The organism is Lachnospiraceae bacterium GAM79, assembly GCA_020735665.1.
Taxonomy (GTDB): domain Bacteria; phylum Bacillota; class Clostridia; order Lachnospirales; family Lachnospiraceae; genus Coprococcus.
Map to the genome: position 1 here is coordinate 1,342,501 of CP085928.1, position 57,671 is coordinate 1,400,171.

At 41.8% G+C, this 57,671-nt stretch carries 40 protein-coding genes (1 of these 40 running past the window's edge); 3 read left to right on the forward strand and 37 right to left on the reverse strand.

Features of this window, described 5'->3' with window-relative positions:
* Window positions 1-10 precede the first annotated feature (10 nt).
* The 6 genes from radA to purM form a co-directional block, all read right to left on the reverse strand.
* Window positions 11-1,363: a DNA repair protein RadA gene (radA, locus tag LK416_06055; GenBank protein UEA75736.1), complete on the reverse strand. Its 1,353-nt coding sequence runs from the start codon at window positions 1,361-1,363 to the stop codon at window positions 11-13.
* 8 nt (window positions 1,364-1,371) lie between these two features.
* Complete coding sequence (locus tag LK416_06060; protein UEA75737.1) at window positions 1,372-1,788, reverse strand: endosialidase; 417 nt, start codon at window positions 1,786-1,788, stop codon at window positions 1,372-1,374.
* 128 nt (window positions 1,789-1,916) lie between these two features.
* Window positions 1,917-4,370, reverse strand: a complete 2,454-nt coding sequence (locus LK416_06065) for an ATP-dependent Clp protease ATP-binding subunit (protein ID UEA75738.1) — start codon at window positions 4,368-4,370, stop codon at window positions 1,917-1,919.
* A gap of 136 nt (window positions 4,371-4,506) precedes the next feature.
* A complete protein-coding gene (gene purD, locus LK416_06070; protein UEA75739.1) occupies window positions 4,507-5,778 on the reverse strand; it encodes a phosphoribosylamine--glycine ligase in 1,272 nt (423 codons plus the stop codon).
* A 14-nt stretch (window positions 5,779-5,792) separates the two neighbouring features.
* Window positions 5,793-6,419, reverse strand: coding sequence for a phosphoribosylglycinamide formyltransferase (gene purN, locus LK416_06075; GenBank protein ID UEA75740.1), 627 nt, complete (start codon window positions 6,417-6,419; stop codon window positions 5,793-5,795).
* Entirely contained in the window at window positions 6,413-7,438 is a 1,026-nt protein-coding gene (gene purM, locus LK416_06080; GenBank protein UEA75741.1) for a phosphoribosylformylglycinamidine cyclo-ligase, read from the reverse strand. Before purM ends, purN begins: the two co-directional genes overlap by 7 nt.
* A gap of 282 nt (window positions 7,439-7,720) precedes the next feature.
* Here purM and LK416_06085 point away from each other — a divergent pair, with 282 nt between their 5' ends.
* A complete protein-coding gene (locus LK416_06085; protein ID UEA75742.1) occupies window positions 7,721-10,021 on the forward strand; it encodes a GGDEF domain-containing protein in 2,301 nt (766 codons plus the stop codon).
* Window positions 10,022-10,155: 134 nt separating this feature from the next.
* Here LK416_06085 and LK416_06090 read toward each other — a convergent pair whose 3' ends face one another.
* The 15 genes from LK416_06090 to LK416_06160 all read right to left on the reverse strand — a co-directional run bounded on the left by LK416_06090 (window position 10,156) and on the right by LK416_06160 (window position 33,842).
* Window positions 10,156-12,282 carry an aminopeptidase gene (locus LK416_06090; protein ID UEA75743.1) on the reverse strand — a complete coding sequence of 709 codons (2,127 nt, stop codon included), beginning with the start codon at window positions 12,280-12,282 and terminating at the stop codon, window positions 10,156-10,158.
* Window positions 12,279-12,875 (reverse strand): HD domain-containing protein, encoded by a 597-nt coding sequence (locus tag LK416_06095; GenBank protein ID UEA75744.1) that lies wholly within the window; start codon window positions 12,873-12,875, stop codon window positions 12,279-12,281. Before LK416_06095 ends, LK416_06090 begins: the two co-directional genes overlap by 4 nt.
* A gap of 3 nt (window positions 12,876-12,878) precedes the next feature.
* Window positions 12,879-13,190 (reverse strand): hypothetical protein, encoded by a 312-nt coding sequence (locus LK416_06100; GenBank protein UEA75745.1) that lies wholly within the window; start codon window positions 13,188-13,190, stop codon window positions 12,879-12,881.
* Window positions 13,177-13,653, reverse strand: a complete 477-nt coding sequence (locus LK416_06105; protein UEA75746.1) for a VanZ family protein — start codon at window positions 13,651-13,653, stop codon at window positions 13,177-13,179. Before LK416_06105 ends, LK416_06100 begins: the two co-directional genes overlap by 14 nt.
* A 19-nt stretch (window positions 13,654-13,672) precedes the next feature.
* Window positions 13,673-14,899 carry a bifunctional phosphopantothenoylcysteine decarboxylase/phosphopantothenate--cysteine ligase CoaBC gene (gene coaBC, locus LK416_06110; protein UEA75747.1) on the reverse strand — a complete coding sequence of 409 codons (1,227 nt, stop codon included), beginning with the start codon at window positions 14,897-14,899 and terminating at the stop codon, window positions 13,673-13,675.
* 66 nt (window positions 14,900-14,965) lie between these two features.
* Window positions 14,966-15,817 (reverse strand): pantoate--beta-alanine ligase, encoded by an 852-nt coding sequence (gene panC / locus LK416_06115; protein ID UEA75748.1) that lies wholly within the window; start codon window positions 15,815-15,817, stop codon window positions 14,966-14,968.
* Between the two features lie 66 nt (window positions 15,818-15,883).
* Window positions 15,884-16,711 carry a 3-methyl-2-oxobutanoate hydroxymethyltransferase gene (gene panB, locus LK416_06120; protein UEA75749.1) on the reverse strand — a complete coding sequence of 276 codons (828 nt, stop codon included), beginning with the start codon at window positions 16,709-16,711 and terminating at the stop codon, window positions 15,884-15,886.
* Between the two features lie 117 nt (window positions 16,712-16,828).
* Window positions 16,829-17,713, reverse strand: coding sequence for a DUF2520 domain-containing protein (locus LK416_06125; GenBank protein UEA75750.1), 885 nt, complete (start codon window positions 17,711-17,713; stop codon window positions 16,829-16,831).
* A 216-nt stretch (window positions 17,714-17,929) separates the two neighbouring features.
* Window positions 17,930-18,418: a 5-(carboxyamino)imidazole ribonucleotide mutase gene (gene purE / locus LK416_06130; GenBank protein ID UEA75751.1), complete on the reverse strand. Its 489-nt coding sequence runs from the start codon at window positions 18,416-18,418 to the stop codon at window positions 17,930-17,932.
* A gap of 77 nt (window positions 18,419-18,495) precedes the next feature.
* A complete protein-coding gene (locus tag LK416_06135; protein UEA75752.1) occupies window positions 18,496-22,707 on the reverse strand; it encodes a response regulator in 4,212 nt (1,403 codons plus the stop codon).
* A gap of 7 nt (window positions 22,708-22,714) precedes the next feature.
* A complete protein-coding gene (locus LK416_06140) occupies window positions 22,715-24,094 on the reverse strand; it encodes an aminopeptidase (protein UEA75753.1) in 1,380 nt (459 codons plus the stop codon).
* Window positions 24,095-24,105: 11 nt separating this feature from the next.
* On the reverse strand, window positions 24,106-25,770 hold the full coding sequence (locus tag LK416_06145) for a hypothetical protein (protein UEA75754.1): 1,665 nt from the start codon (window positions 25,768-25,770) through the stop codon (window positions 24,106-24,108).
* 7 nt (window positions 25,771-25,777) lie between these two features.
* Window positions 25,778-26,500, reverse strand: coding sequence for an ABC transporter ATP-binding protein (locus tag LK416_06150; GenBank protein ID UEA75755.1), 723 nt, complete (start codon window positions 26,498-26,500; stop codon window positions 25,778-25,780).
* 206 nt (window positions 26,501-26,706) lie between these two features.
* Window positions 26,707-30,450: a helicase-exonuclease AddAB subunit AddA gene (gene addA / locus LK416_06155; GenBank protein UEA75756.1), complete on the reverse strand. Its 3,744-nt coding sequence runs from the start codon at window positions 30,448-30,450 to the stop codon at window positions 26,707-26,709.
* Between the two features lie 5 nt (window positions 30,451-30,455).
* Entirely contained in the window at window positions 30,456-33,842 is a 3,387-nt protein-coding gene (locus LK416_06160) for a PD-(D/E)XK nuclease family protein (GenBank protein ID UEA75757.1), read from the reverse strand.
* Window positions 33,843-34,006: 164 nt separating this feature from the next.
* On the opposite strand from LK416_06160, the gene LK416_06165 reads away from it, so the two are divergent.
* Window positions 34,007-34,462 carry a hypothetical protein gene (locus LK416_06165; GenBank protein ID UEA75758.1) on the forward strand — a complete coding sequence of 152 codons (456 nt, stop codon included), beginning with the start codon at window positions 34,007-34,009 and terminating at the stop codon, window positions 34,460-34,462.
* 502 nt (window positions 34,463-34,964) lie between these two features.
* Here LK416_06165 and LK416_06170 read toward each other — a convergent pair.
* The 8 genes from LK416_06170 to tyrS all read right to left on the reverse strand — a co-directional run bounded on the left by LK416_06170 (window position 34,965) and on the right by tyrS (window position 44,881).
* On the reverse strand, window positions 34,965-35,645 hold the full coding sequence (locus LK416_06170) for a UDP-N-acetylglucosamine pyrophosphorylase (protein UEA75759.1): 681 nt from the start codon (window positions 35,643-35,645) through the stop codon (window positions 34,965-34,967).
* Window positions 35,646-35,817: 172 nt separating this feature from the next.
* Window positions 35,818-37,788: a type IA DNA topoisomerase gene (locus LK416_06175; protein UEA75760.1), complete on the reverse strand. Its 1,971-nt coding sequence runs from the start codon at window positions 37,786-37,788 to the stop codon at window positions 35,818-35,820.
* Window positions 37,789-38,004: 216 nt separating this feature from the next.
* Window positions 38,005-40,113, reverse strand: coding sequence for a glutamine synthetase III (locus tag LK416_06180; GenBank protein UEA75761.1), 2,109 nt, complete (start codon window positions 40,111-40,113; stop codon window positions 38,005-38,007).
* Window positions 40,114-40,323: 210 nt separating this feature from the next.
* Complete coding sequence (locus tag LK416_06185) at window positions 40,324-40,485, reverse strand: hypothetical protein (protein ID UEA75762.1); 162 nt, start codon at window positions 40,483-40,485, stop codon at window positions 40,324-40,326.
* Complete coding sequence (locus LK416_06190; GenBank protein UEA75763.1) at window positions 40,463-40,675, reverse strand: hypothetical protein; 213 nt, start codon at window positions 40,673-40,675, stop codon at window positions 40,463-40,465. The genes LK416_06185 and LK416_06190 overlap by 23 nt, the downstream gene beginning before the upstream one ends.
* 53 nt (window positions 40,676-40,728) lie before the next feature.
* Window positions 40,729-41,268, reverse strand: a complete 540-nt coding sequence (locus LK416_06195; protein ID UEA75764.1) for a CinA family protein — start codon at window positions 41,266-41,268, stop codon at window positions 40,729-40,731.
* Window positions 41,269-41,367: 99 nt separating this feature from the next.
* Entirely contained in the window at window positions 41,368-43,572 is a 2,205-nt protein-coding gene (locus tag LK416_06200; protein UEA75765.1) for a glucose PTS transporter subunit IIA, read from the reverse strand.
* A gap of 88 nt (window positions 43,573-43,660) precedes the next feature.
* A complete protein-coding gene (tyrS, locus tag LK416_06205; GenBank protein UEA75766.1) occupies window positions 43,661-44,881 on the reverse strand; it encodes a tyrosine--tRNA ligase in 1,221 nt (406 codons plus the stop codon).
* 322 nt (window positions 44,882-45,203) lie between these two features.
* Here tyrS and LK416_06210 point away from each other — a divergent pair, with 322 nt between their 5' ends.
* Window positions 45,204-46,136 carry a DDE-type integrase/transposase/recombinase gene (locus tag LK416_06210; GenBank protein UEA75767.1) on the forward strand — a complete coding sequence of 311 codons (933 nt, stop codon included), beginning with the start codon at window positions 45,204-45,206 and terminating at the stop codon, window positions 46,134-46,136.
* A gap of 48 nt (window positions 46,137-46,184) precedes the next feature.
* On the opposite strand, the gene LK416_06215 is transcribed toward LK416_06210, so the two are convergent.
* The 8 genes from LK416_06215 to LK416_06250 form a co-directional block, all read right to left on the reverse strand.
* The gene (locus tag LK416_06215; GenBank protein ID UEA75768.1) at window positions 46,185-47,834 is read right to left on the reverse strand and encodes an O-antigen ligase family protein; all 1,650 of its coding nucleotides are present in this window, start codon (window positions 47,832-47,834) and stop codon (window positions 46,185-46,187) included.
* A 50-nt stretch (window positions 47,835-47,884) separates the two neighbouring features.
* A complete protein-coding gene (gene cls / locus LK416_06220) occupies window positions 47,885-49,414 on the reverse strand; it encodes a cardiolipin synthase (GenBank protein ID UEA75769.1) in 1,530 nt (509 codons plus the stop codon).
* Window positions 49,415-49,496: 82 nt separating this feature from the next.
* Entirely contained in the window at window positions 49,497-52,121 is a 2,625-nt protein-coding gene (locus LK416_06225) for a heavy metal translocating P-type ATPase (protein ID UEA75770.1), read from the reverse strand.
* A 250-nt stretch (window positions 52,122-52,371) separates the two neighbouring features.
* Window positions 52,372-52,674, reverse strand: coding sequence for a metal-sensing transcriptional repressor (locus LK416_06230; GenBank protein UEA75771.1), 303 nt, complete (start codon window positions 52,672-52,674; stop codon window positions 52,372-52,374).
* 266 nt (window positions 52,675-52,940) lie between these two features.
* Complete coding sequence (locus LK416_06235) at window positions 52,941-54,560, reverse strand: DUF6034 family protein (GenBank protein ID UEA75772.1); 1,620 nt, start codon at window positions 54,558-54,560, stop codon at window positions 52,941-52,943.
* Between the two features lie 155 nt (window positions 54,561-54,715).
* Window positions 54,716-55,594, reverse strand: a complete 879-nt coding sequence (locus tag LK416_06240) for an ABC transporter ATP-binding protein (protein ID UEA75875.1) — start codon at window positions 55,592-55,594, stop codon at window positions 54,716-54,718.
* Between the two features lie 289 nt (window positions 55,595-55,883).
* Entirely contained in the window at window positions 55,884-56,561 is a 678-nt protein-coding gene (locus LK416_06245) for an ABC transporter ATP-binding protein (protein UEA75773.1), read from the reverse strand.
* Between the two features lie 3 nt (window positions 56,562-56,564).
* Window positions 56,565-57,671 carry the 3' end of an ABC transporter permease gene (locus tag LK416_06250; GenBank protein UEA75774.1) on the reverse strand. It continues 1,713 nt past the right edge of the window, so only the last 1,107 of its 2,820 coding nucleotides appear in the window; its start codon lies off the right edge, out of view; it ends in the stop codon at window positions 56,565-56,567.

Below are 57,671 nucleotides of genomic sequence, written 5' to 3' on the forward strand. Positions count from 1 at the left end.
AAATACAATCTTATATATACTCTAACGCCTGACTGATATTCGATACTCCTACTACTTTTATGCCCTCTATACTCTTAAGATGCTCTGCATTTGTCTTTGGCATAATACATGTCCTGAAACCCATTTTCACAGCTTCTCTTACACGCTGCTCCGCTGCGGATACGCCACGAACTTCTCCTGAAAGTCCTACTTCACCGAATACGACCATACTCTCATCCAATGGACGATTACGAAAACTGGAAACAAGTGCAAATACAATTCCAAGATCTGCTGCCGGATCATCAAGCCGCATACCACCGGCTATATTGACATATGCATCACTTCCTGATAATACCATCCCCGCTCTCTTTTCAAGTACCGCAAGAAGAAGGTTCACACGATTATAGTCCAAACCAACTGTTGTACGTCTCGGCAGATTAAAGCTGGTCTGGCAGACCAGTGCCTGGATCTCCAACAGGATCGGTCTGGTTCCTTCTAAAGAACATACCACAACCGAACCGGATGTCTGAAGCGGTCTGCCTGCCAGCATAACCTTCGATGGATTATTCACCTCTGATAAGCCGGTTTCAAGCATTTCAAATACACCGATCTCATTTGTTGATCCAAATCGGTTCTTTACCGCACGAAGAATACGGAAGCCTGCATTACGATCGCCTTCAAAATACAACACCGTATCTACCATATGTTCCAGATTTCTCGGGCCTGCTACCGTTCCTTCCTTCGTAACATGTCCAACGATAAAGATCGCTATATCCATCTGTTTTGCCATCTGCATCAAACGTGCTGTTACTTCTTTTACCTGAGATACACTTCCCGGTGCCGAAGCAATATCTTCTACTACTATTGTCTGGATTGAGTCGATAACAATAACCTTCGGTCTGTCCTTCTTAACATATTCTTCTACATCTTCCAGATTATTTACGCACAAAAGCAGCATATCCTTCTGAAATGTACCAATTCGTTCCGCGCGCATCTTGATCTGTGACAAAGATTCCTCGCCTGAAACATAGAGGATCTTATGACCATCCGCCGATAGATTTCTGCACATCTGAAGCAGGATTGTCGACTTACCGATACCGGGATCTCCCCCTACCAAAACAAGAGAACCGTTTACGATTCCTCCTCCAAGTACTCTGTTCAATTCTTCCAGTCCTGTGGAAAATCTTGTCTCATCAGCCGTTTTTACTTCTAAAATACTTGTAGGCACCACAGCAGTCCGTCCTCCGGACTGTTTTCTGGCGCCTACCGTTACTTTTTCTTCACAGAACGTATTCCAGGATCTGCAACCCGGACACTGTCCCATCCATTTTGCTGACTCAAATCCACATTCCCGGCAAAAAAAGATCTGTTTTTCTTTTGCCATATAAACTCCTAGTCAAATGCTTTTCTGACGTCTACCTTTACTTCTCTGCCCGGTTCAAGATCTACACTGATGCTTAACTTGCCACCGAGATTTGTTTTATTCTTTCCTACATATATATCATCAATATGAATCTTGTAATCTGTTTCCGGTTCCAGCTCCAGTGTAATAGATGAGGTCTCTGTTCCTTCTACTATAAATGATACATCTTCTTCTGATGAACGGAAGCCATGTACCGTTGTACCCGGTACTGATTCATATACAAACATACCATTCTTCTCAAGTTTGGTGATCTCATTGAAAGTCTTGATCTTATAGATATCACCTTTATATTCAATACCATCTTTCTTTGTCTTTGTTGCTAATTCATAATTTCCGAAATCCAGTGAATCGGACTCTATGTTAATTAAATCGTTGATTACTGACATTTTTATCCTCCTGTACATTATACTCATGCCTTACCCGGCACTTTTATAATCTGATTATACAATAATGCTCCGGCTTTTGCCACACCAAATATAATCAGTTCACAATTATTTTATAGAATTGGAAGCAACTACTTTTCAGGTTCATTTTTTACTACAAACTTCACCTTATCGTTGCGCACAGTCACCTGAACGGTATCTCCCCGTTTGATCTCACCTTTTAAGACTGCTTCTGCAAGCTCATCTTCTATATTCGTCTGGATCGCACGTTTCAACGGTCTTGCTCCGTATTTCTTATCGTAGCCTTTCTCAAAGATCAGTTTCTTAACTGCATCTCCAAACTTCAACTGAATCTCCATCTGCGATGCAACACGTTGCTTTAATTCTTTTAATAGAAGATTCGAAATATTTCTTACATCATCCTCTGTCAGTGCACGGAATACGATAATGTCGTCAATACGGTTCAAGAACTCCGGCTTGAAGTTCTGTTTTACCTCATCCATAACATTCTTCTTCATATCTTCGTGCTCTGTATCTGCATTTGACGCGGTAACAAATCCAAGCTTCTTCGGATCAATAATCCTCTGTGCACCGGTATTAGATGTCATGATAATTATCGTGTTCTTAAAATCTACTTTTCTGCCCTGAGAATCTGTAATATGTCCATCATCCAGTACCTGCAATAATATATTAAACACATCACTATGTGCCTTTTCTATCTCATCAAACAATATAACAGAGTACGGATTGGAACGGACTTTCTCGCTCAACTGTCCTCCTTCCTCAAAACCAACATAGCCCGGAGGCGACCCGATCAGCTTCGACACACTGTGTTTCTCCATGTACTCCGACATATCGACACGGATCAGCGCGTCCTCGCTGCCAAATACTGCTTCTGCAAGAGCTTTCGACAATTCAGTCTTACCTACGCCGGTAGGTCCAAGGAATAAGAACGAACCAACCGGACGTTTGGGATCTTTTAAGCCTACACGGCTTCTCTTGATCGCCTTTGCTACCGCATCAACTGCTTCATTCTGACCGACAACTCTCTTATGCAGCTCCTCTTCCAGACGTTCCAGACGTTTGGATTCCTGTTCGGTCAGTTTATTTACCGGAATCTTCGTCCATACAGATACAACATCCGCAATATCCTCTGCATCTACTACAACATTTTTCGCATTTTTATTCTGCTTCATTTTATCAAGCTTTGCTTCCAGCTTTCTCTGTTTCTTTAACAGCTCTGCCGCTTCATCGATACCTCCAGCCTCTAAAAGGTTCTCAAGATCATCGGAAAGCGCTTGTATCTCAAGCTCCAATGGCAGGGTCTTCTTTGCTTTTTTTCCGAATCCCAGACGTTTTCTGGAACAGGCTTCATCCATCAGATCAATAGCTTTATCCGGCAGGAAACGGTCACTGATATATCGAACCGATAATGATACCGCTGTTTCCAGTGCCTGATCACTGATCTCTACATGATGATGTTCCTCGTATGCAGGTCGAAGTCCCTTTAAGATCTCTACTGTTTCTTCATTGGTCGGTTCTTCCACATAGACCGGCTGAAATCTTCGCTCCAACGCTGCATCCTTTTCTATATATTTTCTGTATTCTGCACGCGTCGTCGCTCCGATCATCTGGATCTCTCCGCGCGATAAGGATGGTTTTAAGATATTAGATGCATCGATTGCTCCCTCTGCTCCACCGGCTCCGATGATCGTATGAAGCTCATCCACAAACAGAATGACATTTCCGGCATTTTTTACCTCTGCGATCACCTTCTTGATCCGTTCCTCAAATTCTCCACGGTACTTGGAACCCGCTACCATACTGGATAAATCTAATGACAGCAGTCGTTTATCCCGCACCGTATCTGGCACATCTCCTGCAGCGATCAGGTAAGCAATCCCCTCTGCTACCGCAGTCTTACCTACACCCGGTTCTCCAACCATACATGGGTTGTTCTTCATACGCCTGCTTAAAATCTGAAGCACACGCTCTATCTCTTTCTCTCTGCCTATAACCGGATCCAGATTGCCCATACGGGCATCCATCGTCATATCTCTGGAGAACTGGTCCAACGTCGGTGTTGCCGATGCCTTGGATTTATTCTTTCCCTTTTTCAGACTTACAAATTCTTTCTTTGCCGTACTGCCATCCACTCCGCATGCAGACATGATATCTACATATATTTTCTGGATATTTGCCTTTAATGACAGTATGATCTTTACCGCCGTACAATCCAGATGCTTCAAAACGGCAATCAGAAGATGTTCACTTCCTATCTCTGTACTTTCCAGACGTTTTGCCTCATTTCCCGCAAGCTCCAGGATTGACTCTGCGGATTTTGTATATTTGCTTTTTTCTGCACCAAAGTTTCCTCCGGCTAATGGTATCTGGCTTAAGATATTAATGATCGACTGTATCGTTACTCCATTTTCCTGCAAAACAACAAACGGTGCCGTATCACTGACAAAGGTAAGTGCCATCAGCAGATGTTCGCTTCCTATATAATTCTGTCCCAGCTTCTTGGATATCCGTTTAGCTTCTTTTAATATTTCCTGTAATTTTTCACTGTTCGGAAGTTTCAAATTATGTCACCTCTTTTTTCATAGTATATGACATTTTCTGTCCTACTATCTTCTGTTATGATACAAAAGTCCCCGGCTCCCATATATTAGTATGTTCCCCAGAGACTTTTTTCTTTCGTATATCTTTCAATAATAATTAACACTCATCAATCGCTTTACCGATATCATGGCGCATATATTTATTCTCAAATGTGATCCACTCGGTTGCCTTGTATGCATTTGCACGGGCTTCATGAAGATCCTTTCCTGTAGCTGTTACTCCAAGTACACGACCGCCATTTGTTACAACTTTGCCGTCTTCAAACTTAGTTCCGGCATGGAATACATAATATCCGTCCTTGTCTTTGAATGTCTCAAGGCCTGAGATCGGATAGCCTTTCTTATAGGAAACCGGATAACCGTCAGATGCAAGTACTACACATACAGCAGCGTTGTCTTCAAATTCAAGCTCTACCTGATCCAGTGTTCCGTCAATACAAGCCTCAAATACATCAATGATATCATTCTTCATTCTAGGAAGAACAACCTGCGCCTCCGGATCTCCAAATCTTGCATTATATTCCAGTACCTTTACGCCCTGTGGTGTGATCATAAGTCCGCAGAATAATACGCCCTTGAATTCTCTTCCCTCTGCCTTCATGGCTGCCATTGTAGGCTTGTATATATTCTCCATGCAGTAATCTGCGATCTCATCTGTATAGAATGGGCTTGGTGAAAATGTTCCCATTCCACCGGTATTCAACCCCTGATCACCGTCCTGTGCACGCTTATGATCCTGTGCAGAGGTCATTGGTTTGATCGTTGTACCATCACAGAATGCAAGAACAGACACCTCACGTCCTGTCATGAATTCCTCGATAACCATAGTATTTCCCGCATTTCCAAAATGCTTATCCAGCATGATCTCTTTTACGCCGGCTTTTGCTTCTTCCAGATCCTTACAGATCAGAACACCTTTACCAAGTGCCAGTCCATCTGCTTTTAATACGATCGGAAAGCTTGCCGTTTCAAGATATGCAAGTGCTGATTCTGCATCTGTAAAATTCTCATATGCGGCTGTAGGTATATTGTATTTTTTCATAAGATCCTTGGAAAATGCCTTTGAACCTTCGATGATCGCTGCATTTGCACGAGGACCGAATGCACGGATACCTGCCGCTTCAAATGTATCGACTGCACCGGCAACCAACGGGTCATCCGGAGCTACAACTGCAAGATCAATTGCTTCCTTCTTTGCGAAATCAACCAGTTTATCAAATTCCATAACACCGATATCCACACATTCTGCCAGTTCTGCAATACCTGCATTTCCCGGTGCACAATAGATCTTTGTTACTTTACTGCTCTTTGCAATACTTGTAATAATAGCATGCTCTCTTCCGCCGCCACCTACAACTAAAATCTTCATTTGTTTTCCTCCTGTCAGTCTTCTACAACTGTTATGCCGTCTTCGATCCGAACCTTTCCATGTGCGATCTTATCAATAGCAGCAGGTAGAATATTCCACTCTGCCTGCTCCATGACTCTCTGCTGAAGCACCTTCGGAGTATCTCCGTTTTGTACTGCAACCGCTTTCTGCATAATGATCGGACCAGTATCGGTTCCTTTATCTACAAAATGTACCGTAGCACCTACTACTTTTACACCTCTTTTTAACGCTGCCTCATGAACCTTGAGTCCATAATAGCCTGTGCCACAAAAAGCAGGGATCAGGGAAGGATGGATATTGATAATCCGATTCTCAAATACATCGATCACGCTCTCCGGAATAACTACAAGGTATCCCGCAAGTACGATCAGATCCGGATTCACTTCCTGTAAAGTCTTCAACAGGTTCTCATTAAATACTTCTCTTGTTTCAAAATCCTTTGGTGATACTACGATATCTTTTATACCTGCCTGTTTTGCACGTTCCAGTGCATAGGCATTTTTATTATTACTGATAACTGCTGCGATCTCGGTGTCTGTGATCTTTCCTGCTGCGATCGCATCAATGATCGCCTGCAAGTTCGTACCGCCACCGGAAACCAGAACTGCTATTCTTAGCATAAATCTACTCCCTTTTCACCGGCTACTACTGTACCGAGAACAAATGCCTTGTCTCCGGCACTCTCTATAGCTGCTATTGTCTTATCTGCATCTGCAGGATCTATTGCAAGGCACATACCAACGCCCATGTTATATGTGTTGTACATCATATGCTCATCTATATCGCCCTTCTTTGCAAGGAGCTTGAATATAGCAGGCACTTCATATGAGTCCTTCTTCACCTGTGCACGAGCTCCGTCCGGAAGCATTCTTGGAATGTTCTCATAGAAACCGCCACCTGTAATATGGCTGCAACCCTTAATCATTACACCGGCATCCTTTACTGCCTTTAATGCTTTTACATAAATTCTTGTCGGAGCAAGAAGTGCTTCGCCAAGTGTTGTTCCGAGTTCATCATAATATGTATCCAGAGATTCCTTTGTCATCTCAAATACTTTACGAACCAATGAGAAACCATTGCTGTGTACACCGCTGGAAGCGATACCGATCAATGTATCTCCGGCTTTGATATTCTCTCCTGTGATAAGTTCATCCTTCTCTACGACACCTACAGCAAATCCCGCAAGGTCATACTCATTCTCCGGCATAAGTCCCGGATGCTCTGCTGTCTCACCGCCAACTAAAGCTGCACCGGACTGGTTACAGCCTTCTGCAACACCACTTACGATCGTAGCGATCTTTTCCGGATAATTCTTACCACATGCTATATAATCCAGGAAGAAAAGAGGTTCTCCACCAGAACATGCAATATCATTCACGCACATAGCCACAGCATCGATTCCGATCGTATCGTGCTTATCCATGATATATGCAAGCTGTACTTTTGTACCGCATCCATCTGTTCCAGACAGTAATACAGGCTCTTTCATCTCTTTGATCTTTGCAAGACTGAACGCACCAGCAAAACCTCCGATACCACCTAATACCTCTGGTCTCATGGTTGTCTTGATGTGCTTCTTCATAAGTTCTACTGACTTATATCCTGCCTCAATATCAACGCCGGCATTCTTGTAATCCATTGTAAAATCCTCCTGTTTTATCCATTATAAAGTGCATTTTCATGCCAATTGATTCTTATAAATTATACGGGATTAATTTCTGTTTGTAAAGAAGCCATTCTCACAAATATACCAGCCCAAAACAGGTCTCTGTTCGGCACAATTTTGTTCATCAGCAAAGCGTGTTTCTTTTTTTTAAAAATACTATATAAATATCAAATATAATTTGATAATGATTCCCATTTATGGTAATATAATATCATATGCAGAGTAACTGTATTTTCATTAACAAGAGGTAGTTGTATGACAAATAATAGATTAAACATCGGATTATTCATATGTCATCTCGACAATGAATATGCAAATGAAATATGTAAAGGAGCTGAATACGCAGCGAAAGAGCTAGACGTGAATCTCATCGTCTTTCCGGGCATGTTTTTAAATGCTTCATTTAACGATCCTGAAAACGAAATTTATGATTATCAGTACAACTCTGTTTTTTATTATGCTAAAAAAGAAAATCTGGATGCCCTGATCGTGTCCGTTGGCACGATTGCATCTTTTATATCACAAAAAAGTATCGAAGCATTTTTGGATACCTTTAAGGATATTCCGATTCTTACTCTGGAATCTAAGGTTTCAGGTTATCCTTGTTTACAGACCGACAGTACTGCCGGTCTTCGAGATGCCATTGAACATCTGATTATTCATCACAACCGAAAGCATATCTGTTTTGTTGCCGGAAGAAAGACAAATGAAGATGCTCTGGAACGTTTGAATGTATACCGAACTACAATGAAAGCTCACAACATACCGGTCACCGAAGATATGATCGTATACGGTGATTATTCTGAATACAGCCGTGAGATTGTCAGCAAACTGCTTGATGATAATCCGGATGCTGATGCAATCATTTTCTCTAACGATCAGATGGCTATCGGCGGCTATCAGGAATTGAAAAGCCGTAACATCCGAATCGGAGCTGATATCAGTGTAATCGGTTTTGACAACTCTCCCGGTTCCGTAACTATGGTTCCACCCCTTACAACCGTAAACGCGAACACCCCGGCATTGGGCTATCGTGCCGTTGGCAAGATAATTCAGGATATTAAGACAGGCGAATTCTGTTCTTCTGTCTTGGATTCCCACTTTGTAAAACGATTATCATGTGGGTGCATTCTGCATGAAAATACCGAACATATGCCGATTGACAATTTCTCTACTGTAACAGATATTCTGGAATACTGTGATGATTCTATTTTAGGCAACATTAAAAACAGCTTTTTTGGTACGATTGTTCTTGATCAGATCAACAGCATCTGGAAGGATATAATAGAAATTGCTATTTTACCAAAGGCAAAACCATATCCAAAGAATCTGATTGTAGACAAACTGATGACATTATTGTCATCTCCTGTCACAAGTTTCTTTTCAGTAACCAATATTGCATTTTCATTCCGTTGTTTTTCCGGTGTCATCATAGCATTAATCAACGATCCGGATAAACGGTCTGAATACTATCGGCTAAATTCTCATATTACAAGTGCTATCGCACAGTTTTTGTCAACTTCTTTGTACCAACAGGAACATGACAGCAAAACGGGATCATGGTCTTCAATCTATATTACAAGAGATACTCTTACATATGGAACCGATACAGCAAAAACCTTTTCATCTATGCTTGCTAAATTAAAAGACCTTGGATTTGCAGCATCTTATTTATATGCGTATGATGAGCCCGTCGCCATTCAACCGGACGGAAGCTGGAAAACGCCGGATACTTTGTATCTTCAAGCTTTTTACAATCCAAAACATACAGCTGTTTTATCAGGTGAAACACGTCGTATTGCATCTACCGATATCTTCGACAATGAATATACCGGTTTTGAAGATAGATTTACCGTTGTTATTGTTCCTATTTTTACAAATGAACAACATCATGGTCTGTTTGTATGCAATACAGATGTAAATCACTTTGGACACATTTATACAACTTCTCTTCATCTTGGTGCTTCTTTTAAATATTTATCACTTTTAAAAGAACAGATCCAGACAAAAGAACAATTAGTAATGTCCTTAAATGAGATCCATGAAAAAAATGAGCTGTTAAATCACCTGTCTACCTCCGATGAACTGACCGGAGTCAATAACAGACGTGGATTAATGGAAAAAGTAGAATACCTGATCAATAAACCTGCCAATCATGGACGTAAGGCAATGCTACTGTTTGCAGACATGGACAGCTTAAAGATCGTAAACGATAAATTCGGACACAACGATGGAGATTTTGCTTTAAAGAATATTGCAAATATCCTGATGACAAGTTTCCGGGCGAGTGACATTGTTGGTCGAATCGGCGGTGATGAGTTTGTATGTTTTGCTTTCATTGATGATCTTGATTTTCCTAAGACTGTACAGGCAAGGATTCAGGAGTTGTCCAATGAATTAAATGAAACCTGTGGCAAACCATATTATATCGAAATGAGTGTCGGTGTATCGGAATTTTCCTGCGATCCGGATATCAAGATTGAGGATCTGTTAAGCCAGGCAGACAGCGCACTGTATTCAAATAAACGATATAAGCGAATGTCTGTTTTAAAATAATAAAATACGATACGAATACTAACTTCTTTATAAAAGCACAGATAAACGCTATGAAATAAAATAAACCATATAAATGATAGTTTCTCTCCCATGTTCAGGATGATGAATCCACTCTCATTTATATGGTTTATTTTTTATTTTGCCTCTTTAAACGGCTCATTTAACATCTCTGTTCCCGGAAGAACAAATCTGCCATTTTCGATAATGGCAACTTTGGTTCCATCTGCATGAACCGAATAAATGCCTCCGATCTCATCATATGGTATCGTAATATCGGTATGGCAGTTAAAATATGCCTTGCTGATATCCGTCTTTCGAAGGATCGAGCACTCATTATCCTTTGCAACGATTTCCTTGCCGTCCGGATTATGAAGGATATTTTCTTCGCTCCAGCTATAGCAGGTATCACCGACTGCAAAATGCGGCCCCATCTTCTCTACGATCAGAATCGGCAGTTTATATACCATGTTATATTTATTTGCAAGTACATATGCGGTCGTATTTGTTCCGATTGCAAACTCTCCGATCGGCAGTGTCTCCCGTCCGCCCAGAAGATTGTCCTTTACAAATTTGATATTATCTTCTTCTCTGTCAAAGTTCTTGCAGGTATAGGTTCTGATCTTTCCATCTTCAAAGGTCAGCTTGAGATCGACATATTTCAGATCATTCAGATAGACCTCACTTACATTTAAAACTCCATGCGTTCCGGTAAGCTTCGGCGATGTAAAAACCTCGCCAAGAGGAATATTCACATCCGCCAGACAGTTCTCAAAATTTGTCTCTGTCTCCGGGCGCTCTAACACATGCAGCATTACCTTCATATCAGTCTGATTGCCATTCTGTCCGATCACATGTACCCATTCTGCCTGATCCAGCTCATCGATGATCGTCTGATGAATCGGACGATATGCATTACTCTCCAAATTGTTTATTCGAATGATCTGTTCAAATATCTCCTCATAATTATCTCCGATCTCAGGCATTGGATATGCGATGATTGTAAAGCTATACTCATCTCCCGGTATATATTCATTCACGATCTGTGACAGTTCATTGGTATATTCCACACCAAGCTCCTGCTGCTTCTTGCTAAGCGTAAGCTGTCCTGGCTTGCTTACCGGTTCAAACGGTGTCTCACCAAAGATCTCGATACACGCCGGTCCTGCATATACGGACGCCTCATATCTGTATTTCTCATAAGCGCCTCGCATTATCTCTAACTTTCGTTCCATCAGCTTACGATCAAGGAATAACGCCTGATCCATCTGATGATCGTAATCCATCTGCTTATTTACCGGAGTACCTACATAACCAATCCGGTTCATTCTGATCCGATTGATCCGGTTGGTATCATAACGGAAGCATAACGGTTCCAGCCCCATATCACGGAACTGGAGGATTGCAGCTTTTACGATACGCTCCATACCGATCGAATAGCGGATGTTTACATGCTTCTTTTTTGATATATCAATTCCGGCTGCTACAAAGCCCTGTCGAAACCCTTCTGTATAAGTCCGGGCGATCGACGCCACTTTTTCTGATGACATCCTGCGAAGAAACGCTTCCGTTTCCAATTCATTCTTTCCGATGTATTCGCCATATTCATATAAATAGCTGTTATCTCCGTCTTCACATTTCATGACAATATCTGTCGCAAAGGAAAGAATCGGATCCATCTTCTCACGCACACGATAATCCATGAAGAACTCCGCATAATCATGTTCAAAATAATAAATGGCATCTTTTACTGCTTTAACAGATGGAAAATCCTCAAAGATCCCATATACCTCCACAAACAATTCAAACCATACAGTAAGGTCTACAACTCTTCCTTCAAATGCTGCCGCGATCAGTCCATGGAATTCATAACAAAGAAATGTCAGATAGTCAGCAAATAAATATTCCCGCTTGTCTATGTCTTCAATCTCGTTCTCTGCTATTTTCTCACCAAACATCTGTCTGGTGTATTCATAGTTGCAATAACTCGTTTCGTAATTTTCAGGCATAACATCCTGATAAAGTGCTGCATTTATCTGCTGTAATTCGCCCGCTGTACAGCTCTCCGAAATGGGCATCCCACTTTTTACCTTTTCGATCACTTTATCTAACTGCAGTAAAAATTCTCCAGTTCTTACAAAATAATCCCGATACCGCATGTCCACTGTTTCTTCTTTTGTGATCGAACGGATCCGCTCAACCATCAGTTCGTAACGATCTTCGATATCTTCATATTCTGCTGTTATATCCTTATAATATGTCATTTATTGTCTCCCTTTATGTTCCCAAGTTGAATGTTCTTCCGAAACACCTCATCGATCACCTGATATAACGTCTCTGATCCCTCCGGTGTCCGCTTATTTCTGCCATACACCTGACTCTCAAAAACTCCATGCTCTTTCCAGCCTTTTCCTCCGACTGCATCGCATAACATAACCGGTGCCAGATTATCCATCACATGTGCAAATTTGGCTTCCGGCGTCTGATACTCCTCAAATTCATCCCATAGCCCACGAAGCTTCTTTGCCTGATCTTCCGGCAGGATATTAAATATCCGGTCAGCAGCCTTCAATTCCCGCTCTCTTTTTGTTGCATTTGCATTTTTATCATATGCATATGTATCACCTGCATCTATCTCGATCAGATCATGAACCAGCAGCATGGAAACTACTCTTAATACGTCAACCGGTTCATTTGAATATTCCGCCAGTAAGATTGCCATAAGTGCAATATGCCAGGAATGTTCTGCATCATCTTCTTTTCTGATTCCATCTGTCAGATACGTCTGTCTGACTACAAATTTACTCTTGTCTACTTCCAATATAAAATCCAGCTGTTTCCTTAATCTTTCGTCCATATACTACATCCCCTTAATAAAAAAGATACCCGCTATCACAAATACAACAATATTCAGGTAAACAGCCATTTTTTTAGATGTGACACCGCCTTCCTCAGAATGGTATCCGATTACGCCAAATACGATTCCTGTTAATGCCATCAAAAATGCACTGATCATCAATACACCATAGATACGTTCTACCGCACCTCTTGATATAATAGATTTGATCACGGACAGTACTATAAAAACACCACCGAGTATTCCTAATATATACGAAATTGTTGTATCTCTTGAATTTCCGGAAGGAGCCATCCTGAAATCACTGTTTTTCAAACTCTTTTCTCCTTTTTCTGTCAAATCTTGCTAAAATATAATAAATAATATATCCAATCATACCGCCAAAGGTATTCATGATAATATCATCCACGTCAAACACCCCAAGTTTTGTTATCAACTGTACCAGTTCAATACTTAACGAAAACGCAAATGCCGCCAGAGTCGCTGTAAAAAATCCGGTCTTTTTACCTCTGACCCAGCGGATCAACATTCCAAATGGTACAAAAGCAAGAACATTTCCAACCAGATTCAACATCACGCTTGTGGTCGTCATATAACTTCTGTACTTTACGAAACGCTTAATCTCGAGAAACGGTGTCAGATTGTACCGCATCTCTTCATATCCATGTCCCCTTCCAAACATATCACTGAATATCAGAAAATAGACAATGGATATACTGTATAATATAAATAGCACCAGGCATAACACCCGCAGCTTTTTCTTATTTTCTATGCTCAATGCCAGCCTCCAGGTAATATTATTTCCTCATTTTTATTAACTGGGTAAGAAGTCTGTCTGCACACTCCTCTTTACTCATCTGTGGCAATTCAATATCCTCATCCTGTGTGATCAATGTCAGCACATTGGTATCTGTCCCAAATCCAGCCCCCGCTGTCTTTAAATTATTTGCTGCGACCATATCGATCTTCTTTTTTTCCAGCTTCTTTCTGGAATTCTCTAACAGATTCTGTGTCTCCATCGAAAATCCACATATGATCTGTCCGGCAAGTCTGCTGTCCCCGTTTGTCTTTCTTGCCTTTTCTCTCTGCATTCCAAGAAATGCAAGAATATCCTTTGTTCTTGTAAGCGGAATGCTCATATCAGCATCCGATTTCTTGATCTTGTTATCTGCTACCTCTGCCGGTCTATAATCAGCAACTGCGGCTGCCTTAATAATGATATCCTGATCAGCACTGGCTGCCGTTACAGCTTCATACATATCCTGTGCAGAAGTAACCGGAACCACTGTTACGAATTTTGGTGGTGCAATCGCTACCTTTCCTGTTACGAGGGTTACGTCTGCCCCACGGAGCATCGCCTGTCTCGCGATCGCATACCCCATTTTACCGGTTGAATGATTTGAGATAAAGCGAACCGGGTCAATTGCTTCCATCGTAGGACCTGCAGTAACAAGTACTTTTATTCCCTGCATGTCTTTCTCTGCTGCGATATTTTTTAATATATAATCAACTAACAACTGCTCACTCGGAAGCTTTCCCTTGCCTGTATCTCCGCAGGCAAGGTATCCGCTTGCCGACTCTATGATCTCATAGTCATAGGACTGCAGTTTTCTGATATTATCCTGAACGATCGGATTCTCTAACATATTCGTATTCATTGCAGGTGCGATCAGCTTCGGACATTTTGCTGCCATGATCGTAGTGCTCAACATATCGTCAGCAATTCCGCCTGCAATCTTCCCAATGATATTTGCCGATGCAGGAGCGACCATAAAGACATCTGCCCGTTTTGCAAGTGCAACATGCTCTACGTTAAACTGAAAATTACGATCAAAGGTATCCACCAGACACTTATTTCCTGTTAAGGTCTCAAATGTGATCGGATTGATAAAATTGGTCGCATTTTCTGTCATGATGACATTTACATCTGCATGCAGTTTTACAAGCATACTGGCAACATTTGCCATCTTATATGCTGCTATACTTCCTGTTACACCTAAAACAACGGTCTTATTCTTTAACATCATTTTCTCCATTCTGCATCGTATCATTGAAAATCATTCTGTCCGGAACGAATCCTGATCCGGCTGTTATTTGTTCATATCAAGGATAAAGTTATCGATCAATCTTGCCTTGCCAAATCTGACTGCCATAGCACAAAGGACATGTCCCTCTACTATATCGATTGACTTCATAGTATCCATATCCACCATCTCAACATAATCAATATCTGCAAGTGGCTCTGATCCGATCAGGTCTTTCATTGCTGCTACAATCTTCTTCGCATCTCGCTCACCATCTTCGATCATTTTCTGTCCAAGCTTAACTGACTTGCTCAGTACAACTGCTGCCTGACGTTCTTCCGGCTTCAGATAAATATTTCTGGAACTCTTGGCAAGACCATCTGCCTCACGGATGATCGGACATCCAACGATCTCAATATCCATGTTCAAATCTGTAACCATACGCATAATGATCGCAAGCTGCTGTGCATCCTTCTGACCAAAATAAGCACGATCCGGCTGAACGATATTGAATAATTTATTTACAACTGTACATACACCTTTGAAATGTACCGGACGAGTCAGTCCGCATAATGCATCCGGAAGCCCTGTCATATTGACATAAGAACAAAATCCCGGCTTATACATTTCTTCCGGTTCCGGATGAAAGATCACATCTGCACCTGTTGTCTCGCATAACTTTGCATCTGCATCAAGATCTCTTGGATAACTCTCCAGATCCTCTGTTGGTCCAAACTGCATCGGATTGACAAATACAGATACAACGGTTCTGTCATTCTGTTCTACGGATTTCCTGATCAGACTCTGATGTCCCTCATGGAGATATCCCATTGTTGGTACAAGTCCAACACTTAAGCCTTCTTTCTTCCATGCCTTAACCTGACTTCTTACTTCATCTACTGTTTTTAAAATCTTCATTTCTGATTTCCAGTCCTTTCCTGATCCTGTCTCCCGGTTTTTACCGGTTCAGACAGCTTCTATCTCTTAGTATAATTTATCGATTACTTCGTCATCAATTTTGTAGCAGTGTTCTTCTGCCGGAAATGTTCCATCGTCAATCTCTGCTATATAAGTCTTTACTGCTTCACGAATCATGTCTCCTGCATTTGCAAAATGCTTTACAAACTTCGGCTTAAAATCACTGAACATGCCAAGCATATCGTAAATTACAAGAACCTGTCCGTTGCATCCTGCTCCTGCTCCGATTCCGATCGTAGGAATGTTGATGCTCTCTGTTACAAGCTTTGCAAGCTTTGCAGGGACACACTCCAGTACCAGTAAAAACGCACCTGCTTCTTCTACTGCCTTGGCATCCTCGATCAGCTTCTTAGCTGCTGCTTCTGTCTTACCCTGAACCTTAAAGCCACCGAAAGTATTGATTGACTGCGGAGTCAGTCCCAGATGTGCAACAACAGGGATTCCTGCTGATACGATTGCTTTAATCTGTGGGCAGACTTCTTTACCACCTTCTAACTTTACAGCTCCGGCTCTGCCTTCCTTCATCAGACGGCCTGCATTTACGACTGCGTCATATACACTGGTCTGATAGGACATAAATGGAAGATCGGTTACAACCAGTGCATTCTTGGCTCCTCTTGCAACGGCTGCGCTATGATGGATCATGTCTTCTACGGTTACGGAGATCGTATCCTCATATCCAAGGATTACATTTCCGAGGGAATCACCGACAAGGATCGTGTTGACTCCTGCTTCGTCCAATAATCTTGCTGTCGTATAATCATACGCTGTCAGCATAGAAATCTTATGCCCGGAATTCTTCATCTGCATAATTGATGTTGTTGTGTTCTTCATACGTCTTATTCTCCTATTCTGAAATCATTTCGTACTTTGTTCATTTCAAAATCCTGTTTTGTTATATCTGCCGGCTTGCCTGTCATAGCCCATCCGGCATTGCAGCATTTTCGTCTTTTACTCCTGCTTTGATAGAATATTCTTCATCTCTGAATAATCACGGTCAGGATATTTCTGTTCTGCCAGAGTAACTACAGCTCTTGATACACCGGTATAAATATATTTCTCATTTTTTTCAAGAACATTCAGATGTTTCTTTACTGTCGTTGTGTCATTTCTCTCAATCGGTCCGGTCAGCCCTGCCACCGGTCCATCTTCTGCTATATGCGATGCATTTCCCATAAATAATGGAACAAGCGCACGTTCTGCCTGTTTATTTTCAAATCCGCAGTCTTCCAGTAATGAAACTGCCGATCCGTACAGACCATTTACCAGATTACTGGCAAATACTGCTGCAGCATGATATTTTGTTTTATTTTCTGTTGAGAGAAGTACACAGTCATTTCCTAAAAGACGAATAAAGCGGCAAATTTCATTTCCCCACTCTTCATCACCTTCTACTGTAAAAAAACATTTCTGCATTTCCCTGTAGGATTTTGTCTTTGAACTGATTGCATACATAGGATGAATCGAATAACCAAAGGCTCCTGCCTCTGTTACACCTGAAAAAATATTAGATGTCATAGCACCACTACAATGACAGATCAGTTTGCCCTTGATATCAAAGGCTTTTATACTGTCCCACACTGCTTCTATTCTTCCATCCGGAACGGTAAGCATCAGGACATCGCTTGCACAAACGATCTTCTTCAGATCATCAAACACTGCGGTATCGGTAAATGCTGCAGCTTCTTTTGCGCTCTCCACCTGTCTGCTGTAATATCCGGATACGGTTACTGTCTCCGGAAGATTCTTTTGTATCTTTTCTTTTTTCAAATTCTGCTCAAGATACTTTCCAAGTGTAAAGCCTACTTTGCCTGCACCGATAAATCCAATCCTCATATGATCACCTGCTATCGCCTGTTCTATCTGTGGTGTAAATCAGGTATAGTTTCTTTCGAATACCATCCGCCCTTTACAATACCATTTACAAGGTAAAAAGTAAAGCAGGAGAACCTGAATTTATCATCATTTTTTCTCCTGCTTTTCTTCTGTTTTCACTCTATGCAGATCACATATCTACATATGAAATCATCATTTTATATGACCTGCAACTGATTAATTATATTTTGCTATTACTTCTGCATTTGCCTTCATAGCTGCAGCTTCCATGGACTCACGTTCTGCTAAAAGTTTCTTTCTTACTTCTGCATTGCTATTTCCAATGATCTGAAGTGCCAGGTATGCTGCATTCTTGCTTCCGTTGATCGCTACTGTTGCTACAGGGATACCGGATGGCATCTGAACGATAGAAAGAAGTGCATCCATTCCATCTAATACTGAACCGGAAATCGGTACACCGATAACCGGAATAACTGTCTGGCTTGCTACAACACCCGGAAGTGCTGCTGCCATACCTGCTGCAGTAATGATAACCTGTGTTCCATTATTATTTGCTTCTTCAATAAACTCTGAAAGTCCTGCATGTGCTCTGTGTGCAGACAGGCATCTTACATCAACAGCTACTCCATAATCTTTTAAAATGCCAATTGCCGGCTCAACCTTAGGCAGGTCACTTGTTGATCCCATAATGATCGCTACTCTCATGTTTTTATCCTTCTTTCTTCCTTTTTGTATTTTAATATCCCTGTGTTCTGCATGAATCTGCATCACACAATGGTATACTATTTACTGTTCAGATACTGATCGATAATCTCACTTGCACCTTCATAATCCATCGCATCTACCGTCATCCTTAACGCATTTAAGAATTCTATGTCAGCATCGCTATATTCATATTTTTCTATCTCGATAAATATCTCTTTAACAGACTTGATATCCGCATCCCGTAAGAAGCTACGCATATCCTTCAGCTGTCCACGATCAACAGAATCTTTCATTATCTTTTCCTGTGATTCTTCTGGATTGATCTTATCAAGATAAAGTCCGATATCCTTAAATAATCGTCTCAACATTGACACAAATTCATGCGTATTCTCTTTTGCATACTGCATATTTCCTATATTAATTGCCGATTCAAGATTGGCCGCTTTACGTTCGATGCTGTATGCGCCGATATTACCACTGCTGCTCTTAATATCATGAATGATATTCCGATATTTTCTGACATCATCGTCGATATATTCTTCCAGTCTGTCCGCATCCTGTTCATAATCTTCCTTAAACGCCATAATAAATCGGTTAAATGTATCAAAATTGCCACCAAGCATCTTCAATGCATTTTCTACAACAATACTGTTCTCCAGAATATAAACATCATCCTTAAATCTGGATTCACTGATATATTGTCTGATATTGCTTGTCTTTTCTTTGATCTTCTCCTCCGGCAGGAATAACCGGAACACCCGTTCAATTCCATCCATTTCAAGGGGTTTTACCAGAACATCACTGAATCCCTCTTTAACAATCTCATCCCTGTTGCTCTCTACATTATTCTCTGAAAGCGCAACAATCGGAACTCTCTTATACTCTTCTCCATCCAGGCCTCTGATCTCACGAACAGTATCTGCTCCATCCATAACAGGCATCACGGTATCAATAAATATCATGTCATATGGTGTCACCATTACCTTATCGATTGCCTCAAAGCCCGATAATGCCGTATCACAGACCAACTCATATGATTCAAATATAACTTTCTGGATTCCCAGACTGACCTCAGAATCATCTACAAGAAGTATACGTACATCCGGCAGCCAGATTCTGGAACTCGAGTTACGGAAGGCCAACTCTTTTCGCTTGCTAACATTATAATTTACATAGCTGTAATCAAATACCTGCTGTATGATCGAGAACCGGATCGTCGTTCCTGCTCCATATGTGCTGTCAACCTCAGGAGTTCCACCCATACTCTCAATCAACTGTCGCGCGATCGCAAGCCCGATACTGACATCAAAATTACCGATATCTGTTCTGTCGTAAGAATCATCCAGATCAAAAAAGCTGTCCAAACGTTCTTCCTTTACACCCGTGCCTGTATCCGATATCTCTATATCCAGATATATACTGTCTTCTTTCTCGCATTCCTCAGGCGGAATCGTACGCCAGTCAACCGAAATACTTATACTTCCCTCTTTCGTCGTCTTAGCCGCCCTTTGATATAGATTAAGCAATATCTCTTTTATCTTTGAACAGTCACCAATCAGTCCATTTGGAATATCATCCTCAATACTTACTTTTATACTTACAAGCTCTCGATTGATCATCTCTTTAAATTGTATTGCCAGTTCTTCGATCACATCAGAAACTGCATATTCCTTTTCAACCAGATCAATTGTTCCATCCTGAAGATTTGATAGTCTGGAAATACCATCAATAATTCCAAGTATCTCATAACCGGAACCATAAACCGTTGATAATTGCTTTAGCTCTTCTTCATTTTGAGAATCTACATTACGGAGCAGCATCTCACTGATTGCAAGAATGGAATTCAACGGAACACGGATCTCACGGCTCAGATAATTAACATAATCATTCTTTGCCCGATTTGATTTCTCTGCTTGCTCATTCTTTTTACTTAATTCTTCTACCTGTTTATTTTTTCTGCCAAGTAATATGAAAATATATCTGGCAACCACTATGATCGTAATACAGGTCAGAATCACAAATAAAGCGATCAGAACCTTTGAAAATGATGTTTCCCAGAATTTCAATTCTTTTACGATTGAGAAAGACAGCGGTTCTTTACAGGCTATACCATCTGAATTCTCGGCCGTCAGGACAAAAGTATAGTCCCCGCCTTCCAGATTTGTATACTCCGCTTCAAGATAATCGGTCCCTGATAAGACACGATCCTTATCTTCAAAGCCTTCCAAATGATACTTTACCTGAATGTCTCCACGATTCACATAACTAAGAACCGAAAATTTCACAACGATACGGTTCGTATCTCCCGGAACGCGGATTTTACCATCCAGATCGGAAAATGCATATTCTTTATCATCAACCGTAACTGATGATATACGGACCTGTGGGGAAACCTCATTTGTATATATCTGATTCAGATCCAAAACACTGAGTCCCTGATCACAGCATACATATACTTTTCCAGTTGCTGATATATATTCTGTAGAATTATCCGAAATACCGGAAATCAACCCATCATTTTTTGTATAACTCTCACCTTCAGGCGCCGTTGAACTAAGCAGATCCCCCTCGTAATATTTCTGAATACCTCTGGATCCGAAGATCCATAAATTGCCGGATTCATCCATGATCAGATCTGCAATAGAATTTGATGAATCAATGGCACTAATCTGACGAATCACGCCCTCCTGATAGTACAGACCATTGTCTGTTCCGATCCAGATTCCATTACTGCCACCAACAATAGAAGAAACAATATTGGAATCCAGTCCGTCAGCTGCAGATAGTTTTCGAAGATTTGATTCTATGTCGATCGTATACAGACCGGAACCATTAGAACCTGCATACAGCGTTCCATCATCTCCCTGATACAGTGATATGATATCCGCATTTTCCATTCCGGAAAATCTGCCATAACTTGCTGCCACTTTACCATTACTGAGTATAGTAATACCATTCTCTGTACCGACTGCCATGCTTCCATCTTTCAGTTCAATTATACAGTTAACGGCATTACTGGTAAGAAGCGCTTCACTCTTATTATATACTTTATATTTACCTCTCGGATTAACCTTGATTACACCATAGAGACGATAAGAACATATCCATAAATTGTTTCTGGAATCCACACAAAAATCACGGATACTTTTGCCGGAAAGCATGGTCACCAGATCTGATTCTCTGTCCAATGTCCCATCTGCATTAATGATGTCCAGACCATCATCTGTACCAACATACAATCTCCCCTGATATTCTGTCACACAGTTTACAATGGATTCATTCATGCCATATTTCAGTGTCGCATTCTGGAATTTGCTTCGACCGAGAAACAGTAGTCCTTTTCGATAAGAGGTCATCCAATAATTACCTTCAAAGTCTACCAGAATATCACTCATCGATTCATTAAACGCAAGCCCGGTCACATATTGTATACCGCCGTCCTGATTTATGTAACCTATACCATCATCCGCAAGCACCCAGAATCTGTCTCCATATAAGCCAAGCTTATTGATACCACTGAGGGCAGCTGTTGAAATCAGGGTAAAATTTTTATTCGTCGTTAAACGAACAATCGTATGCCCAACCGTACCAATATAGCGATTTCCATCCGAATCCACATACAGGCTGTTCAGATCTTCTTCAGTATATGCCGCCTTATTTGTCTTACTGACGATCTCATTATTTTTAATATTGACAATCGTATCACTGTTTACTATCGCATACACATAAGATTTGTATCCGCCGATTGCAGTCACATCCGGATATACGATATCTTCATCAGCAACTAATGTCATATCTCCGTCTGAATAATAATAAATACCCGAAGATGTTGCCAGCCATATCTTACCCTCTTCATCTTCATACATACTATGGATCGTTGTTATCTCTGCATCGGATGGATTTGTTACACGAAAAAATTTGCCTTTATCATAGACAAACAAGCCATAATTTTCTGTTCCAACATATAACTCACCGGAAGATGTTGATAAAATACTGTTTACAGAATAAGCATTGCTTCCTTCATCTTCACCAAGTGTAAATTTACGGAATTCACTTCCGTCATATCGATACAGACCACTATCCGTTCCAATCCATATATATCCACTGGAAGACTGGACTATACAATTCGCCTCACCGCTCTCAAATCCATCTTCTTCTGTATACTCTGTCTGACTGTAATCAGAGGTAAAATTCTCTCCGGCAGACACAACTAGCCGTGGTGAAAAAAGTATCATCACGGCTGCTGCTATTAAAATAATCATTCTGATTTTTGAATGTAACTGCTTCATAGTTTTCTTATGCACCTAATAAAAATGCTACATATCCTTTTTTAGTTTCGTAAATATCCGCTTTGGAGGTGATCTCCCATGGAGCATGCATGTTTAATACTGCCACACCACAGTCCACAACTTCCATTCCATATAATGATAAGATATAAGCGATCGTACCGCCACCGCCAACATCTACTTTACCAAGCTCTGCTGTCTGATAGTATACTCCTGCATCATCCATCACCTTACGGATAGCTGCGAGATATTCTGCATTTGCATCGTTGGAACCGGATTTGCCTCTTGCACCTGTAAACTTGTTAAATACCATACCTTCACCAAAGATAGCTGCATTCTTCTTGTCAAATGCACTTGCAAAGGTTGGATCATAGCCTGCAGATACGTCAGAGGATAACATTCTGGAGGATGCCAGACATCTTCTGAGTGCCAGTTCATTATAACAGCCCATCGCATTCATGATCTCAGCGACTGTATTCTCAAAGAAATGAGACTGCATTCCGGTTGCCCCCACGCTTCCGATCTCCTCTTTATCTGTCAACAGACAACAGGTCGTCTTTTCTACATCTTCTGCTTCCAACATCGCAACCATAGATGTATATGCACATACTCTGTCATCCTGTCCGTATGCCATGACCATACTCTCATCGATTCCACAGTTTCTTGCCTTTCCTGCCGGGACGATCTCAAGCTCTGCTGAAATGAAATCCTCTTCCTTCATTCCATATTTCTTCTTCAGAAGTGCAAGTACCTGTTCCTTTACTGCTTCTTTTTCTTTTCCCTTTAACGGCTTACTTGCAAATAAGATATCCAACTCTTCTCCTTCGATGACCTTATTTGCCTTTTTTTCCATCTGGGTACCGGCAAGATGGATCAGCAGATCGGTAACACAAAATACAGGATCATTCTTGTCTTCCCCAATGTTTACCTCTACAACTTCTCCGCCTGTCTTGGCAACTACACCATGGATAGCAAGTGGTAAAGTTACCCACTGATACTTCTTGATTCCACCATAATAATGCGTATCCAGATAAGCAAATCCCTCTTTCTCATATAATGGGATCTGTTTGATATCCATGCGTGGGGAATCAATATGTGCGCCAAGAATATTCATACCCTTTTCGATATTCTTCTTACCGATGTTAAATAGCGCTACGGTCTTATTCATCCATACCGCATATACCTTTGAACCTTTTGTCAGCTTCCTGCCTTCTTTGATTACATCCTGAATATCTTCATATCCGGCTTTTTTTACCTGTTTTACGATCTCTTTTACACATTCCCGCTCCGTTTTTCCTGCATCCAGAAATTCACGATAAGCTTTACATAATTTTTCCAGCTTTGCAAGTTCTTCCTTGTCATAACTGTTCCATGCATTTTTATCTTTCATTTTTATGCCTCCTAAACATATAAGTCATTGCTTATACTCTTTTTTATATATATAATGGCATTTCTGCGGATCCTGTATGTCACAAGTCCGAGAATTACCAGATAGATTGCAAAGATCATAAAAGAATCCATCCTTGTAAACTTAAATAAACAAAAACCGATTCCACATAGGATCATGGATACCAGAATTGCAATCGCCATATTAAAGAACGCATTCAAATTGCCTCTGAGCGCTCCGTATTCATCTTCCCAGTTTAATTTCGGATGTGTTGCGTCCAACCAAAGGCCGATATAAGTACAACACATAACCGACAATAACGCAATAATAATAAAATAAATTGCTGTTGGCACACTGATATGCATACAGACACATAATACGATAATCGTAATTATAACCGTAATTCCGCTATATACCAGACTGACACCTGCTTTGATCCCAATCTGTGTCCGATAGCTGACCGGTACATATTTGATAAAGCTGAAATGCTCTCCCTCTCTTGTAAATGAGGTTGATGCGATACTGTTCATTGCTGTTGCAAAGAAGGAAACGATCAGCACCAGCAATAATGCGATCAGATCGGATGCTACAAAACCTTTGGAAAGCAGATTCTCAAATGAAGTCATGAAGTTCTTTGTTGCAGGCAGAACAAACAATGCCACCGCAAGAAGCGGCCATATAATATTTACCATTACACAATATTTGCGATATGCCGGTGTCCGGTATAGTATCTTACATTCCTTCAGAAAATATGCTTTGTGAATACTTTTTTTCGCATATGCCGCATCAGAAACCACATCTTCTTTCTTCTCTGCTTTTCCGACAGATGAAACCAGATATACACCACGCAGATACAGCTTGCTTCCAAGAAAGAACAACAGTCCTGCCATAATCACATTTAGCAGAATGAACAGCAGGAAATATGCAATATTGTTCGTTTCAAGCGCTTTTAAGAATACAGGAACCGTAAAGAATATCTTTCCCATGATCACTGTAAACATATTATTATGATTCATCAGACCATCAATATAATTGTTAATATTGATGCTGTCCATCTGAATAAACGATAATAAAAAGAGTCCGAGGAAAATAACGGTTACCAGTCCTGTCATGACATCTACATTCCGAAACAGTTTTATCCGGCTTAAAAATGCCATACAAAGTAAAGCGAAAATACCGCAATATACAAGCGGAAGGATCGGAAGCAGTGCAACTCCGACCAATGCAGTCAGTGCAGATACCGGCTTAAATCCGGCAGCTATGAAGTAGCCTACAAAGCCACTGAATAAAACCATAAACTCCATAACACTCTCTGCGATATATGCATTTACAAATTTGGCTGCTACGATCTCACCCGGCTTTACCGGAAGTGGAAGCAGATGATCCAGATCCGATGAAAAAAACAGTACATTAAACAGTACCATCACCGAAAAGATCATGCCAAATACGGACATCAACTGTATGATCAGCTCTACACCTTCGGTCATTCCTCCGGCTTCTATCAGTGCTTCTGTCATAATATATACAATAAATCCAACGACCAGACAACAGGGAACCATGATACAGAACATCGCAAGTGAACCAAGTGTCTTATATACCTTCGCTTTTTCTCCGGTGTCCGGCATCGTCATCTCTGTATCCTTTGCCATTACTCTGGTCAAATACAAAAAATTCTTCATAAGCACTCTATTCCTCATGTGTCATTTCTATAAATATATCTTCCAGTGACTTATTCTTATGTGCGGCAACCAGATCATCCAGCGTTCCCTGATAGATATCATGACCTTTCTTGATCATGATGATATTATCACACAATTTCTCTGCAACTTCCAGAACATGCGTTGAGAAAAATACGCAGTTACCTTCATCCGCATGCTCCCGCATCATCTTCTTTAATTCATATGCCGCATTCGGATCCAATCCGGTCATCGGTTCATCTAAGATCCAGACCGGTGGTTTATGTACTAATGCGCCTATTACCATCATTTTCTGGCGCATACCATGCGAATAGCTGACCATTTGTTTATTTAAGCTGTCTTCCATACCAAAACGCCCAGCCATTTCCTCTAACCGCTTCTTACGGTCAGTCTCTGATACACCATAAATATCTGCAATGAAATTCACATATTCCAGTCCTGTCAACCGTAAAAAGATATCAGGATTATCTGCAATATATCCGATCGACTGTTTTGCCTCAAGTGGATCTTTCCGGATATCATGACCATTGATCTGAACTCTGCCCTCTGTCGGATTTAATATGCCTGTCAGCATCTTGATCGTTGTCGTCTTCCCCGCACCATTCTGCCCTACGAATCCGACGATCTCACCTTTCTTAATATGAAAGCTTAAATTGTTTACGGACACAAAATCTTTACCGTAAATTTTCTTTAAGTTATTGGCTATTATCATTCTTTATCTTCTCCCGGTTCTTATCTGTCACACCATCGTTTCTATCTGGTCTGTCATTTATCAAAATACTTCTTTCCATTTGGTTTTAATTATACCAAGCACCTAATCTCTTTACAATATAAATATACCAAAGGCAGCCTGAAAATACTCTGCATAGTAACAGGCTGCCATCTTCTTTAAATGATTGTCCGTGGACATTTTACTGTTTATAAGTTGATACTGTCATCAAAATGAAAGGCATAGATGATCTTCTCTGTTACCATTCTTCCGGTAAGCTGATGTATCGTCTTTGCATACATATCAAGCTGCACATGATAACGGCTGACCAGATCCGATATCTGATCCACCCGATCTGTCTTGTAGTCCATTAAAACCACCTGATCTCCTTCCAGAAAATAGGCATCGATCACTCCCTGAACCACGACCATATCCTTGCTGTCTTTATACTCAGGTGATATATCTTCCGGCTTCATGCCGATATAAAACTGCTGCTCCCGGTATAAGGTATGGTTCTTCTGTGCTTCTGCCATACGGATTCCTAGCGGACTGTTGACCATGTTATAAATCTTATCTGCACGGACATGCTCTCTGTACCGTTCTTCCAGATATCCATGATCAAAAAATGACCGGATCTGCTCTCTGATCTCATCCATGCTGTTTCTTGTAAAATCAATAAGCTCCATGATCTTATGGATCACAGTACCCATCTCATTTCCTTTTACAGGCTCCTCCTTCATGCGGGAATGAAGCACCGGTATTGTAAGCTCTGCTTCTGTCACAGGCGGCTGATACAGGTCAGATCCCGGATTCTCCTCTCCGCGGTGTGCCAGTCGTTTGATCTCTGTAACGGACATCTTATTTTTTACTGCCTGCTCTGTTTTATACGGGTAGGTATAATCTAAAAGTTCCTTATACTTTTCATATAACTGACGATCTTCCTGTGCAATCATGCTCTTAGATTTATTCTCTGTTTCATTCTCTGTCTGTACAGCATTTTCTTCTGACATATCTGTTTTTGTTCCGGCAAGTATCTGATTCTGATAGCCGGTCTTTGCAAGTACCCAGGTTGCATAAGTATCCTTTCTGCATACAATATCTTCTGATACGATATGCATAGATAACGCCGATAAGATCCAGTCCATAAAACAGCCGGCTTCCATTCTGGTGATATATGGAAGCTCCATCCGCATCTGTCCGGACGCTTCAATAAGAAAATCAGTCTGCAGCGGATAATCAAAGACTGCCTTTTCCGCTCCGGGGTCTTTTACCGCCGCTGTCATATATAACTTCTCTTTTGCTCTTGACAGGGCAACATATAAGATACGGATCTCCTCCGCCAGCTTCTCTGCATTCATGACACTGAGCATGGCCGCTCTTGCAAATGTTTTCTTCTTCGCACGGTTCTTCCGGTCGATCGCATAACCTGCCAGATAGCTGTCTGCATTTACCGTCACCGGAGATAAGGCATCCAGATTCGAAAAACGATTTGCCAGTCCACTGACAAATACAACCGGAAATTCCAGTCCCTTGCTCTTATGCATCGTCATCATCACAACAGAATCGTCATCATCTCCAAGCACCGACGCTTCTGCAAAATCCAGATCATTCGTCTTCAGCCGGTCCATGTAACGCAGGAAATTAAACAGTCCACGAAAACTGCTGTCCTCATAGGTATCCGCTTTCTGGATCAGCATATCGATATTTGCCTGTCTTCGTTTTCCCGACTGCATCGCGCCAACAAACCAATAATATCCGGTCTGCTCCAATATCGAATGAAGCAGTTCACTGATACTCATATAGTTTTTATCTGCCTTCCAGCTATCCAGCATACGAAGAAACTGTCGAAGCTCCTCTGAAGCTTCTGAGTCCGGCTTTTCTGCATAATAACAGACCTTCTGATAAAAACTTGCCGTCCGCGCCAGATTCTTCTCATGATCCTTGAAGTCCCGATCATAGATACCTACAATCTCTGCAAGCTCCTGTTCCTTTACACCTGCAAGCGGTGAACGAAGGACTGCTGCAAGTGCATAATCCTGATGGGAATTATCGATCACCGCTAGCATATCAAGCAGGGTACTGATCTCGATCGCATCAAAATATCCACTCTCGCTCTCTACAAATAATGGAATCCCACGCTCCGCAAATGCTTCCTCAAAGGCTTTTGCATTCTTCTTCACACTTCGCATCAATACCGCAATATCCCGGTAAGAAACCCTTCTGGTCTCTCCGTTATCTCCATCCGGAATATAAAGTGGTTTATCACCCTTCACTAACTCATAGATCTCATCTGCGATCATCCGTGCCTCTATATCCACATTTGTTAACGACCGTATCTCTTCCGGCTGGGATTTCTCCGAATCTGCGCAATCATTCCTTACGATCAGGATCTCGGATCCATACCCCATATTATTCTTGTCTTGTCTTCCGATATGCAGCTTTGCCGATTCATCATAATCGATCCCGCCCAGATTCTCTGACATCAACGGTTCAAAGATCTGGTTGATCGTATCAATCACCTTTCCTGCACTTCGGAAATTATTCGAAAGCAGGATCTTCTGATCTTCTGCATCTTCCCGGTCAGAATATGTATTATATTTATTCAGGAACAGATCCGGTCTTGCCATACGAAAACGGTAGATACTCTGCTTGATATCCCCCACCATAAACATATTCTTCCGATCTTCTCCGTGACCTGTCACACAATTTAAGATATCTTCCTGTAAAAAGTTGCTGTCCTGATATTCATCGATCAGGATCTCACGATACCGTCTGGCAACCGTCTTTCCTGCTTCCGATGGAATCACACAGCCATTCTCATCCGTTCCTGCACACAGGATGTCATAGGCAAATTCTGAAATATCACGGAATTCATACAAATTCCTGTCGAGCTTTTCTTCCTTTAACCGCTCCATATAGGAACGTGTCAGGGATAATAAAGCTGACAATGGTCCTTTCATCATCGCACATTCTGAAAGTATGACACCTGTCGGACGGAACAATGCCATCATGTCCTTTACACTCCCACGATAGGTCTGCATAGTCGTCTTTACATACTGCTGTTTCTCCGGATCACAGGCTGCGATACGCTTCAGATTGGAAAATTTGGAAACCCGTTTATATGCCTCATCCATATCCTCGGCCTGTCTCAGATTCCGCAGTAATTCCAGATCCAAGCGTATAATAGGATCATAACCTGCAGGACCATCTGCTTCACCTGCAATCTCTAAGCACTGTTCTGCCTGACCGATCGCTGAATCAAGCGTGTCTGCTACGATCTGCATATAATCCCGATACCATTTTAAGGTATACAGTTCTTCCTTTGTTGATACTTCAAGTGCTGTTTCTGCTTCATTTATCCAACGTTCCGGCTTCGGATAACCGGAAGCAACCCGGTAGATCTGATAGACCAGCTCCCGGATCTTCTCATCCGATTCTTTTCTCGCAAAGCTGTCTACCAGTCCGATAAATTCATCGGATGCTTCCTGATATTTCTGTTCTAATACTTCATCCAATATATCATTCTTGATCAGATCCATCTCTGCATTATCTGCTATATCAAAAGAGGAATCGATCCCGATCATCTGAAAATAGTCTTTTACGATTCCAAGGCAGAAGCTGTCGATCGTCATAATATCTGCCCGTGGCAGCAGGGATAACTGCTTAACGATATGCTCATCCTCCGGATGATCTTCGGCTGCCTGCTCAAGCTTATCGGCAATCTTCTCTTTCATCTGGGCAGCCGCAGCTCTGGTAAATGTTACAACCAGAACCTCATCAATATCGATTTTCTCCTCTGCCTTATTGCCATCCGCATCAACTCCCATGACCATCTCAAGAATCCGTTCTACAAGGACAGCCGTCTTACCGGAGCCTGCCGCAGCAGATACCAGAAGATTACCATGTCTGGAATTAATGACTGATTTCTGTTCATCTGTCCATGAAATACCCATCTCTGCTACTCCTCCCTGTACCGCTTAAGCTTCTCGTTATCCGGTCTGCGATATTGATTTCCGCCATTCTTAACATCAAAATGACAGATATTCTTAAACTCACAATAATCACAGCCTGTATTGCTCTTATTCTTATATGGCTCGATCGCGATCTTTCCCTCTGCGATCTGACTTCCAAGTTCTTCTATATTCTCTCTCGTCAATTCCATGATCGTCCGGATCTGGTCTGCCGATACCACATTCTCACTTTTCTTGATGTCACCATTTTTATCAAGTTTTACCGGAAGTGACTGATTGCAGGTATGATCCATCTTCTGTATCACGGCAGGTGATTCATTGACAAATCCCTGCAGCTTCATTTTCTCCATTCTCTCAGCGTCTAATTTCTCCTGATCCGAGAATTCCGGCTGCTCTGTATCGGTATCAATCTCCGAAGATTCAATCTCGATCACCGGATCATCAAAGCTGTAATATAATAAACCGGCGATCTGAATATTCTTATCGGGATAGATCATTTTTTCAATCTCATATGCGATCGCAGAATAGGTCACAAGCTGAAGCTGTTCTCCATTCAGTATCTCCTCCAGACTGAGTTTTCTGGCAGATGATTTGTAGTCGATCACCTTGATATAAACGGTTCCATCCTCTTCTTCCACATCCACACGGTCGATCTTACCATTGATGCTCATCTGGATCTGATTTGGAAGCTCAAACAGATAGGAACCCACTTCATCCTTTGCGGAATCAAAGGTCTTTTCCAGCATTCCAGGCTTCATGCTGCCAAGTCTTATATGCTTCTGTAACATACCGGCGGATGTCTGTGCCATACGTTCGATCATCTGAAGCATGTAGGCATTTCTTGCATTATCTTCAAAGAAATCTCCTGCCGATTCCTCCGCTGCACGATTTACAAGCTCCGTGACCATCAGCATTCTTTCATCTTCCGGAAAATTCTCCCAGTCATTATTTCTGGTGTCTCTTACCTGCTTAAACAGTCCTTCCATTACACTGTGAAGGATAACTCCGACATTTCTGACATCGACCTGATACATTTCCCGCTCTTTTAGACGCAGACCATATTTTAAGAAATATGCAAATCCGCATCTGGCATATAATTCAAGCTTCGATACTGATGCATGCAGATATCTGCCATATAACAGGGCGATCGTCTCCGGTGGAAGCTGTTCTGCCACGTTTCTGTATGTTCTGCCTTTATAAATGGCTGTCAATTCTCCGGCAAATCCCTTTTCTGTCAAGATTCTTGTCAGTATCCGGCTCTCTGCATCTTCGCTATCCTCTGCACGGAGAATCCGTCTTAATGAACGGTTGACGGTATCCGGCATACAGGAAGCAGCATCATACTCTTCTGCCTGAAGGGACGGAAAAATGCTGCTGATCCTTCCAAGCAGATAAGACGGACGCATGCTTTCAAGTGATGCGCTTAATTTATGATACGATATATACAGATAATCGGATGGTTTCGTCAGTATCGTATAAATATAAAACTGCTCGATATAGCTGTTCTGTTTGTCGGATGGAGCAAGCTCCAGGCCGCAGTCTGACAAAATATCCCGGTCTCTGTCACTTAGGATTCTTCCCTTTTTCGGTGCTTTTGGCACGATTCCATCATTGACCGATGTAAAGAATAACACCTTTATATGATTTAATCTTGACCTTGTGATATCTCCGATCAACACCCGATCAACCGTAGGCGGTACAACACCGACTTCAATATCTGAAAGTCCGGTATCCACGATCTCATAAAACTCTTTCACGCTCATCTTTGTATCGCCTAAGAGTTCCGCTATCTTATCAAATAACCGGACCGTTTTCTCAAAGATCTGACCATAAGCATCTCCTTCATTGATCCGGTTTTCTTCATATAATTCATTCTTTCTGGCTTCTAACTTCTCATACATATGAATCTGAAGCAGAAAGTCATAAAGGGCTTCCACATAATCTTTTGTGACTGCCTTTTTATCTGCAAAGACCTTACGGATATCCCCAAACATCTTCATAAATGCCTGACGGATCTCTTCTATATTTACCGGAGAGGTCTTCTCATAGTTTTCAGATACTGCCCGGTTCCATCTGCTGTAGCCACGGACACCACGCTTTAATGCATAATTTTCCAGAAGCTCTATATCCTCAAAGGACAGATCTGTCATACCCGCTTTTAAGAACCGGAACACACTGTCATAGGAGAAATCATCTGCCAGAACCGCCAGTACACTTCGGATCGTTTCCGCACATGGATTTGCTTTCAGGCAGGCATTTGCATCGATAAATACAGGGATCTCATATTCATCCATCACCCGTTCATAGATGTGGGATGCCTGTTCCAGATCTCCCGCTACGATCGCGATATCCTTATAACGGTATCCTTTCTCCCGCACGAGCCTCCTTATCGTAGATGCGACAAATACGATCTCGTCCTGCGCATCTCCTGTCGCTGTCAGATGGATCCGCTCTAATGGCTGCTTCCATTTCTGATACGGACTACGGAACAAATTCCGCTCCAGGAAAAACAGTTCTCGGTTCTCCCCCAGACGATAGTTGATTGTTCCAGGCAGAACGACCGGAGACTCAATCTCCACACCAGCGGCTGCTGCCGCTTCTGTTAATTTCTTTATCGTAGTCTTTGTCAGATAGAATAATTCGTAGTCTTTTATATGCTCATATTTCTGATCTCTGTCATCTAATGTAAAGGAAAAGGTCAGATCATCCGCACAGGTCATCAACTTCTCAACAAGTTCAAGCTGTACCGGCGTAAATCCGGTAAACCCATCAAAATACAGCGAACTGCCACACACAAGTTTAGACTGGCCAACATGTCTGGTCAACAGTTCCACCAACTGTTCTGCCACAATATAGCGTTCACCTGCAAATGCTTCAAATTCTTCGTAAATGTGTCTGATATCCTGCATTTTACCTGCAACAACGCTATCCTCCGAAATCTGCTCCATGATCTCATCGATCGTATCCTGCTTGATATTATACTGAAAGATCTCCGACATCATGGATTTCATCTCATCCACAAATCCAAGCTTGTCGTAATAGCTTCCATATACCTGTAAGGTGTCCTGCTGTTCACATAAGATCTTCTTGATCAGCATACTTTTTCCAAAGTCTTCCAGCACCTGTCCGGTGCTGATCCCCAGTTCATCAAATACACGATATGCCAACCGGTTCATGCCGATCGCATCAATGTTCATCATGCCTCCGGCCGGATGCATTGTGACCAGTTCTCTCTGTGCTTCCATCGTATACTGTTCCGGCACGATCAGATAAAAATTCCGCTCCGGTTCTTTTATCGATGCCTGAATGATTTCATTGTAAATCTGTCTGGATTTTCCTGATCCGGATGCTCCAAGTAAGAATCGAACTGACATAACGGTCTCCTTTCACTCATCTGTCAAGCAATACTCTTTTTCTGACTCTCTCTTTGCTAAGCCATATTTACTTCAATATTGTTTTACTAACCATCTGTTCTTTGGTTATATTTTGTTTTCTCCGTGAATACAATATAGTAATAATAAATGAGGGGAATATTTATATGGCATCCACAAAGCTTATCGTTTTAAAATCTAAAGAAATCATATACACGGTTATTTTTCTCGGACTTGTCGCCCTGTTTATCATCATACTGACGATCATGTTCAAAAAACCTGCCACCGTTTCAGAAACTGCTTCTTCGAATACCGCTTCCGAAACAACGGAGCCTTCTTATAACCCCGGTACATATGATTCTACTATCACGCTTGGCGAATCTACTCTGTCTGTTATGGTTACGGTTGATGAACATTCTATCCGGGATGTTGCGCTCTCCAACCTGGACGAAAGTGTCACCACCATGTATCCGCTCCTGTCGTCTTCTTTAGAGGCGATCAACACCGACCTGCAGTATGTGTCATCCGTTGACAACCTCACCGTTTCCGGCGATACCAAGTATACCTCAATGCTGCTGATCAACGCCATCAAAGAGGCGCTTGCCAAGGCTGTGGCTCAATGAAATCGAACGATATATGCCTTGTTACCGTACAATCACCTGAATAGTATGCTCCTTATTTCGCAGAACGCTCTCGCTCTATCCTCGGCGTAACGGTACATAGGACAGCAAACTACGCTGTCCAAGTACCGACGCTCGGACAGGTCTGCTACATAAGGACATTCTACTCAGGTGATTTGTGCTTCTATACCAAGATGCGTTATATAACATTTCTGTATGTCAGTTTTTTGTACACTAGCACACTATTGTCCCAGCCTTGGCTGCGCTGCCTTTCAATCATAAATCGCATAGCCAAATATTTCTTTATATGCTTACCACAATATAGAAGGATGATAGGTGTTATATTTTATGAAGCAAACCTCTCCTCACGCCGGTACTTGGCGAACTGCGGATGCAGGGAGCCTTAGGTACCGCTGCGTTGAGGATAGAGCGAAAGCGTTTTGCGGAATAAAGATATAACAGCCTGCCAGCCTTCGTCCTTGTGCCTCAACGTAAAGGCTAGCGTCTAATGCTTGGTTACGATGTCGTTCCGGTCTTTGTAGATGCTGTTTGATGGCACATAGCCTCTGACACGGGACAATGGGTAGATGTTTGAATGTGAGCCGATCACAGTTCCCGGATTTAAAACGCTGTTACAACCAACCTCTACATAATCGCCGAGCATTGCGCCAAATTTCTTCATGCCGGTTGCAATATCGAAGTCCGCACCTTTGACATGCACCAGTGTTTTGTCTGACTTGACATTAGAGGTAATGCTACCTGCTCCCATATGAGAATGGAAGCCAAGGATCGAATCACCTACATAGTTATAATGTGGAACCTGCACATTATTAAAGATAATGACATTCTTTAACTCTGTGGAGTTACCGACAACGCAGTTATCTCCCACTAAAGCACTTCCACGAATAAATGCACACTGTCTGACCTCTGTATCTTTTCCAATAATACATGGGCCTGCAATATAAGCAGAATCAAATACAGTTGCTGATTTATGAATCCAGATATTTTCACCACGTTTCTCATACTCTTCCGGATCTAAGCTGTTTCCAAGTTCAATGATAAAGTCCTTGATCTTCGGAAGCGCTTCCCACGGATATGTAACGCTTTCAAGCAATGGCTTTGCTGCTGTCTCTGTCAGATCATATAATTCTTTGATCGTTACCTGTTTTACTGTTTCATTATTCATTTTCTTATACCTCACTATCTTTTTCAGAATTTAATAGAAAACAATCATTCGCCCGCAAAGGACAATTTTTATCTAAAAAACAATCATTTATCCACAAAGAATAATTCTTTTTTAAAAAGCAATCATCTATCCACAAAGGATAATTCTTTCTATTAAGCAACTATGTTCAAGGTTATTTTTTATAATATACCCTTGTTCTGTCAAATACTGTTGTAATCTGGTTCTGATTGCTGATTCCCTTTACCAGATTTGTATATTTGATCACAAAGGTGTTCATCTTGTCTGTATATTCTTCTTTCGTGATCGAACCATCAGCGACACCACACAAGCCTTTTTCCCAGCTTGCCGTCAGATCCGCCCGAAGCAGTCCGTTGATTGAATAATAAACAACATCATAAATAATCTCGCCGAGAAATGTCGGTGTTACAATCTGCGTTTTCTTATTCAGAGCAATGTATTTGTTATTTACAAGCTTGGTGATGATTCCATCTCTGGTCGCACTGGTTCCAATACCTGCGCCCTTGATCTGCTCACGAAGCTCCTCATCCTCGATAAACTGTCCGGCATTTTCCATCGTCAGGATAAGCGTACCGGAATTGTAGCGTTTCGGAGGTGATGTCTCACCCTCTTTGATCTCGAATTTGTCAAGTGAAAGAATATCTCCCTTTTTCAAATGTCCGATCGTCTCGATGAATTCCGGGCTGTACTTTGTATCATCCTTTTTCCTTGCAAAGCGGTTCGTGGCAACCTTCAGGTAACCTTCTTTTAACATATATTTGAAATTGGCAAATAAGAATTCATCCTGCTTTGCCAGTGTCATTGAAAGCTTCTGATATTCTGCTGCCGGATAAAAGATGCTTAAGAACCGTCTGCAAATAATCTCATACACATTTGCCGCGATCTCAGACAATCCCCTTAACGCACCCATGCCCTGTCCGGTCGGAATGATCGCATAATGGTCTGTGATCTGTTTATCATTTACATACTTGGTCTTTGCGATCGTCTTATAGATTCCCATGTTAAGAACCTCATCGGCATAGGCAGCCATCGGCGTATAGCGTTTCAGGCCGGATATGTTCTTATAAATTTCCTTTGCCACAGCCGTTGACAACACTCTGGCATCCGTTCTCGGATATGTCACCAGCTTCTTCTCGTATAACTCCTGCACGATCTTTAAGGTGTCGGACGGACTGATCTTAAAGAGGGAAGAACAGTCATTCTGCAACTCGGCAAGGTTATACAGCATTGGCGGAGCCTTCTTTTCTTTCTTCTTCTCACTTGCAACAAGCGTGGCTTCCATTCCATTTGCCGACAGCTTTTTTACCAGATCTTCTGCATCCTTCTTCTGCTTGAAACCATTTTCTTTATACAGAAGCGGTGAATTAAAATACGGTGTATCCTTTACTGCTTTCCATTCTGCCTCAAATGTCTGCCCGGCAACATTTACCGTACCAACAACACGGTAAAATGGTGTCTTTACAAATTCACGGATCTCCCGTTCCCGCTTCACGATAATGCCAAGTACACAAGTCATAACACGTCCAACCGCAATCACACATTTGTCCAGTTTCAGATAATTTCTTATCACATAGCTGTATTTTAACGATAAAGCTCTGGAGAAATTAATACCCATCAGATAATCTTCTTTTGCACGAAGATATGCGGCATCACTAAGCGAATCATATTCTGAAAGCGGCTTGGCTTCCCGGATCCCACGCAGGATCTCTTCCTCTGTCTGGGAGTCGATCCAGACTCTCCGCTTCTCTTTATTTCCAACCTTTGCCATCTGATCCACCAGACGATAGATGTATTCTCCCTCACGTCCTGAGTCGGTGCAGACATAGATACAGCCTACATCATCCCGGTTCAACAGCCCTGCTACGATCTTGAACTGCTTGCTGACATCCGGTATCACTTCATATTTGAATTCTGTCGGAATAAAAGGAATCGTAGCCAGATCCCATTTTCTTAATTTCTCGTCATAGGCATCCGGATAGCTCATCGTGATCAGATGTCCCACACACCAGGTCACAACAGAATCTTCCGATTCCAGATAGCCCGCTCCGGCATTTCCTTTTACACCAAGCACATCTGCAAACTGCCTTGCAACACTTGGTTTTTCTGCTATATATAAGTTCTTCAAATCAAACTCCTGATTCTTTTATATTTGATCAATATTACACATCACATCTTTTTATAATACCAGAAAAACGGGGTTTCGACCATAGCTTTTATGATATCCGTACAGTGATTCCATACGACAATGGCTCAAAGTAAAAAAGCACCCCGCCTTCTATTATAGAAAACGAGATGCCCTTTGACTATTTTAGGTTGTAATAAACATTTACTGTATTTGATCTTACTGCTCGAATAATAACTGCTCGTATGTAGGGAATGGCCATGCTGTCTTTGGAAGTTCTTTTTCCAATTCGTCAGCAGGTGTTCTTACAGAATCAAATGCTGCAAATACTACGTTGTGATAGTATTTTGCCCATGCTTCGATATCATCTTCGTAATCAGCAGCTTTTGCAACAAGCTCTTCCAGTTTTACAGTTGCTGTCTTCAGTTCTGCAAGCTTATCAGAGATTGTATTCAACAGAGATACCTGTACGCTTGGCTCGATACCAAGAGCTTTGATCTCAGCAGCGCCCTTTGCAAGCTCTGCCTGATATTCCATAACTGCTGGGATGATCTCTTCATTTGACATCTCGATCATTGTGAGTGCCTCAATGTTGATCTTCTTTGCGTAATTCTCAAGCATAACTTCTGCTCTGGCTGATAACTCTGCTTTATCCATAACGCCAAGGCCTTCAAAGATCTTAACGCTCTTATCTGCTGCCAGATATGGAACTGCATCTACCATACATTTGATATTTGGAAGTCCACGCTTCTCAGCTTCTGCGATCCATTCATCTGAATAACCATTTCCGTTGAAAATGATCTTCTGATGCTCTGTCAGAGTCTTTCTGATCAGTGCCTTACATGCTGTTTCGAAATCTTCTGCACCTTCCAGTTCGTCAGTCATCTTCTTTAACTGATCTGCAACGATCGTATTTAATACCATCATTGGGAATGCGATGGACTGTGTAGAACCTACCATACGGAACTCGAATTTGTTACCTGTAAATGCAAATGGTGATGTTCTGTTTCTATCTGTAGCATCCATTGTAAATGTAGGAAGTGTGGATGCACCGGATACATAAGTCTTGCCCTTTGGTGATTCTGTAGCTTCACCCTTCTCAATGATCTGCTTAACGATGGATTCAAGCTGTTCACCAAGGAATGCTGAAATAATTGCTGGAGGTGCTTCATTTGCTCCAAGTCTGTGGTCATTTCCTGCGGATGATGCGGACAGTCTTAACAACTCTGCATTGTTATCAACGGCTGCAAGAACGGCTGCAAGGAAGAACTGGAACTGAAGGTTTGTCTCCGGATGTTTACCAGGATCGATCAGGTTCTCGCCCTCATCTGTTGAGATTGACCAGTTGTTATGTTTACCGGAACCATTGACACCTGCAAATGGTTTCTCATGAAGAACACATTCCAGATCATGCTTTGCTGCGATCTTCTTCATCGTAGCCATAACCAGATGGTTCTGATCGGTTGCAATATTGGTTGTTGAGAAAATAGGTGCTAACTCATGCTGAGCAGGTGCAACTTCGTTGTGCTGTGTCTTAGCAAGAATACCGTATTTCCATAATTCTTCATTTAACTCGGTCATGTATGATGCAACCTTATCTTTGATCGCTGCAAAATACTGATCGTCAAGCTCCTGTCCTTTTGGAGGCATCGCACCGAATAAGGTACGTCCACAAAGCTTCAGGTCTGTTCTCTTGGCGAATTTCTTCTTATCGATCAGGAAGTATTCCTGCTCAGGACCAACAGAAGCTGTAACCTTCTTTGCTGATGTATTTCCAAATAATGCAAGTGCCTTTAAAGCTTCCTTGCTGATCGCATCCATGGAACGAAGAAGTGGGGTCTTGTAGTCAAGTGACTCACCTGTATATGATGTGAATGCTGCTGGGATGCAAAGGATACAGGTTCCTGCATCTGTTGTTTTTACAAATGCCGGTGAGGTACAATCCCATGCTGTATATCCTCTGGCTGCGCATGTCTCACGAAGTCCACCAGAAGGGAAGGATGAAGCATCCGGCTCGGATTTGATCAGCTCTTTACCTGTGAACTGAAGAATAACTCCGCCATCGCCTACTGTACTTACGAATGAATCATGCTTCTCGGCTGTTGTCTCTGTCAGTGGCTGGAACCAGTGAGTATAGTGTGTTGCGCCAAGTTCCATTGCCCATTCCTTCATTGCTGCTGCAACAGAATCTGCAATAGATGTATCAAGAGGTTCGCCCTTATCGATTGTGTTCTTCAAGGATTTATAAACTGCTTTTGGAAGACGCTCTCTCATAACCTGATCGGAGAAAACGTGTGAACCGAATACGGCTGAAATTTTGTTCATCATAATTTTGTACTTCCTTTCTTCTGATAAAACAAAAAAAGAAAGGTGTCCCAATGATTTGGAACACCTTTGTTCATTTCGTCTATTTATTTGATACAATATATATACTCCTTTTGATTTGAAAAATCAAGAGGAAAAATAAAAATTTTGAGGGAAAATTTTTTAGAAAGTTAACAGCAGTAACAATATCCAAAACATACTCACTTTTTTATCCTATAACTGCCAGTTTATATTTTCAGCATTTTTTGCAACCAGCAGTTTGGTTCTGAGTTCTGTATCATCCAGGTCTATAAAGTCACCATTTGAATAATACTTCCACTGTGCTACTTCCTGATTTCCCGACCAGTTCATTTCACTGATCACATAAAACTGCATCGAAGCCAACGGTTCCTATATTCCCAATTGAGGAAAATATCCAGTCCTTTTTATCTTTTATGCTTGAATTAACTACTTTTCGCGTACATTCTTTCAGGGACCGCACAGTCTCATTGGAATACAGTAAGGACAGAAAGCCCATCCCGAATCCTATTAAACATATAATCAACCCCATTAATTTCTTTTTCATATCTTCATCCCCCATATCTTATATATTTCTCCAACAATATATTCGTCACACCATCAGGCAAGAACCGCTTCTATTTCAACCCCAAGCACATCCCCAAGCGTTTCTGCCACCTTCTCCGCGGCATAAAGTTTATAATACAGTCTGGAATCCTGTTCTCCCATCTGGAAATATCCATCGATGATCGTATCCGAAACAGCCACTGCATAATATACTTCTCCCGGTACACTATCCTGATTGTTTGGATCAATATTTCCCGTTGTACCGGTAATACCGATTCCAATGTCTGCACGATATGCCTGTTTACAGGCTTCCGCCATTGCCCGCGCTGTTTCTTTTGAATATACACCATAGGTTTCTATCACCGCTTCCGGAACACCCTGCATGATCTTTGCTTCGTTGGAATAGGTTACAAATGCTCCTTTTAATATTGCAGATGCCCCTTCAGTATCTGTGATCATGGAAGCAATCTGCCCGCAGGTGATACTTTCCATGGTTGTGATCGTCATTTTCCTGTCGATCAGACAGCCTGTCAATCGTCTGTAATTATTCCGTATTGTCTTTTCCATCTGTTCATCCAGTTTTTTTCCTGCCATTTATCCTTCCGCCTTTGTTGCCTTTAATCTATTTATTATTATAATATATTCACAAAAGGATTTCCACAAGTGGAAATCCTTCTGTCATTTCTATTTATCTTATCTCTTCTCCACCACCAGGAGCTCCTCGTCGTTCTTCACCTTTCCGGTCTTTACCGGACGCAGTTTATAGCCATCCGGGAGCTCTGTTATAATGACAGGGGATATTAAGGATGGCGCATGCTTCTTCAGATAAGGAAGATCCAGCCGCATGACCGGCTGTCCGGCAGACACTATCTGTCCGGTCTCAACCAGTACGTCAAAGCCTTTGCCATTTAGCTTTACCGTATCGATTCCAATATGGATCATCACACCGATTCCCTGTTCCGTTACCAACCCTATGGCATGCTTCGTGTCGAAGACAAAAGCAATCGTTCCGGCAACAGGCGCGGTTATTTCAGGATCCGTTGGCAATACAGCGATTCCATCGCCCATCATTCCACTGGAAAATGCCTCATCTGGCACACTTGATAATTCAAAAACCTCTCCTGTAACCGGACTCAATATAGATACTGTATTATCATCCATATGCTTTTTCTGTCTGTTTCTTGCATTTCTCCCATTTTTCTCTTTGCCTGCAATGACATCCTCTCTCGGTCTTCCCTCATCTGCAATAACCACCTTCTCATCATACCCTTCCAGATAATCTTCCAGATTGGATTTGATCACAGACACCTTCGGGCCATAGATGACCTGTACGCCATATCCTTTTTTCACCACGCCGGATGCTCCGCTTGCCCGGAGAACATCTTCTTTTACAAGAGCTGCATCATATACCGTACAACGAAGTCTGGTTGCGCAGCAGTCAACATCCGATATATTGGCCTTGCCGCCGAGTCCTTCACAGATCAGTCTGGAAGTCTCCATCTGTGGGCTGTGATTCCGGAAAACATCCATATTCCGGTCATTGTCTGATCCCTGCTCTCCGGCATTTTCTCCATGCTTTCTGGCATCCATATCACTTCGACGATATAATTTCACTTCGTCATTGTTATCTCTACCCGGTGTTTTCAGATCAAACCGCCGGATCAGATGATAGAACAATACATAATATACGATAAAATAACCGATACCGACAATAACGATCCAGATCCAGTTCGTCTTTGCATTTCCCTGCATGATGCCGAACAGGGTAAGATCGATCAGACCGCCGGAGAAGGTCATTCCCACACCGACTTCAAATACATGCATCAGCATATAGGCAAAGCCTGCCAGAATACAATGGATTCCATACAGAGCCGGTGCGACAAATAAAAATGTGAATTCCAGCGGCTCTGTAATACCTGTGATCATGGCTGTAAGGGCTGCGGAAAGAAGCAGTCCGCCTGCTGCCTTCCGTTTCTCCGGTGCTGCTGTTTTATACATAGCAAGAGCAGCTCCCGGCAGACCAAATATCATAAGCGGGAATTTACCGGACATAAATCTGGTGGCTGATACCGCATACTTTGTAACGGATGGATCTGCAAGCTGTGCAAAGAAGATATTCTGTGCTCCTTCTACAACACGCCCACCAACCTCCAGCGTTCCTCCGACCGCAGTCTGCCAGAATGGCAGATAGAACACATGATGCAGGCCAAATGGTATCAGAAGACGTTCCATAAATCCATATACCCAGGTTCCTGCATAGCCGGAATTTAAAACCAGATCACCTATGGTATAGATGCCTTTCTGGATTGCCGGCCAGATAAAGAACATCAAAATACCAACTCCGGTATATACCAATGCTGATATGATCGGAACGAATCTGGAACCACCAAAGAAAGACAACACCTGCGGCAGTTCAATCTTATAAAAGCGGTTATGCAGGGCAGCCACACCAAGTCCTACCAGGATACCGCCAAATACACCCATTTGCAAAGATGTGATACCGCAGACAGAAGTAACCGCTCCTGCAAGCATTGCTTCCGTACCACCATTTATCGTGATCAGCGCATTGATCGATGCATGCATGATAAAGAATGCAATAGCCGCTGATAGCGCAGCAACTTCCTTCTCCTTTTTTGCCATACCGATCGCCACACCCATGGCAAACAGGATTGGCAAATTGGCAAATACCACATTTCCTGCCTCACTCATTACCTCAAATACAGCAGCAAATATCGTTCCCGGCCCAAGGATCCGCATCAGCCCATATGTTTCAAGCATGGTTTCATTGGTAAATGAGCTTCCGATTCCAAGCAGCAGTCCTGCCACCGGCAGGATCGCAATCGGAAGCATAAACGACCGTCCAACTCGTTGTAATATTCCAAATATTTTATCTTTCATAAAAAATCTCCCTGTTTCATAGATACATATTCATACGAACTAGTATTTGCAAAACAGGGAGAATCATTCTCTTATTTTATATTTAACCTTATTTACTTACCTTACGGAAGTTCTTCTTACCACGTCTTACAACGATTCCGTCTCCATCAAACTTCTCTTCCGGAATTGTAACTGAGATATCAGGTATCTTGTCACCATCAACAGCAACGCCGCCCTGCTCTACCGCACGTCTTCCTTCATTTCTGGAGGATACCAGACCGGACTTTACAAGTACGGATACGATATCGATCGCACCATCCTTGAAATCATCGGCTGACAATGTAACAGATGGCATATCAGCAGCAACACCCTGGGAGAATAATGCTCTTGCACTCTCCTGTGCCTTTACTGCTTCTTCTTCGCCATGAACCAGCTTTGTAAGTTCAAATGCAAGGATCTCTTTTGCTGTATTTAACTGACTGCCTTCCCAGCTGTCCATCTTGTCGATCTCTTCCAGTGGAAGGAAGGTCAGCATACGGATACATTTTAATACATCGGCATCTGCAACATTTCTCCAGTACTGGTAGAACTCAAATGGTGATGTCTTGTTTGGATCAAGCCATACAGCACCCTTCTGTGTCTTACCCATCTTCTTGCCCTCTGAGTTCAGAAGCAGGGTGATCGTCATGGCATATGCATCCTTGCCAAGCTTTCTACGGATCAGCTCTGTACCACCAAGCATGTTGCTCCACTGGTCATCACCACCGAACTGCATATTACAGCCATATTTCTGGAATAACTCATAGAAATCGTAGCTCTGCATGATCATGTAGTTGAACTCTAAGAAGCTTAAGCCCTTCTCCATTCTCTGCTTGTAGCACTCTGCACGAAGCATGTTGTTAACTGAGAAATGAGGGCCAACCTCACGAAGAACATCTACATAGTTCAGGTCAAGTAACCAGTCTGCATTATTTACAAGAAGTGCTTTGCCTTCTGAGAAATCAATAAAACGGCTCATCTGCTTCTTGAAGCATTCTACATTATGAGCGATCGTTTCTGTTGTCATCATCTGTCTCATATCGGTACGTCCGGATGGATCACCGATCATAGCTGTACCGCCACCGATAAGGGCAATCGGCTTATTACCCGCCATCTGTAAACGTTTCATCAGGCAAAGTGCCATGAAATGTCCTACATGAAGACTGTCTGCGGTTGGGTCAAATCCTATATAGAAAACAGCTTTTCCGTTATTTACCAGCTCTTTAATTTCTTCTTCATCTGTTGTCTGGGCAATCAATCCTCTTGCCACTAACTCATCATAAACCTTCATTTTTTCCTCCTGTAACAGCATCTGCTTAGATGCTGACCTTTTATATCATAATTATTATCTACTTTTTATTCTGTGTCCAACCGGCTACCGGCAAAATATATGTCTTCGACCACTTTCCGGCAGTTGTTTCATCTATAGTACACATACTTTGTGATTATACAACGAAATATAACACTTTGACAAGCCTGTACTTCCACAATCCCGTCAACTCCTGTAGGATTACAATACATGTGTTACAACTGAATATAAAAAAAGCAGAGATGCTTCTTTTGTGTTATATTTTAGTCACCACAACAAAAAAACAAAAAAGGAGTTCTCTGCTATGGCTACTATAACACAAGATATGCGGTATCGTCTATCCTTAATCAAATACGCTGAAAGGTTTGGTGTCACCAAAGCTGCTATCAAATATAAAACCAACCGTCAATACATTTATCGTTGGAAACGACGTTATGATGGTTCTATTGAGTCCCTTCGTGACCGCTCTCGCAGACCCCATCATCATCCAAACCAACATACCCCTGAAGAGATCAAGCTGATCTTTGATATGCGCAGACGCAATCCCAATGCCGGTCTTGTTGTCTTTTGGGTTAAACTCAAGCAGCGTGGTTACTCCCGTTCCATCCCTGGACTATACAGATTTCTCCGTAAGCAGGGAATTATGGCAGTTCATCCGCCAAATCCTAAATATATTCCAAAGCCTTACGAACAGATGGATTATCCGGGACAACGCATACAGGTTGATGTAAAATTTGTTCCTTCTGCATGCCTCAAAAACCCCAAGGTCATCGGCAAACAATTCTTTCAGTATACTGCCATTGACGAGTATTCCAGATGGCGTTTCGTAGAGGCTTTTGAAGAACACAACACGTATTCTTCTGCTATGTTTATAGAGCATCTGGTGAAAGCCTTTCCGTTACCCATTCAATGTATCCAAACTGATAATGGAGCAGAATTTACAAATCGTTTTACCACTCACCGTGATAAACCCACACTATTTCAGGTGCATCTGAAGCAGCATGGGATTCGCCATAAAGTTATACGACCCTTTACACCACGACATAACGGGAAAGTTGAAAGAAGCCACCGAAAGGATAATGAGCGTTTTTATGCAACTCATACTTTTTATTCTTTTGAGGACTTTGCCAAACAGTTGAAAGTGTATAATCGCAGGGATTATAACAACTTTCCTATGCGTCCATTAGGATGGAAATCTCCAAATCAGGTACTAAAGGATTATCTGGCATCTGTGTAACATATGTTTGACAAACCTACAGTACTTCCACAATCCCGTCAACTCCTGTCAACTTCTCCTTCTCATTCCTGCCATAAGCGCAAGAAACAGGAATAAAAACGGTGTCGTGATCGGCTGTTCCACATTTACAAATGCTTGTACGACATATCCTATCATGCCTGCAAGAAGCGGCATACATAAAGGATTTTCCTTTACCAGCTTCACTCCATTCACAATGGACGTAATGATAAGCCCAAGGTATGTGATAAGACCAACGATACCCATAGTTACCAAATATTGCAGATATTCATTATGTGCACTGTCATAGACTGTTCCTGTCACTTCTATCATCTCATCACTGTACCTTGCGGACATCAATGTATAGATACTCTCATTTCCCGTACCAAATACCTTATTCACAAATGGAAGATCCTGATAAATCCGGAAAAGTCTGTTCCAGACATATCCCCGGTAATTGCCCCATTCATCGTCAAAGGTAAATATCTCCCACTGGTTGCCGACTCCTGTTACCACTGTTACAAATGCAGTAAGGATCAATATCCCAACCACGCTCCAAAATATTACCTTCCAACATCCCATTGTAGATGCCTGCTTTTTATCCTTAACAGACCTTAAACCTTTCTTTTGGGCAACTACACAATCTGCCTTTTTTCTACTGCCCCATCCGTAGAGCAGACTGCCTATCACCAACACTATAGATTCAATTGTTAAAATCAGGCGATGATCCACCAGCTTTGCAAGCCCTGTCAGCTTATCGTATCCCTTTCCGGTTCCGGTCGTAAGAAATGCCATCACCGTATAACCAAGAACGATACCGGCATATCCTATAAGCCAACCTAAAAACGGGTCACAGGTGGAATTTTGTCCGATCACCATACGATCATCATATGTCTTTACCCGATTTCTTATCCCTGCTAATAACAGCACCACCATCGGTACTCCGATACCAATATAAGCTACATCACTATTTGCGGCAATAACTGCCATTCCTCCAAGGAACAAAACGAATGTATATAACACACGCTTCCAGCATTTGTCTGCATACATGCCTGCCGCCATAAATAACGGGATCGTCAAGCAGAGAAAACTTGCGTACATATTAATATTGCCAAATGTCGATATAAACATCGGTCTCTGGTCAAATCGAATCGACGCATACAGATGAAACAGATCAATCTCCAGATGCTGCAGAATACTCATCAGATATGTAAGTCCACTCACACAGGCAAATACCGGATAGATCCATTCTTTCACGCTGCATCCTACTGCCACGCAGATATAGGCTGCTCCGACGAGAAGCAAAAATGCGAAACCGCATCTTCTTCCCAATTCCCCGGTGAATGCCGCCATCCGATCCTTTGCTGCTAAAAAAGCAAAAAATCCTGCAATCAAAAACAAAACCATAAAGACATCCGATGCCAGTATGGTATGTTTTTTTGATACTGCCCTATCACTTCCCGGATGACCTGTATTTCCCGAACGATCTGTCAGATACAGAACCAGAAGCAGTGCCATGATTATAAGAAGTGCCAGAACACCGTTCTTAAAAAAATTATATTTTGTTATGGTAATATCTTTATATCCATCATGCAGAACCAGAGGAAAAATCACAAACATATAGACCAGATACAGATGGATCACTGCATCCGTTATCTTATAAATATCTCCTCTTTTGTTCTTCTGATCTACTTTTCCCATATTTTTATATCCATTCTACAAAAGCATTTTTCATTTATTTCCAATTCTGTTTAAAGCAGTGGCGATAACAGTCTGAGGAAAGCATCCACCAGTGTAATTCTTGACATATGCTCCTTACACCAGTCCAGTGTGATCTCTTCGGATTCCCTCATCGTTGAAACCATATCGTACTTCACTTCTGCAATGATACTGGAATCATATACCAATACACCACATTCAAAATGATGATAAAAACTTCGGTTATCCATATTGATAGAACCGATCGATGTCAGATTATCATCCGTCAGGATACATTTGGAATGGATAAATCCCGGTGTGTACTGATAGATCTTCACGCCAGCACGAAGCAGCTCTTTGTAGCTCGACTGTGTCATACGAAAGATCATCTTCTTATCCGGAATCGCCGGTGTTACGATCCGGACATCGATACCTCTCTTTGCCGCAAGCTTTAATGCTGTCATCATCTCATTGCATACGATCAGATATGGTGTAAAGATATATACATACTCTCTTGCGTCATTGATCATCTGCATATATATGTTCTCGCCAATCGGCTCTTTCTTGAGCGGATTTGTCGTATATGGTTGAAGATATCCATCGTTCAAATGTTTCTTCTGCTCTGTTGGACGATAGCTTAAGATATGCTTATCTTCATTTCGGATACTGTTCCACAGCTGTAAAAACAGGATTGTAAAACGCCATGCAGCATCACCTTCCATACGGATACCATTATCCTTCCATTTGCCATAAGGCGCTTTCTTATTTATATACTCATCGGACAGATTAAAGCCGCCGGTATAGGCAACCTTACCATCCATAACCGCGATTTTCCGATGATCCCTGTTATTAAAGATCGTTGCCAGAAATGGAACCACCTGATTAAATGCCATACATTTGATCCCATAGCTCCCCATCTCACGCCAGTAATACTTTGGCACATAAAAGACTGAGCCGATGTCATCATAGATCAGACGGACTTCCACGCCCTCTTTTACTTTCTCTTTTAGGATGTCAAGAACCGTATCCCACATTTCACCCGGATTAATAATAAAGTATTCAAGGAAAATATACTTCTTTGCCTCTTTCAGATCATCAACAAAATCCGGCCAGACATCTTCACCCATCGGATAATACCGGACATCCGTATTCTGATATACAAGCGAACCTGCATAATCTTCTGTATATTTGAACAACCGGTATGGCTGCTGCCCTTTTATCACATCACTAAAATATGCCATATTGGCATACAGATCCGTCTCGTAGTCCCATTCTGCCGCATGCTTCATGTATTTCTCTAACTTCTTCGGCATAATGATATGTCCATAGAGCAGATAAAGCAGACCACCGAGAACCGGAAACATCAGGATCGGAACGATCCATGCCAGTTTAATTGACGGATTCACATCCTTTAATAACAGATGCATCACAGCTATAAAACTTAACAAATGCAGAATAGCCGCCACCAATACATAGTATTGCTGCAGCTTGAATACTTCTACCATAAAGAAGATCAACTGCGCCGCTACCAGCAGACATGTAATTACCATTCGACTAAATAACCTGTTCAATAGTTTCTTCATAGACAATTTCCTTCTTATTAATTTATGACAGGACACAGTAAACCGTGCCCTGCCATTTTATCTTTTATCCCGTATTTCTATTTTACTTGATCGAAGTTACCTTATATCCGGCTTCCTTCACTGTATTCTTAATCTCTTTATCGGATAACTCGCCACTTAAAGTAAGCACCGCCTGCTTCTTCTCATGGCTGACCTCCGCTTCTGTTACCTGTGGAAGTGCCTCAAATGCTTTCTTCACTCTTGCCTCGCAGTGTCCGCACATCATTCCTTCTATATACACCGTCTTATTCATCGTACCAGTCTCCTTTTCTATCTTATTATTTCCCTCAACATTTTTTGATCCCATTTTTTGGTGTATTCTGTATTTACTATTATTAACATATATCTTCACGAAATTCAACCGTAATGCATTCATTACTACACAAAAACTGGAAAGGCTCATGGCAAATGCTCCAAACATCGGGTTTAATTTCCAGCCAAACATCGGATACCAGACACCTGCGGCAAGCGGTATTCCGATAATGTTATAAATAAATGCCCAGAACAGGTTCTCTTTGATATTTCGTATCGTTGCCATACTTAACCGGATCGCTGCAGGAACGGTTCGAAGGCCTTCCCGCATCAGTACCACATCTGCCGCATCGATCGCAACATCGGTTCCGGCTCCGATCGCCATACCGATATCCGCACGGGTTAATGCCGGGGCATCATTAATGCCGTCACCAACCATGATTACACGGTGCTCCTTCATCAGTTCTCTTACTACCGCTTCTTTTCCATCCGGCAGTACATCAGCGATCACTTGGTCAACACCTGCCTGTTTACCGATTGCTTCTGCTGTCTTTGCATTATCTCCGGTTAACATAACAACTGAATAATTCATCTCTTTTAATTCTTTGATCGCAAGGATTCCATCATCTTTGATCGTATCTGCAACTGCAAGGATACCGATCAGTTTATTCTCATCGATTGCCAGATAGATCGGCGTCTTACCCTGTGAGGCTAATTCTTCTGCCAGTGTCTTATCCGTCTCGGATAAGGTTACATACCGGCTGATGAATTTTTCATTTCCTCCCAGCAAAATATGATCTGATATCTGAGAATGGTTCTGTCCTGCATAAAATACACTTTCATTCTGTGAAGCCGCCCCACTGCTTAATCTACAGCGGAGTCCATTTCCCGGAAGCACCTGAAAATCTTCGATTTTCTGTGGCTTAATTTCCTTCTGTCCGACATATTCCATAATGGCTTTGCCGATCGGATGCTCACTGTACTGCTCCAGACTTGCTGCAAAGGTAAGCAGATCTGTCTCACTGTATCCATTTTCCGGAACTACATCTACCACTTCCGGCGTTCCGTTTGTGATCGTTCCTGTCTTATCTAATATAACCACATCTGTTTTTCCTGTCATCTCAAGTGCCGCTGCATTCTTAAATAAGATACCCTGTTTTGCTCCGACACCATTACCTACCATTACGGCAACCGGCGTTGCAAGTCCAAGTGCACACGGACAACTGATCACAAGCACCGATATTCCTCTGGCAAGTACAAATCCTGTGCTCTCTCCTGCAATGATCCATACAATAATAGTGATCAGAGAACAGATCAATACAGCCGGAACAAAAATACCGGATACCTTATCTGCGATCTTTGCGATCGGAGCTTTTGTTGCTGCTGCATCACTGACCATCTCAATGATCTGGGATAAGGTCGTATCTGTACCGACTCTGGTAGCCCGACATTTCAGATAACCGGATTTATTGATCGTTGCGGCAGATACCTTATCTCCCTCAGCTTTATCAACCGGAAGGCTCTCACCGGATAAAGCAGACTCATCAACCGCACTGTTTCCTTCTATAACCACACCATCTACCGGAACACTGGAACCCGGACGGACGATAAATACATCTCCGACTGTCACATCCTCAGCAGCGACTTCCTGTTCTTCTTCACCACGAAGAACAATAGCTGTTTTGGGTGCAAGCTTCATTAATCCCTTTAAGGCATCTGTCGTACGTCCTTTGGAATATTCCTCGAGAGTCTTACCAACCGTTATAAGTGCAAGAATCATCGCTGCCGATTCAAAATAAAAATCATGCATCAAGGTCATAACACGATCGTTATCCTGTCTCATCACAGCATCTGTCATCGCAAATAATACATATGTGCTGTAAATAAAGGATGCACCTGAGCCAAGTGCTACTAATGTATCCATACCCGGTGCTCCATGGATCACACCTTTAAATCCATTAATAAAAAACTTCTGGTTTACAACCATGATCGCAATTGCAAATAACATCTGGATCAGTCCCATAGCGACATGGTTATCACTGATGATCGCCGGAAGCGGCCATCCCCACATCATATGTCCCATGGAAATATACATCAGCGGAATTAACATAACGATAGATGCGATCAGCCGGACCTTCATCTTGTGCAGAGCTGCATGATTATCCAGTTCATCTGCATCCATCGCCTGCTTCTTCCCGGCATCCTTCCGGTCTTCTCCTGTCATCAGACTGGCTCCGTATCCTGCCTTCTCTACTGCTTCGATAACTGCTTTTGGATCAGCCTTTCCTTCTACCGTCATCGAATTTGTAAGCAGACTGACTGTACAACTGTCAATCCCTTTCACTTTCTTTACTGCCTTTTCCACACTTGCGCTGCAGGCACTACAGCTCATTCCTGTTACGTTATATTTATCCAAATCATTCACCTTCTTATCGAGCTTTTTTATCATGTGCTTCATACATTCTATGCATTCCGCAAAATCAGCATCCTTGCGAGCAAATAATTTTGCGTTCATTATATCATGTGCTTCGCACATTCTATGCATTCCGCAAAATCAGCATTCTTGCGAGCAAATAATTTTGCGTTCATTATAATTTTTATTATGTTTCAGATCGAAACAATCATACGAATATATTATCCTTTCCGGCTGAAACATCTCTATGTATTTATTTCATTAATTTTTTAATAGTATCAACCAGATCATCCACTGTATCCTCTTTTCCTGCTTTGATATCCTCGATCACGCAGGTTCGGATATGCTCTGCGAGAAGTTCCTTATTAAAGCTGTTCAATGCAGAATTGACAGCAGCAACCTGTACTAATATATCCGTACAATATGCATCCTTTTCCAGCATCCCCTTGATTCCACGGATCTGACCTTCGATCCGATTCAGCCGGTTCATCAGCTTCTTATATTCACCTTCTGTTCTCTGTTTTGTTTTATGACAATGGCAACATGGTTCTTCCATTCCTGTTTGCTCCTTTCTGATCTGTTATGCAAATTCATCTATTTATAAATATCAGACTGTATCTTATCAGCCATCAGGTTATTTATACGATATATTTTATATACCCCATAGGGGTATTTTGTCAAGTCATCTAATGATAAAATATTGCAATTATAAAAAAGAGTCACCAGCGGCTCTTTCCTGTAAAATAAAAACAGAGAATCTGATATCTTCTATCAAACTCTCTGTTCTATTCTTAATTATTATAGCCCTGATTACTTCGTTCTTTATTCTACATCGGCAATGGCATCATCGCTACTTTCCAGTGTATCAATATCTGAGCTGTCTTTCTCATTATCTACATCACTTGAATCGATATCTGTATCGTCTGAACCATCATCTCCACCTATAATGGTGTCATCATCATATTCATCTGATCCGTCTTCTTCTCCGTCGATAGTATAAGTGCTGTCCATCGTATCATCATAATAAGCGGATGCATCTGTACTCTGAAGAACCTCTTTCAGATCATATATCGTTCCGTCAACTGCATTTACCATGATTGCCTGTACAGGATAATCAAAATCATAATTTCCATCTTCTTCATCTGCCTGTGCGAATATCCATACCGGTACATATTGATATATATTCTCCTGCGATTCATCCTTCATGCAATAATACGTAAGTCTTACATCGTTATATTCAATATCATTATAAGAAGTCTTATTTTCTGTATAGTATGCCGGTACATTCTTATTCAATGCACTTAACAGATCTTTCCAGCTCATCAGTTCTACATTCTTCTGCTCATCTCCTGTCGGTGCAAGAAGCGGATAACAGCTTGCATTGATCACTCCGTTTGAATCAACCTGTATCGTAAATGTCTCAGATGTTGAATCATACCAGACATCATCATCGGATGAAAGGGAATCTACCATGGACAGATCCGCACTATATGGTGCAGTACCATTTACCGAACGTCCAAATGTCATGATATATCCGTCGTATTCTGTCGCTACAACGTCATATGAGGTATCGTAATATTCCCATAAAAGCTGGGATGTATATGTAGGGATCACATCATCAATACCACAGCTGCTCAGGAATTCCTGTGCAAGAGAAACTGCCTCATCCTGTGTAAATGTACAGCTGTTCGGCATGCTTTCATCTACATCTTCATCACCATACTGCGCATCATATGCATAAACATATGTAGCGCCCTCATGTGGCTTATAATTTATAAGTCCTTCGGACGGATAATAGGACAGTTCAAAATTTGCTCCCAGTCCCTCTTCTGAATCTGAAAATGAAAGCATATATTCATTATCACCGATATTACCTATAAAATCTGTTGCACTGTAATCACCCGCACCTGTACGTTCGTCTGTTGCATTCGTCATCTCATCTTCCAGATAAGATATATATTCATTACAATAGCTCTCTGTCTCTGTGTCTCCCGATGCCTTTGCCTCTTCTAACATTGCCTGGAAGGAGTCAATCTGCGACTGAAGATCACTCTTTGTCTGATGTTCCCAGTCATATACATAGATTCCTTTTGATTTATCAAACACTGCCTCGCAAACTTTCTGCTTATATGCATTGTCAAATGTATTACTTTTATAGTTAATGATAGACATGCTGTCAGATGCCGGAACACTTATATCGTCATCTTTTATCTTAATACTCTTTAATCCGGAATCACCGACCTCAATATCTCCCTCATAGGATTCAGGAATTCCCAGACGTGAAGCAAGCGCACCACTATCTCCCGAACCACTGTTTTCACTGTTTCCGTCTCCATCCACATCATAATCCACCTTTTTATTACAGCCGGAAAAAACGGTTGCTGCTGACAATGCTGTTACTAAAAGCAGAGCTGTCATTTTTGTGAACTTTTTCTTTCTCATGATTTCCTCCTAGAAATTTTCAGACTATACACTGATATTATTCAGTTAAACAAGGTTATTATAATCGAGCGAATATTTAATAGCAAGAAAAAACACGCATAAAAAAACGAAAATACTGTGAACACACAATATTTTCGCCTTTATTTCGATTATTTTTATTCTTTTGATATTACAACTTTTCCGTCAACAACCTGAATCTTTACTTTATTTGTGTCAATTCCTGCTGCCTCCAGAATATCATCACTGATCTGAACACGATGCGCTTTATCCAGAACTGAATATTCCTCATGAGAATCTGATCCGTTGAAATTAACGCCTTCCATGTCATTAATTCTTTTCCGATAGTCCTCTTTCATAATCTTCTCTGTACTGATCTTGCCATCAGCGATCATAACCACTCGGCTTACCTTATTTGCCAGACTGATATCATGTGTTACTATGATAACCGTAATACCAAGCTCCTCATTCAGTTTCCGGAACAGATCCTGTATCATATCCGACGTCTTGGAATCAACTGCACCTGTCGGCTCATCTGCCAGAAGTATCTTCGGGTCATTTGCAAGTGCAATCGCGATCGCAACTCGCTGCTGCTCACCACCGGACATCTGAGACGGATAAGAATTCACCTTTTCCTTCAATCCCACTTTACATAACAGATCATATGCTTTCTTTTCTCTGTCCGCTTTATTATCTTTGTCAAAATACATCGGAACCTGAACGTTCTCTAGTGCTGTCATATAAGGAAGCAGGTTTCTGGAATTCTTCTGCCATACAAACCCAACCGTATGCTTTCTGTATTCCACCAATTCCTTATCAGTCATGGCAAACAGATCCTTACCATCTACATACAGCTTACCCGCCGTAGGACGTTCCAGACCGCCGATCATATTTAACAGCGTTGATTTACCGCTACCGGATTTACCGATAACCGCCATCAGCTCACCTTTTTTGATTGTAAGCTCCAGTCCCTGAAGTGCCATAACCTCAACTTCATCTGTCTTGTAGATCTTAACCAGGCTGTCACAATCAATGATATTATCAGATTCCACAGAATCTGTATCAGTCCCATCTGTCTCCGATGCTTCTGTATCCGTTTCAGCATCTGTTACCGGTTTCTCCGTTGTCTCGTCATTTTCTGCAGTTTCATCCGCTTCCGTATCTGTTTCCTGCTTTTCGGCTGTATCATCAGCTAAGACTGAAAGACTGTCATTCTTCTGTTCTTCCATATCCTGTTGAACATCTGTATTGTGCTCATCTGTAGATACAGAATCAAGCATCTCCGTCCCGGATATATTCTTTTTTTCTTTCTTCTTAAATAATCCACTATGCTTTGCCAATGATCTCACCATCCTCTATCTCAAATACAACATCTCCAAGTTCCATCAGGTTTGGATCGTGGGTCGTCATAACAATGGTTATTCCTTCTTTTGCAACCAGATCCTTGAACAACCGCATGACATTCAATCCGGAAGCCGTATCAAGTGCTCCCGTCGGTTCATCTGCAAATATAACTTTTGGCTTATGAGCAACTGCCCTTGCTATAGCTACACGCTGCTGCTCACCACCGGACATCTGATTTGGCATATGATACATTCTGGAACTCAGTCCAACCATCTCCAGTACTTCGCGAATTCGTGAATCACGATTGCCTTCATACTCCGCCAAGCGGAGTCCGAAATCAACATTTTCGTATGCATTCATGATCGGAATCAACGCAACCGACTGAAATACAAATCCAATATCAAATCGTCTTAATTTCTCTTTATCCGCAACAGACATCTCTGACAGGTCATTATTTTCTATAATAACCTGTCCCTCCGTTGCATCATCAAGAGCACTCAGTATATTTAACAATGTCGTCTTACCGGAACCGGATCGACCTTTTAATATTGCAAGCTTGCCTTCAGGAATATCCAGATCAATTCCCTTAAGAGCATAAAATGGTTCGCCGTTTCCAACCGTAAAGCATCGTTTTATTCCTCTTGCAGTAATCATATCCATAGTTTAATCCTCCCCAAGCTTCAATGCCTGTGTAATGTTCATCTTCTTTAATATTGTACGAAGAACAATAAAACAGATAACAAACATTACTACAATAACGATTGTCAGTTTCAAAATATCAAACAGATTAACCGTTATGCTTATCGCTATATTATGAGCCTCCGGCAAATATACAACAGCTACCAGCTTTACGAACAGTGCTGTAGCCGCAGCTCCGACTCCGTAGCCGGCTAGACTGGCAAGTACGGAGCTGAACATCTGCTCATTGATCAGCATCTTATTGATCTCATGCATACTCATACCCATCGCACGGTAAATACCAAACAGAAGCTCTCTCTGCTTGATGGATGTGATCCAGTAGATCAGGAAGCCGATCGTACAAAGAATGACTGCAACTAAAAAGCTCAATGAGAATAAACCATTTGTGATCAGAACCAATGGAGATTCCAGCATGTCTCTGACATCCTGATCAACACTTTCATAACTGTTCAACTGAATGTCCTGCTTCTGTATTGCATTAACGGCTTCTTTATAATCATGCCCTGCTGCGAGTCTTCCCCATACCTGATATGGTGTCAACCCAAATGATCCAACTACATATGCATAATTGGCAACAACCAGATAACGTTCATTTTCGACGATCTTACCACTGCTGTCTTTTTCATATGTATATTGATTGAAGCCCGGCCATGCATCAACGATCGCACAGATCGGACCGCTTGCCGAACCAAGCTCTACATCTTCGCGTCCTTTGATATCGCTGTATCTCGTATACTTGATATTATCTCCGATCGACAGATCATATTTTTTTGCCAGATTAGATGAAATAATTACACCATTTGAAACAGTCGCTATGCTGTTCAGGTAATTAAACCAGTGTTTATCATTAAGACCGGATTTCAATTCTGCGGTCTCACCAAATTCTTTTGTATTAATACCCATCATAACAGAACCTGACAATTCTGAACCGGCAACGTTAATTGATACATTATCATCATAAATAACACGCGTCAGATCGGAGCAAATACCCGAAAGGCTTTCTGTATATCTCTCATAATCCGGTTCCTCATAATACCAGTGGCTCTGCTTATCCTTATCCAGATATGCACC

Coding starts and splice junctions, on each gene's coding strand:
- radA (UEA75736.1), bottom strand. CDS start 1,363: ATGGCAAAAGAAAAACAGATCTTTTTTTGCCGGGAATGTGGATTTGAG.
- LK416_06060 (UEA75737.1), bottom strand. CDS start 1,788: ATGTCAGTAATCAACGATTTAATTAACATAGAGTCCGATTCACTGGAT.
- purD (UEA75739.1), bottom strand. CDS start 5,778: ATGAAGATTTTAGTTGTAGGTGGCGGCGGAAGAGAGCATGCTATTATT.
- purN (UEA75740.1), bottom strand. CDS start 6,419: ATGCTAAGAATAGCAGTTCTGGTTTCCGGTGGCGGTACGAACTTGCAG.
- purM (UEA75741.1), bottom strand. CDS start 7,438: ATGGATTACAAGAATGCCGGCGTTGATATTGAGGCAGGATATAAGTCA.
- LK416_06085 (UEA75742.1), top strand. CDS start 7,721: ATGACAAATAATAGATTAAACATCGGATTATTCATATGTCATCTCGAC.
- LK416_06090 (UEA75743.1), bottom strand. CDS start 12,282: ATGACATATTATAAGGATATAACAGCAGAATATGAAGATATCGAAGAT.
- LK416_06095 (UEA75744.1), bottom strand. CDS start 12,875: ATGGACGAAAGATTAAGGAAACAGCTGGATTTTATATTGGAAGTAGAC.
- coaBC (UEA75747.1), bottom strand. CDS start 14,899: ATGTTAAAGAATAAGACCGTTGTTTTAGGTGTAACAGGAAGTATAGCA.
- panC (UEA75748.1), bottom strand. CDS start 15,817: ATGAAGATTTTAAAAACAGTAGATGAAGTAAGAAGTCAGGTTAAGGCA.
- panB (UEA75749.1), bottom strand. CDS start 16,711: ATGAAGAACACAACAACATCAATTATGCAGATGAAGAATTCCGGGCAT.
- LK416_06125 (UEA75750.1), bottom strand. CDS start 17,713: ATGAGGATTGGATTTATCGGTGCAGGCAAAGTAGGCTTTACACTTGGA.
- purE (UEA75751.1), bottom strand. CDS start 18,418: ATGAGAGTAGCGATCATTATGGGATCAACAAGTGACCTGCCTAAGGTT.
- LK416_06135 (UEA75752.1), bottom strand. CDS start 22,707: ATGAAGCAGTTACATTCAAAAATCAGAATGATTATTTTAATAGCAGCA.
- LK416_06140 (UEA75753.1), bottom strand. CDS start 24,094: ATGAAAGATAAAAATGCATGGAACAGTTATGACAAGGAAGAACTTGCA.
- LK416_06145 (UEA75754.1), bottom strand. CDS start 25,770: ATGAAGAATTTTTTGTATTTGACCAGAGTAATGGCAAAGGATACAGAG.
- LK416_06150 (UEA75755.1), bottom strand. CDS start 26,500: ATGATAATAGCCAATAACTTAAAGAAAATTTACGGTAAAGATTTTGTG.
- addA (UEA75756.1), bottom strand. CDS start 30,450: ATGGGTATTTCATGGACAGATGAACAGAAATCAGTCATTAATTCCAGA.
- LK416_06160 (UEA75757.1), bottom strand. CDS start 33,842: ATGTCAGTTCGATTCTTACTTGGAGCATCCGGATCAGGAAAATCCAGA.
- LK416_06165 (UEA75758.1), top strand. CDS start 34,007: ATGGCATCCACAAAGCTTATCGTTTTAAAATCTAAAGAAATCATATAC.
- LK416_06170 (UEA75759.1), bottom strand. CDS start 35,645: ATGAATAATGAAACAGTAAAACAGGTAACGATCAAAGAATTATATGAT.
- LK416_06180 (UEA75761.1), bottom strand. CDS start 40,113: ATGATGAACAAAATTTCAGCCGTATTCGGTTCACACGTTTTCTCCGAT.
- LK416_06185 (UEA75762.1), bottom strand. CDS start 40,485: ATGCAGTTTTATGTGATCAGTGAAATGAACTGGTCGGGAAATCAGGAA.
- LK416_06190 (UEA75763.1), bottom strand. CDS start 40,675: ATGAAAAAGAAATTAATGGGGTTGATTATATGTTTAATAGGATTCGGG.
- LK416_06195 (UEA75764.1), bottom strand. CDS start 41,268: ATGGCAGGAAAAAAACTGGATGAACAGATGGAAAAGACAATACGGAAT.
- LK416_06200 (UEA75765.1), bottom strand. CDS start 43,572: ATGAAAGATAAAATATTTGGAATATTACAACGAGTTGGACGGTCGTTT.
- tyrS (UEA75766.1), bottom strand. CDS start 44,881: ATGAAGGTTTATGATGAGTTAGTGGCAAGAGGATTGATTGCCCAGACA.
- LK416_06210 (UEA75767.1), top strand. CDS start 45,204: ATGGCTACTATAACACAAGATATGCGGTATCGTCTATCCTTAATCAAA.
- LK416_06215 (UEA75768.1), bottom strand. CDS start 47,834: ATGGGAAAAGTAGATCAGAAGAACAAAAGAGGAGATATTTATAAGATA.
- cls (UEA75769.1), bottom strand. CDS start 49,414: ATGAAGAAACTATTGAACAGGTTATTTAGTCGAATGGTAATTACATGT.
- LK416_06230 (UEA75771.1), bottom strand. CDS start 52,674: ATGGAAGAACCATGTTGCCATTGTCATAAAACAAAACAGAGAACAGAA.
- LK416_06235 (UEA75772.1), bottom strand. CDS start 54,560: ATGAGAAAGAAAAAGTTCACAAAAATGACAGCTCTGCTTTTAGTAACA.
- LK416_06245 (UEA75773.1), bottom strand. CDS start 56,561: ATGGATATGATTACTGCAAGAGGAATAAAACGATGCTTTACGGTTGGA.